Origin of the sequence: Pareuzebyella sediminis (assembly GCF_008367235.1) — a bacterium.
Classification (GTDB): domain Bacteria; phylum Bacteroidota; class Bacteroidia; order Flavobacteriales; family Flavobacteriaceae; genus Pareuzebyella; species Pareuzebyella sediminis.
Window position 1 is genome coordinate 1 of the sequence record NZ_VTZS01000001.1, and the last position, 57,671, is coordinate 57,671.

At 41.8% G+C, this 57,671-nt stretch carries 48 protein-coding genes and 1 other RNA gene (1 of these 49 running past the window's edge); 21 read left to right on the forward strand and 28 right to left on the reverse strand.

Features of this window, described 5'->3' with window-relative positions; translation table 11 throughout:
• Nucleotides 1-207: 207 nt before the first annotated feature.
• The 8 genes from F2B13_RS00005 (at nucleotide 208) to trhA (ending at nucleotide 10,002) form a co-directional block, all read left to right on the forward strand.
• Nucleotides 208-1,593 carry a glycoside hydrolase family 88 protein gene (locus F2B13_RS00005; RefSeq protein ID WP_149302567.1) on the forward strand — a complete coding sequence of 462 codons (1,386 nt, stop codon included), beginning with the start codon at nucleotides 208-210 and terminating at the stop codon, nucleotides 1,591-1,593.
• On the forward strand, nucleotides 1,593-3,041 hold the full coding sequence (locus F2B13_RS00010) for an oxidoreductase (protein WP_198439863.1): 1,449 nt from the start codon (nucleotides 1,593-1,595) through the stop codon (nucleotides 3,039-3,041). The genes F2B13_RS00005 and F2B13_RS00010 overlap by 1 nt, the downstream gene beginning before the upstream one ends.
• Nucleotides 3,038-3,808, forward strand: coding sequence for a 3-ketoacyl-ACP reductase (locus F2B13_RS00015; RefSeq protein ID WP_149276858.1), 771 nt, complete (start codon nucleotides 3,038-3,040; stop codon nucleotides 3,806-3,808). Before F2B13_RS00010 ends, F2B13_RS00015 begins: the two co-directional genes overlap by 4 nt.
• Before the next feature lie 10 nt (nucleotides 3,809-3,818).
• Entirely contained in the window at nucleotides 3,819-4,040 is a 222-nt protein-coding gene (locus F2B13_RS00020) for a hypothetical protein (protein ID WP_149276859.1), read from the forward strand.
• Nucleotides 4,030-5,424, forward strand: coding sequence for a sodium:solute symporter family protein (locus F2B13_RS00025; RefSeq protein WP_149276860.1), 1,395 nt, complete (start codon nucleotides 4,030-4,032; stop codon nucleotides 5,422-5,424). The genes F2B13_RS00020 and F2B13_RS00025 overlap by 11 nt, the downstream gene beginning before the upstream one ends.
• Before the next feature lie 68 nt (nucleotides 5,425-5,492).
• Nucleotides 5,493-7,385, forward strand: a complete 1,893-nt coding sequence (locus F2B13_RS00030; protein ID WP_149276861.1) for a 3-keto-disaccharide hydrolase — start codon at nucleotides 5,493-5,495, stop codon at nucleotides 7,383-7,385.
• Between the two features lie 10 nt (nucleotides 7,386-7,395).
• Nucleotides 7,396-9,348: a sulfocyanin-like copper-binding protein gene (locus F2B13_RS00035; RefSeq protein WP_149276862.1), complete on the forward strand. Its 1,953-nt coding sequence runs from the start codon at nucleotides 7,396-7,398 to the stop codon at nucleotides 9,346-9,348.
• 24 nt (nucleotides 9,349-9,372) lie between these two features.
• A complete protein-coding gene (gene trhA / locus F2B13_RS00040) occupies nucleotides 9,373-10,002 on the forward strand; it encodes a PAQR family membrane homeostasis protein TrhA (RefSeq protein WP_394348950.1) in 630 nt (209 codons plus the stop codon).
• Between the two features lie 31 nt (nucleotides 10,003-10,033).
• Here trhA and F2B13_RS00045 read toward each other — a convergent pair whose 3' ends face one another.
• Entirely contained in the window at nucleotides 10,034-10,465 is a 432-nt protein-coding gene (locus F2B13_RS00045) for a DUF4268 domain-containing protein (RefSeq protein WP_149302569.1), read from the reverse strand.
• On the reverse strand, nucleotides 10,466-11,137 hold the full coding sequence (locus tag F2B13_RS00050; protein WP_149276865.1) for a ZIP family metal transporter: 672 nt from the start codon (nucleotides 11,135-11,137) through the stop codon (nucleotides 10,466-10,468).
• A gap of 184 nt (nucleotides 11,138-11,321) precedes the next feature.
• Between F2B13_RS00050 and F2B13_RS00055 the strand changes: the two genes are divergently transcribed.
• Nucleotides 11,322-12,485 carry a THUMP domain-containing class I SAM-dependent RNA methyltransferase gene (locus F2B13_RS00055; protein ID WP_149276866.1) on the forward strand — a complete coding sequence of 388 codons (1,164 nt, stop codon included), beginning with the start codon at nucleotides 11,322-11,324 and terminating at the stop codon, nucleotides 12,483-12,485.
• Nucleotides 12,486-12,503: 18 nt separating this feature from the next.
• Here the strand turns inward: F2B13_RS00055 and F2B13_RS00060 are convergent, their stop codons facing one another.
• The 3 genes from F2B13_RS00060 to rlmD form a co-directional block, all read right to left on the reverse strand.
• A complete protein-coding gene (locus F2B13_RS00060) occupies nucleotides 12,504-13,289 on the reverse strand; it encodes a DUF6048 family protein (protein ID WP_149276867.1) in 786 nt (261 codons plus the stop codon).
• Nucleotides 13,270-13,758 (reverse strand): DUF6452 family protein, encoded by a 489-nt coding sequence (locus F2B13_RS00065; RefSeq protein ID WP_149302571.1) that lies wholly within the window; start codon nucleotides 13,756-13,758, stop codon nucleotides 13,270-13,272. Before F2B13_RS00065 ends, F2B13_RS00060 begins: the two co-directional genes overlap by 20 nt.
• A gap of 136 nt (nucleotides 13,759-13,894) precedes the next feature.
• Nucleotides 13,895-15,304: a 23S rRNA (uracil(1939)-C(5))-methyltransferase RlmD gene (gene rlmD / locus F2B13_RS00070; RefSeq protein ID WP_149276869.1), complete on the reverse strand. Its 1,410-nt coding sequence runs from the start codon at nucleotides 15,302-15,304 to the stop codon at nucleotides 13,895-13,897.
• Nucleotides 15,305-15,676: 372 nt separating this feature from the next.
• On the opposite strand from rlmD, the gene rocD reads away from it, so the two are divergent.
• Nucleotides 15,677-16,963 carry an ornithine--oxo-acid transaminase gene (gene rocD, locus F2B13_RS00075; protein WP_149276870.1) on the forward strand — a complete coding sequence of 429 codons (1,287 nt, stop codon included), beginning with the start codon at nucleotides 15,677-15,679 and terminating at the stop codon, nucleotides 16,961-16,963.
• A 41-nt stretch (nucleotides 16,964-17,004) separates the two neighbouring features.
• Here the strand turns inward: rocD and F2B13_RS00080 are convergent, their stop codons facing one another.
• Genes F2B13_RS00080 through F2B13_RS00090 form a run of 3 tightly spaced genes read right to left on the reverse strand, consistent with a single transcriptional unit; the run spans nucleotide 17,005 to nucleotide 17,988 of the window.
• Nucleotides 17,005-17,319, reverse strand: coding sequence for a CCC motif membrane protein (locus tag F2B13_RS00080; protein ID WP_149276871.1), 315 nt, complete (start codon nucleotides 17,317-17,319; stop codon nucleotides 17,005-17,007).
• An 18-nt stretch (nucleotides 17,320-17,337) separates the two neighbouring features.
• On the reverse strand, nucleotides 17,338-17,673 hold the full coding sequence (locus tag F2B13_RS00085; protein ID WP_149276872.1) for a CCC motif membrane protein: 336 nt from the start codon (nucleotides 17,671-17,673) through the stop codon (nucleotides 17,338-17,340).
• Between the two features lie 15 nt (nucleotides 17,674-17,688).
• The gene (locus F2B13_RS00090) at nucleotides 17,689-17,988 is read right to left on the reverse strand and encodes a DUF2752 domain-containing protein (RefSeq protein ID WP_149276873.1); all 300 of its coding nucleotides are present in this window, start codon (nucleotides 17,986-17,988) and stop codon (nucleotides 17,689-17,691) included.
• 63 nt (nucleotides 17,989-18,051) lie between these two features.
• Between F2B13_RS00090 and F2B13_RS00095 the strand changes: the two genes are divergently transcribed.
• Nucleotides 18,052-18,600, forward strand: a complete 549-nt coding sequence (locus tag F2B13_RS00095) for a Smr/MutS family protein (protein ID WP_149276874.1) — start codon at nucleotides 18,052-18,054, stop codon at nucleotides 18,598-18,600.
• Here the strand turns inward: F2B13_RS00095 and F2B13_RS00100 are convergent.
• Nucleotides 18,597-19,610 (reverse strand): hypothetical protein, encoded by a 1,014-nt coding sequence (locus F2B13_RS00100; RefSeq protein WP_149276875.1) that lies wholly within the window; start codon nucleotides 19,608-19,610, stop codon nucleotides 18,597-18,599. The genes F2B13_RS00095 and F2B13_RS00100 overlap by 4 nt on opposite strands.
• A gap of 102 nt (nucleotides 19,611-19,712) precedes the next feature.
• On the opposite strand from F2B13_RS00100, the gene F2B13_RS00105 reads away from it, so the two are divergent.
• The gene (locus F2B13_RS00105; protein WP_149276876.1) at nucleotides 19,713-20,864 is read left to right on the forward strand and encodes a cysteine desulfurase family protein; all 1,152 of its coding nucleotides are present in this window, start codon (nucleotides 19,713-19,715) and stop codon (nucleotides 20,862-20,864) included.
• Nucleotides 20,865-20,892: 28 nt separating this feature from the next.
• Here the strand turns inward: F2B13_RS00105 and F2B13_RS00110 are convergent, their stop codons facing one another.
• The 3 genes from F2B13_RS00110 to F2B13_RS00120 form a co-directional block, all read right to left on the reverse strand.
• A complete protein-coding gene (locus F2B13_RS00110; protein WP_149277147.1) occupies nucleotides 20,893-21,549 on the reverse strand; it encodes a hypothetical protein in 657 nt (218 codons plus the stop codon).
• Between the two features lie 9 nt (nucleotides 21,550-21,558).
• Nucleotides 21,559-23,943, reverse strand: a complete 2,385-nt coding sequence (locus F2B13_RS00115; RefSeq protein ID WP_317131642.1) for a TonB-dependent receptor plug domain-containing protein — start codon at nucleotides 23,941-23,943, stop codon at nucleotides 21,559-21,561.
• Nucleotides 23,944-24,034: 91 nt separating this feature from the next.
• On the reverse strand, nucleotides 24,035-25,726 hold the full coding sequence (locus F2B13_RS00120) for a M23 family metallopeptidase (protein ID WP_149302574.1): 1,692 nt from the start codon (nucleotides 25,724-25,726) through the stop codon (nucleotides 24,035-24,037).
• A gap of 194 nt (nucleotides 25,727-25,920) precedes the next feature.
• Here F2B13_RS00120 and F2B13_RS00125 point away from each other — a divergent pair, with 194 nt between their 5' ends.
• From F2B13_RS00125 to F2B13_RS00165, 9 genes are all read left to right on the forward strand, one after another.
• A complete protein-coding gene (locus F2B13_RS00125; protein WP_149276879.1) occupies nucleotides 25,921-26,211 on the forward strand; it encodes a hypothetical protein in 291 nt (96 codons plus the stop codon).
• A 12-nt stretch (nucleotides 26,212-26,223) separates the two neighbouring features.
• On the forward strand, nucleotides 26,224-26,520 hold the full coding sequence (locus tag F2B13_RS00130) for a cell division protein ZapA (RefSeq protein WP_149276880.1): 297 nt from the start codon (nucleotides 26,224-26,226) through the stop codon (nucleotides 26,518-26,520).
• Between the two features lie 56 nt (nucleotides 26,521-26,576).
• Nucleotides 26,577-26,686, forward strand: a non-coding RNA gene (gene ssrS / locus F2B13_RS00135) — 6S RNA.
• A gap of 51 nt (nucleotides 26,687-26,737) precedes the next feature.
• Nucleotides 26,738-28,306 carry a ribonuclease Y gene (rny, locus tag F2B13_RS00140; protein ID WP_149276881.1) on the forward strand — a complete coding sequence of 523 codons (1,569 nt, stop codon included), beginning with the start codon at nucleotides 26,738-26,740 and terminating at the stop codon, nucleotides 28,304-28,306.
• 126 nt (nucleotides 28,307-28,432) lie between these two features.
• On the forward strand, nucleotides 28,433-28,852 hold the full coding sequence (locus F2B13_RS00145; RefSeq protein ID WP_149276882.1) for a CBS domain-containing protein: 420 nt from the start codon (nucleotides 28,433-28,435) through the stop codon (nucleotides 28,850-28,852).
• 192 nt (nucleotides 28,853-29,044) lie between these two features.
• Nucleotides 29,045-32,110, forward strand: a complete 3,066-nt coding sequence (locus tag F2B13_RS00150; protein ID WP_149276883.1) for a PVC-type heme-binding CxxCH protein — start codon at nucleotides 29,045-29,047, stop codon at nucleotides 32,108-32,110.
• A gap of 294 nt (nucleotides 32,111-32,404) precedes the next feature.
• Nucleotides 32,405-35,728: a transglutaminase family protein gene (locus tag F2B13_RS00155; RefSeq protein ID WP_149276884.1), complete on the forward strand. Its 3,324-nt coding sequence runs from the start codon at nucleotides 32,405-32,407 to the stop codon at nucleotides 35,726-35,728.
• 12 nt (nucleotides 35,729-35,740) lie between these two features.
• Nucleotides 35,741-38,302, forward strand: a complete 2,562-nt coding sequence (locus F2B13_RS00160; protein ID WP_149276885.1) for a circularly permuted type 2 ATP-grasp protein — start codon at nucleotides 35,741-35,743, stop codon at nucleotides 38,300-38,302.
• Nucleotide 38,303: 1 nt separating this feature from the next.
• Nucleotides 38,304-39,194: a transglutaminase family protein gene (locus tag F2B13_RS00165; RefSeq protein WP_149276886.1), complete on the forward strand. Its 891-nt coding sequence runs from the start codon at nucleotides 38,304-38,306 to the stop codon at nucleotides 39,192-39,194.
• A 59-nt stretch (nucleotides 39,195-39,253) separates the two neighbouring features.
• On the opposite strand, the gene F2B13_RS00170 is transcribed toward F2B13_RS00165, so the two are convergent.
• The 16 genes from F2B13_RS00170 to F2B13_RS00245 all read right to left on the reverse strand — a co-directional run.
• Nucleotides 39,254-41,515, reverse strand: a complete 2,262-nt coding sequence (locus tag F2B13_RS00170) for a carbohydrate binding family 9 domain-containing protein (RefSeq protein ID WP_149302577.1) — start codon at nucleotides 41,513-41,515, stop codon at nucleotides 39,254-39,256.
• 37 nt (nucleotides 41,516-41,552) lie between these two features.
• Nucleotides 41,553-43,085, reverse strand: a complete 1,533-nt coding sequence (locus F2B13_RS00175; protein WP_149276889.1) for an FAD-dependent oxidoreductase — start codon at nucleotides 43,083-43,085, stop codon at nucleotides 41,553-41,555.
• A 6-nt stretch (nucleotides 43,086-43,091) separates the two neighbouring features.
• Complete coding sequence (locus tag F2B13_RS00180; protein WP_149302579.1) at nucleotides 43,092-43,472, reverse strand: hypothetical protein; 381 nt, start codon at nucleotides 43,470-43,472, stop codon at nucleotides 43,092-43,094.
• A gap of 106 nt (nucleotides 43,473-43,578) precedes the next feature.
• Nucleotides 43,579-44,499 (reverse strand): TolB-like translocation protein, encoded by a 921-nt coding sequence (locus F2B13_RS00185; RefSeq protein WP_149302582.1) that lies wholly within the window; start codon nucleotides 44,497-44,499, stop codon nucleotides 43,579-43,581.
• A 185-nt stretch (nucleotides 44,500-44,684) separates the two neighbouring features.
• Nucleotides 44,685-44,915 (reverse strand): DUF1059 domain-containing protein, encoded by a 231-nt coding sequence (locus tag F2B13_RS00190; protein ID WP_149276892.1) that lies wholly within the window; start codon nucleotides 44,913-44,915, stop codon nucleotides 44,685-44,687.
• A gap of 177 nt (nucleotides 44,916-45,092) precedes the next feature.
• Nucleotides 45,093-45,494 (reverse strand): ACT domain-containing protein, encoded by a 402-nt coding sequence (locus tag F2B13_RS00195; RefSeq protein WP_149302585.1) that lies wholly within the window; start codon nucleotides 45,492-45,494, stop codon nucleotides 45,093-45,095.
• On the reverse strand, nucleotides 45,491-45,733 hold the full coding sequence (locus F2B13_RS00200; protein ID WP_149302588.1) for a CBU_0592 family membrane protein: 243 nt from the start codon (nucleotides 45,731-45,733) through the stop codon (nucleotides 45,491-45,493). Before F2B13_RS00200 ends, F2B13_RS00195 begins: the two co-directional genes overlap by 4 nt.
• A 264-nt stretch (nucleotides 45,734-45,997) precedes the next feature.
• Nucleotides 45,998-46,876 carry a DUF808 domain-containing protein gene (locus tag F2B13_RS00205; protein WP_149276895.1) on the reverse strand — a complete coding sequence of 293 codons (879 nt, stop codon included), beginning with the start codon at nucleotides 46,874-46,876 and terminating at the stop codon, nucleotides 45,998-46,000.
• A 122-nt stretch (nucleotides 46,877-46,998) separates the two neighbouring features.
• A complete protein-coding gene (locus tag F2B13_RS00210) occupies nucleotides 46,999-48,081 on the reverse strand; it encodes an amidohydrolase family protein (RefSeq protein WP_149276896.1) in 1,083 nt (360 codons plus the stop codon).
• An 85-nt stretch (nucleotides 48,082-48,166) separates the two neighbouring features.
• Nucleotides 48,167-50,299, reverse strand: coding sequence for a DUF349 domain-containing protein (locus F2B13_RS00215; protein ID WP_149302591.1), 2,133 nt, complete (start codon nucleotides 50,297-50,299; stop codon nucleotides 48,167-48,169).
• A 192-nt stretch (nucleotides 50,300-50,491) separates the two neighbouring features.
• Entirely contained in the window at nucleotides 50,492-51,232 is a 741-nt protein-coding gene (locus F2B13_RS00220; RefSeq protein ID WP_149276898.1) for a shikimate dehydrogenase family protein, read from the reverse strand.
• A gap of 96 nt (nucleotides 51,233-51,328) precedes the next feature.
• Nucleotides 51,329-52,369, reverse strand: coding sequence for a DUF368 domain-containing protein (locus tag F2B13_RS00225; protein WP_149276899.1), 1,041 nt, complete (start codon nucleotides 52,367-52,369; stop codon nucleotides 51,329-51,331).
• Nucleotides 52,370-52,378: 9 nt separating this feature from the next.
• Entirely contained in the window at nucleotides 52,379-53,293 is a 915-nt protein-coding gene (locus F2B13_RS00230; RefSeq protein WP_149276900.1) for a DUF368 domain-containing protein, read from the reverse strand.
• Between the two features lie 180 nt (nucleotides 53,294-53,473).
• Complete coding sequence (locus F2B13_RS00235) at nucleotides 53,474-54,871, reverse strand: tetratricopeptide repeat protein (protein WP_149276901.1); 1,398 nt, start codon at nucleotides 54,869-54,871, stop codon at nucleotides 53,474-53,476.
• Between the two features lie 97 nt (nucleotides 54,872-54,968).
• Nucleotides 54,969-56,150, reverse strand: coding sequence for an aspartate aminotransferase family protein (locus tag F2B13_RS00240; RefSeq protein ID WP_149276902.1), 1,182 nt, complete (start codon nucleotides 56,148-56,150; stop codon nucleotides 54,969-54,971).
• Nucleotides 56,151-56,186: 36 nt separating this feature from the next.
• A protein-coding gene (locus F2B13_RS00245; protein WP_232623048.1) for an OstA-like protein crosses the window boundary here: on the reverse strand, nucleotides 56,187-57,671 show its 3' portion. The gene runs 204 nt beyond the window's last position; only the last 1,485 of its 1,689 coding nucleotides appear in the window; its start codon lies off the right edge, out of view; the stop codon is at nucleotides 56,187-56,189.

Consider the following 57,671-nt stretch of genomic DNA (forward strand, 5'->3'; position numbering starts at 1 on the left):
TTAAGCCCGCCAGCGCCGATGGTACTGCCACACCAGGTGGGAGAGTAGGATGCCGCCTTTCTTCGAAAAACCCGATACTGAAAAGTATCGGGTTTTTTTTTGTCCTATTGTTAGGGTTCTTTCCAATCTCACGTTTTTTCATATATTTAGGCCTAGAGTAAATTGCTCTGAAAATGAAAAACCCAACTTTGCCAACCAAAGTAAACCATGAATATACGCTTTGACCTTGAACCCCAACATCTTAACGATAAAATAGATAACCTATGGTCTTTGTCAGGGGCTAAACTTAAGAGCATGTCAGCCTCCTTAAAGGATGCTCAAGGATCGCCGGTGGTGACCGTAAAAGGTGTCTACACTCCTAGAAGTTGGACGGATTGGACACAGGGATTCCAGTTTGGCTCCGAACTTTTTCAATTCAATGCTACTGGAGATACTTCCTTCTTGGAATTGGCCATTGAAAACATTAAAACTAAAATGACTTCCCATGTAAGTCATTTTGGTGTCCATGATCATGGTTTTAATAATTTGAGTACATATGGTAACTTATTGCGATTAATAAGGGAAGGGAAAATAGCAAAGGATAAATGGTTGGAAGAGTTCTGCATTCTTGCCTTAAAGCTTTCTGCCTCTGTACAGGCGCAGCGTTGGACATCAACGCCCGACGGTGGCTACCTCTATTCGTTCAATGGGCCCCATTCCCTGTTCGTGGATACTATTCGAACCATAAGGATATTAGTGGCAGGTCACCTATTACAGCATCATGCATCTGGTGAAAATGATATCAAAATAAATTTGCTAAAGAGAGCGTATCAACATGCCCTAAGTACTGCTAAATATTCGATTTATTACGGGGAGAACCGAGATATTTATGACGTTTGGGGGCGCACTGCCCACGAAGCCATTTTTAACGTAAACGACGGAAATTTCCGTTCTCCTTCGACCCAACAGGGATATAGTGGGTTCTCTACATGGACCCGAGGATTAAGTTGGGCAATGCTGGGATTCGCCGAGCAACTTGAATTTTTACAAAGCCAAGAAAATTGTCCTGAATTCAATGATTTAGGGGGGAAGAAGTACCTTCAAGATACTTTTTTAAAGGCAGCAAGGGCGACCTGTGATTTTTATATCGAAAACACCGCCTCCGATGGAATTCCATATTGGGATACCGGAGCACCAGGTCTGCGGCATTTAGGAAATTGGAGAGAGACAACTGCTGATCCATTCAACGATTTCGAACCCGTAGACAGCTCCGCAGCGGCCATAGGTGCGCAGGGACTGCTTCGGCTAGGAAATTACCTTAGAAATGAGAACAACCCTGATGCGGATACATACTGGTCCGCCGGTCTGACGGTAGCCCACACCTTATTGGATGAACCTTATCTAAGCTCTGACCTGGCACATGAAGGTTTGCTCTTACATACGATTTATCATCGTCCCAACGGATGGGACCATATTCCTGAGCACAGTAAAATTCCAAACGGTGAGGCTTGTATGTGGGGGGATTATCACATTCGGGAGTTGGCTCATTATTTAAAAGAGGTTATAACAGGAGATTCTTATTATACTTTTTTTAAAGATATTACACACGACTGATGGCCAAATCAAAACCAAAGTTTACCCGTATCGCGCAATTAAAGACAGCCGATGATTTTACGGATTATCTATCCCTTTTGGAAACCGATATACCCTTTAAAAGAGAACTTCCAGCAGTAGACCGATTACATTTGGCAACCCCCTTTCAATTAAAATCAGGCCAGACTATTGGGAACCGTTTCTGTATTCTTCCGATGGAGGGGTGGGATGGTACGTTAGACGGACTTCCAACGGAACATACAAAAAGAAGGTGGCATAACTTTGCCATTAGCGGAGCCAAATTATTATGGGGCTGTGAAGCCGTAGCGGTAAGGCATGACGGAAGAGCGAATCCTAACCAGTTGATGATTAATGAGCAGAATCTTCCCGCCTTCGAAGAACTCCATAACAATTTACTTACCGATCACAAGGCCAAATATGGTAAAACTTCTGACCTGCTCATTGGCTTGCAACTCACGCATTCAGGACGATTTTCAGTTCCTGATGAAGACAGGGTCAGAAAACCCCAGACCCTCTATAGACATTCGGTGCTGGATCGGAAGTTTCACCTTCCCGAAGACCATATTCCAATGACAGATGCCGACATTGATCAATTGGTCGATGATTTTGTGAAGGCGGCAGGTCTTGCAAAAGAAGCAGGTTTTCAGTTTGTAGATATTAAACACTGTCACGGCTATCTCGGACACGAGTTTCTTAGTGCGACTTCTCGTGCAGGCAAGTATGGAGGTACCTTAGAGAATCGAATGCGATTTCTAAAATCGGTAGTCAATGGGATAAAAGAGACCAGTGCCATTCAAGTCGGCGTAAGATTGAGCGCATTCGACTTTATTCCTTTTAAGAAAGATAAGAATAATACAGGGGTACCTGAACATAATGATGGCGATTATAAGGAAGCTTTTTGTGGTGACGGTACAGGAACTGGAATCGACCTTAGTGAGCTTTTTGAAATGCTGGGCCAGTTTGAAGAAATGGGTATAGAATTGGTCTGTATAACCGCCGGAAGCCCTTATTACGTACCCCACGTTACACGACCTGCTATCTTTCCTCCCTCTGATGGTTATTTGCCCCCTGAAGATCCACTTGTAGGGGTGGCAAGGCAAATACATATAACCCATGAAATTAAAAAAAGGTTTCCTAACCTTACCATAATCGGTTCTGCTTATTCGTACCTTCAAGAATGGTTGCCCCATGTTGCTGAGGCCGTGGTTGAAGCCGATATGGCCGATTTTATCGGTTTGGGAAGAATGGTGTTGAGCTACCCCCGGTTGCCCGAAGATGTTTTACAGGGTAATACCTTATCTAGGGGAAATATTTGCCGAACTTTTTCAGATTGTACAACTGCCCCAAGAATAGGGATGCTTTCTGGTTGTTTTCCACTGGATTCCTATTATAAAAAGATGCCCGAAGCGACTACATTGAAAGAGTATAAGAAAGAGAGTAGGCTATGAAGAGGAATATTTTGATAACAGGGGGTTCTCGCGGAATAGGGTTAGGTATCGCCAAAGAATTGGCAAAGGCTGGAAATAATTTGGCCATCAATGGAATACGTGATGAAAATCAGGTGAGCGATGTACTTGAAGAATTAAAAAGTTTCGGTAACAGGGTTATCTATTGTCAGGGAAATATTGCTTTGGATCAAGAGCGTGAAAAAATTTGGAACGAACTGATGAAAAAATTCAAAAAACTTCATGTGCTTGTAAATAATGCTGGCGTGGCTCCTGAACACCGGGTCGACTTACTGGATATGACCGAGGAAAGCTATGACAGGGTAATGAATATTAATTTAAAAGGTCCCTTTTTTCTAACCCAAAAGGTGGCTGTTCATATGCTTGAGAACAAAAAGGAAGATTCCGGTTTTGAGGGGTGTATCGTGAATATATCATCTATAAGCGCTACTACTGCATCCGTCAATCGTGGGGAATATTGTATTTCAAAATCGGGTATGAGTATGATGACCAAACTATTCGCCGTTAAGTTAGGCACTTTTGACATTCCCGTTTATGAAGTACAACCAGGGATTATTGAAACAGACATGACCGCTGCAGTGCTCGAGAAATACAAAAGACTAATAGAAGAAGGACTTACTGTTCAACCTAGACTTGGAACTCCCGATGATGTCGGAAAGGTAGTATCTGCCTTGGTAGAACAGAGATTGCCTTACACTACCGGCCAAGTGGTAAGGGTTGATGGAGGTCTTTCAATTCCTAGATTATAAAAAGTTGAGTATGAGGAAACATCGTTCCACAGTAATACGAATTTTAGATAGTTTAGCGATTATTGTTTTTATCGCTTCTTTCAGTCCTTTGGTTATTCCTGAAAATGAGAGTGCACCCTATATGTTTGGAATACCCTACACGATGTGGATGGGCTTGTTTGTCAGTATTTTATATGTAGTATTGGCCTATGCGGTGTCGACCCTAAATAAAGAAAACAAAAATGCTGACTAAATTTATTGTTGCAGGGGTTATCTACTTGGGGATTCTGATTTTTTTGGTCAGACGCACTCGCGTAAAGGAAAAGACCACTTCAAATTATCTTTTGGGCGGCGGAAATATCGGTTTTGTAATCGGGCTATTTACGACCGCGGCAACTTTATTCAGTGCTTTTACAGTAGTAGGAATGCCTGATTTTTTTAGAAATCATGGGGTGGGTGCCTGGATTTTTCTTGCTGTGTCGGATACCATGATGGTGTATGCACTTATTCGAATCGGTGAAATATTGAGAAAAAGAGCACGAAAACTTGACTTTAAGGGTATGTCAGGGCTTATGGTGGCCATGTACGAATCGAAGTTGGCCGGATATGTATTTTTCGGTGGCGCGGTAGTCTTTTTGATTCCGTATATAGCAGTTCAAATCAGCGGTATTTCTATATTCCTAAACGCCGCTTTTCCCGACGCTATTCCCGTTTGGTCATGGAGTTTGATTATCGTTGCAATAATGGTGCTTTATAGTGAGACCGGAGGACTTAGGGCAATTATGTACAACGATACCTTGCAAGGCATTCTCCTTTTTATAACCATTTGGATTATTGGTTGGAACTGTATCGACTACTTTGGAAGTATCGAATCGATGTTCGACAAGGTGGGGTCGGTCAATGAAAAATTATTGTCCGTGCCTGGGCCAAAAGGATTGTTCACGGCACAATTCTTTATAATTTCGGCAATCGCCATTATCTGTTTACCTTTCACACAACCACAAATTTCAACAAGGGTCATTATTATGAAGAGTAGTACTTCGTTGCGTAGAATGGCCATTGGTCTAGGTGTTGTCGCAATACTGATAATATTACCCACACTTTTTATGGGGATGTATGGGGCTGTACGCTACAGTGACGCTTCCACACAAGATTTTATAGGCCATGTACTCTTGTATGATCAAGCAAGTGGCATCGCTGCTTTGGGACTTATTGGCTTAATAGCCGCGGCCATTTCGACGTCCGATTCGCAAATTTTTGCATTGGGTTCGGAGTTACGATCATTATTGACTCTCGATGACAAAAAAGCCGTTTCTATTACCCGTTTTTTTATACTAATATTCGGTTTGTTGGCACTGGTTTTTTCAATAGTCAGTACGGAACATCTTGTACTTTTGGCCAGAACCAGTTTTACGGGAACCGCAATGATGGCCCCAATGATTTTGGTAGGTATATTAAGTTCTAAAAAGCTTTCAGTTCTGATGCCTATCGTGACCATGTTGGCTTTGCTCATTTTTATTTTCGCAAAAATAGGCGTAGTACCCTCTAAAATGGGCGCTCTTGAAATTGAAATCGTACTGTTTATCAGTTTGGCCGTGGCTGCCTTGATTGAATGGTTGAGGCCCCGTACCGTATAACGAGAAAGATATGACCCAAGCTGATCATGAGCTAATAATACTCAATAATTATTGACTAAATTAAACGAATGAAAATTAGTATACTATTTGCCTTGACAGGAATCCTTTTGCTTTCATGCTCGGAAAAGCCCAAAGAAACGAGCATTGTCGAAACCAAAACGCTTCCACTAGATTACTTACCCTTTCAAGAAATCGAACTGAAGGATTTAAGTGCTTTTAGGGACGTTTCCGATAATTGGAAAGTAGTGGGCAACGCCACGGTGAACCGAACTAAAGACGGTGATATTAGCTTTTCAAAGGGTACCGGGGTTTTGATCAATATTCCTGAAGACAGTTCCAAAGACCACCTTCTTACCAAATTTGAACATGGAGATATTGAATTGGAGCTTGATGTACTCCTTCCAAAAGGTTCCAATTCCGGACTTTATTTCCAAGGAAGGTACGAAATACAGCTTTTTGACAGCTGGGGGGTCGCACAGCCCCAGCATAGCGATATAGGTGGTATTTACCAACGTTGGGACGAGGCTAGAGGAAAAGACAAAGAAGGTTTTGAAGGAATAGCACCTTTATACAACGCGGCGAAAGCACCTGGTTTATGGCAACGGTTAAAAATAATATTCCATGCCCCTGAATTCGATGATAAGGGAAATAAGGTCAAAAATGCCGAATTTGAAAAGGTATGGCTGAATGGAATGCTAATTCACGAAAATGCGGAGGTAACGGGGCCTACCAGAGCTGCTGCCTTTAATGATGAAGCGGCCAAGGGACCCCTTATGATTCAAGGGGATCACGGAGCGGTAGCTTTAAAAAACATTACATACAAACGCTATGACGCTGGTAGCGTGGCCCTGAAAAATATGAGCATGACCGAGTTTCAGAATGGCGAAATAGATTTGCCTAAATTAGATAGTTTGGTACCTATTCGTCAGATAAGGGCAGATTCAATATCGGCGAATATGATTTCCGGAGAAACCCAACAGGGGATTCTAAAATATACCGGACAGATGGAAGTTCCTACTACAGGGGAATACCTTTTCGATTTCAAGATTAATCGGGGAGGAGGTATTCTTTTGGTTGACCATGATACGGTGGTCAACATGAACGGAGATTACAATTTAGATTCCCTTGGTATCGGAAAAGTTAACTTAGATAAAGGGGACATCCCATTTACCCTAATCTATAATAAGCCTCGATCTTGGGCCACGGGCTTTAGCCTTGAAGTCGAAGGCCCTGGCGTTCAAAAGCATGCCTTACAGGCCAAAAACTCTTTGGTTATAGGAGGCTCCAGACCGGAAGAAAAAATCATGATCGAAGTAGGTGATGTACCCATCGCCCAAAGAAGCTTTATGATGCAAAATGGGTATAAACGTACCCATTGTATTTCTGTCGGCACACCAAGAGGAGTACATTTTGCGTACGATCTTTCAACAGGCTCGTTGTTGAAGGCCTGGAACGGCGATTTTTTGGATGCGACCGATATGTGGCTATCACGGGGTGAAAAACAACTGGCCCGACCTGCCGGATTTACACTTACCTTTTACGGAGGCCCCGACTTCGCAATTTTGGAAGATGAGGCCAGTAAGTGGCCGGACACGGATTCCGAGAGAGCAAATAGTAAATCATTGGGTTATAGTATAATGAATAATGGAATGCCGATGTTTTCCTATCAATTAGGTGATAATAAGATCTCAGATTTGATAGTTCCTTCAGGCGTGGAAAGAATTATTAAGCGAACTATACGCTTTAAAGGCAATGAAACGATATGGCATAACATCGCTATTGGGGAGTCTATTCAACAACTTCCGGATGGTACCTATATAGTCAATGATGAAAGTTATTATATAGATTTTTCAAATAGTGGCGGTCTTCAACCGATAGTACGTGAATCTTCCGGAAAAGACGAGCTACTCGTAAAAATTCCAGCAGGGGAACAACATGTCGAATACAATATCATTTGGTAAACAACACAGTATGCAAGCTATCTTTAGATTTATAGTAGTCTTTCTTCTCTTAACTCCCTTAAAGGTTATTCTTTCACAGTCCGATATGGCTGACAAAGAATCCAAATATTACCGAATAGTCGATGTGCCCATTCCTGATGATATTATGTTAGAGGTAGGAGGGTTGGTGCTGACCGATGATGACAAATTGGGAGTTTCTACCCGAAGGGGAGATATCTGGTTGATCGAAAGGCCTTACAGCAAAGATCCTAAGTATAGTAGATACGCTCGGGGATTGCACGAACCACTTGGACTAAATTATAGGGATAACAGCTTCTACCTTTCCCAAAGAGGCGAACTTACCAGATTGGAGGACCAAGATGGTGATGGCGTTGCCGATCTCTACAAAACGATTTATTCCTGGCCATTATCGGGAAATTATCATGATTATTCATATGGACCTAAATTTTTGGAAAATGGGGATATGTTAGTGACCCTGAACCTTTCATGGATAGGGCATGGGGCAAGCTTGGCAAAATGGCGGGGCTGGTTATTGCAAATTACCCCCGAAGGGGAAATGACCCCCATCGCAACCGGTCTACGTTCACCTGCTGGGTTTACATTGAATGCCAATGGTGATGTTTTCTATACCGAGAATCAGGGTGATTGGGTAGGTTCCGGAAGGATGACACATCTTGAAAAAGGAGATTTTGCCGGAAATCCTGAAGGGTTGGTTTGGACCGATGATCCCCAATCTCCTTTAAAACTTAAAATGTCTGACATTGAAGAGCAATCGGGTTTGAGCCTTTATGAATATGCTAAGAAAGTACCTGAACTCAAGGCTCCGGCCATTTGGTTTCCACATACCATTTTAGGGATTTCGACCTCGGATATTCTTTACGACACTACGGGTGGAAAGTTTGGACCTTTCGAGGGCCAAATGTTTGTGGGTGACCAAGGACATAGTAAAATTATGCGTGTTTTTATGGAAAAAATCAACGGCGTATACCAAGGGGCAGCCTTTCCTTTTGTCGAAGGCTTTTCATCGGGCATCCTCAGAATGATATGGGGTAGTGATCATAGTATGTTCGTCGGTATGACCAGCCGAGGTTGGTCGTCCACAGGTAAAGAACCTTATGGTCTTCAACGCCTGGTGTGGTCAGGCCGAACACCTTTTGAAATAAAGGAAATGAAGGCTCAATCCGACGGCTTTTTATTGGAGTTTACCAAACCCGTACAAAAGGCCACTGCGGAGAAACCGGAAAATTACATGGTCACGACTTTTAATTACCTGTACCACAATACCTATGGGAGCCCTATTGTTGACCAGCAAAAGGGTATGGTACATGCTGTTGAAGTTTCCGAGGACGGACTAACGGCCAAATTGATCGTACATGGAATGCGTTTAGGCTTCATACATCAATTAAAAGTACAAGGATTGAAGTCAGTTAGCGGTGAAGCTTTATTGCACGATACCGCTTATTACACCCTCAATGAAGTACCTGGGGGGCAATTAAAATCACCGCCAACGGAGCGTATGAACCAGGCCAAAAAAGGAATATCGCAGCCAAAGAGAACCAATGAAATGCCATTGACATGGCAGAATGGGCCAGATAGACAAGTAGTCGTGGGAACCAAACCGGGCCTGAAATACGATATTTCTGAGCTGGTCGTCGAGCGCAATACCAAGTTGGAAGTACTCTTCAGAAACAATGACGATATGTTGCATAATCTTGTGGTAACGACGAACGACGACAATGCAGCGGATAAAGTGGGGAATATGGCCTTGGAACTCGGTCTTGACGGGGCCGATTTAAATTACGTGCCAGATACCGATTTGGTGTTGTATCACACGGGAATCGTACAACCCGGTAATGAAGAGCGAATTTATTTTCAGGTACCTCGTGAGGCCGGTGAATATTGGATTGTTTGCACTTTTCCCGGACATTCCAAAACCATGCGGATCAAACTAATCGTCAAGTAAGGAAGTCATACCAAAATGTTTGACTTGGGCAGCAAGCGTATACGACCCGGGGAAGAACGGTTAAACGCTCTCTCGCATCTTCTTGGTTCCGTGTTGGCGGTAGTGGGTTTATTTGTATTGTTAAACCAGCAGGAGCATACGAAACCCTACTCGACCTTTGCCTTTGTTATATACGGCGTGAGTCTTATAGCCATGTTTTCTGTGTCTGCCATGTACCATTGGGTCGCAGACCCGCGATTAAAACGGCTTTTGCGTATTGCCGATCATATTAATATCTATTTTCTGATTGCCGGAACCTATACCCCCGTTGCACTTATAGCATTGGGTGGAGAAAATGGTTGGAGACTTTTTTACCAGATATGGGCTATAGCTGCTTTTGGCACGCTTTTTAAGCTTTTTTATACAGGTAGGTTCGAATATATTTCCCTGCTTTTATATATCGGTATGGGATGGCTCATAGTATTCGATTATCGCCAATTGGCTGAGGCTTCTACTACTTTGGGCATCGTGCTTTTAATGGGTGGGGGCGCTTTTTATACGTTGGGCATAATTTTCTATGCCTGGGAACGCATTCCCTACCATCATTTTATATGGCACCTGTTTGTATTGGCCGGAGCAATTTGCCATTGGTTTTTCGTCTACTTAGGCTTTTAGGGCTAACTTTTGTCAACAGGACTGAACGTCCTTAAATTTCTAGTATCTCGCGGTAGGCTAAAAAGAAGTCTTCGAAACGCTGCATGTGCGTACTAAGAAACTGCATGCTTTCTTGCCATGTATTTTTATTATGTATGGATATTTTTTCCCTTCGGACGAAAATTCTTGATATTTCCTTGCCATTGTCCAGTACAAAGGCATCCTCGAAATGTGCTTCCGGTAAAAAATCTTCCGACTTCAGAATACTTTTTAGGGCCAATAATTTATCCCAAAGTATGATACGCCTTTCAATGTCATCGGTTTCGACATCTAAGGAAACCAAGGCCTTTTTAACATCAAAATGAAATTTAAAGGCAAGACCTTTTATCTTGGTATTGTAAAGTATCCATTTCTTGGGATATGATTTGCCAAAAGCAATCCAAAATTCTTGGCGAATTTGTTTCGATTCCGATTTACTGAACATTTAAAGAAGATATGCAATGGTTACGCCTAGGAAAATCGCCACTATTTTTTGAAGATTAAAACCATGACCTTCAGAACTTTCAAAAAGTATGACCGTAGAAATATGTAAGAAAACACCGATTACCAAAGCTGTGATCTCGGTGTAGTAGGCTGTGATAAAACTAAGATGTTCCGTAGCTAAACTTCCAATGGGAGTCATTAGGGAAAAGAGAACAATAAACCAAATGGCTTTCACCAATCGAATTCTTGAATTTAATAAAAAGATACTCAAGATTATGGCAATGGGTATCTTATGTACTAGAATACCATAGAGCATTTTATGATGGGTGCCGATCGGAACACCCTCTAATAGAGAGTGTATGCAAAGACTTATAAATAATAACCAAGGAAAGCTGACCTGGCTTCTGCTGAGATGTACGTGGCCGTGTTCGGCTCCTTTTGAAAAGAACTCCAAGAAAATCTGGAGTAATATCCCAAGCATAATAAAAATGCCGACAATCTTGGAATCCGATTGCTTATAGACCGAAGGGAATAGTTCAAAAATGGTTAAGGCCAACAAAAATGCACCGCTGAAGGCAAGAAGAAGTTTAAAATGGCTTCTGTTTTTGGGTCTGACCCAATAAACAAAGACGAAACTTAAAATGACGGCAAGTATAGGTAAGAGGTAATTCATAGATGAAAGCCATTGGGTCAATGGCCAATTAAAATATTCAAAATTTTATGGAAAAACCGCCATTATCAGAAACCTCGGGCATCGAGAAAAACGTTTAAAGCGGGCCCCATTTATGAAAGATGATTCGGTCATTTTACTTCTCCGGCTAAAATACTGTATTTTTGGCTCAACTTTAAAACACAGTATGGCTAATAATTTCAAAATGGTCGCTAAGACCTTATTCGGGTTCGAGGAAATCCTGGCCAAGGAAATTCGCAAACTGGGTGGTGGACATGTTGAAATGGGGGTAAGAAATGTATCTTTCGAAGGAGATACGGGGTTTATGTATAAGGCGAACCTTTGCTTGAGAACCGCCATCAAAATTTTAAAGCCTATATGCTCATTTACGGTACGCAATGAAAACGACCTGTATAAAAAAATCTATGCTATCGATTGGCCATCCTATTTTGAGGTCGATGCGACTTTCGCTGTCGATGCTACGGTCAATTCGGAGAATTTCAAACATTCACTTTTTATATCCCAGAAAACGAAAGATGCCATTGTCGACAAATTTAGGGCGGTCGTAGACCGTAGACCCAATGTTGATATCAAGTTTCCAGATCTGAGAATCAACATCCACATTCAAGGGGAACAGTGCAATGTTTCACTAGATACTTCCGGGAGCTCGTTGCACCATAGGGGGTATCGAACGGCAACAAATATTGCTCCCATCAACGAGGTATTGGCAGCTGGGTTGTTATTGCTGAGTGGTTGGGAAGGCCAATGTGACTTTTTAGATCCTATGTGCGGTAGCGGTACCTTCTTGGCCGAAGCTGCCATGATTGCTTGCAATATTCCTGCAAACATAAATAGGAAGCAATTTGCTTTTGAAAAATGGACGGATTTCGATGAAGAACTTTTTCAAAAAATAGTGGAAGTCAGCTTGAACAAGACACGGGAATTCCACCATAAGATAGTCGGATACGACAAGGCTCCTTCTGCCGTGCGCAAAGCGCAGGAGAATATCGACAATGCCAACCTTTCAGAGTATATCACAATCGAGCGAAAGAATTTTTTTGATACCGAAAAGTGTAACGATGGTAAATTGCATATGCTCTTCAACCCACCCTATGGAGAACGTTTGCGCCTAGATATGGAAACCTTTTACGCCGAGTTGGGGGATACCTTGAAACAGAGCTATCCGGGAACCGATGCATGGTTTATTACGGCTAATCTAGAAGCACTAAAGCACGTGGGGTTAAGACCTTCCCGAAAAATAAAGGTATTTAACGGGCACCTAGAAGCACGTTTGGTCAAGTATGTTATGTACGAGGGCAGCAAAAAGCGAAAGTCAGTTACCAACCCATAGCTTAAATATAACCTTCCCCTAATTGCTATCGCTATTTGGTTCTTTAGGTTTGTTGGATTTTTTATAAAGGGGAATCAGATATGATATCGAATAATTGTAGCCCACCCCAAAACGACTGCCGTCAGTTACCTTATTGAATCCTGGGATAAACAAATTGCTGAAATTATCTGGATTTTTGTTGGTCACTAAAAAACCTAGTCGGGCACTTGCTCCGAAATAAAGATTTTTGAACATTTCTGCTTTTATGCCGACCACAAATTCAAGCCAAGATGCAGTCAGGCCGCCAAACTCTTGATTTGGTGTGGAACCTTGCGCGAAATCGTCGGGATTCCAATAGCGATCGGAATTAAATATTTTATAGGTATTAAGGGTTTGACTAAAAGCTCCGAAGGCATATCTTCCACCGATATAGATCATGTTCTGTTCCCCGTACCAATTACCATAGGTATTGTAATCAATACCTAATTTCAAATAGCTTCCAGAGGCCGTAAAATTATAGAGCTCACCTTCGGCATTATTTATCTCGCTGCCAAGCTCAATGCCAATGGTTTTCTTTTCATTGCCTAATTCTGCTGCTAAATATAAATTTTGGGTAAGGCGATAGTCCCCCACAAATTCGAGTCCGGTATAATTGTCCTCGAGAACGCCTATTAAAGGCCTGCTAAGGTCGATTCCAACCCGAACCCCGTAAGGTTGCTTATATACCAGAGAATCTGTCCTTTGTTTTTTTATAGGTTCCTCCTGTGCTAAACCCAATGCCAAAAAGGAGACAAAAAAAATAAGGTTAATGTAAAATCTTGACATGGGCCGAGGCTGTATTTTCTATCAACGGTGTGATAATTCTTGCTTCCTGTATCCACACACTGTCATCTTGTACGACCGTGGTCTGTAGTCCATCAAAATTAACGATATAGCCGCAGGCCCTTGATATGAAGATTTCCTTGGCTTCGTAAGTAAAGGTGATGGTATCTATGTTAATATCGTCAATACTTGTTTGTCTTGATAGTGTGAAAGACGTACTGTTTTCATTAACACGTAAGGGTAGTACGATTGAATCTAAGGCACTATTGATAATAGTATCTTGGGCGCCTGAAGTGGTCAGTCCCCGCACGATAAGATTTTGTACATCCTTGAATTCCGTGGTGTCGGTAATATCATAAAACCGAACAACCAAACGCGGAGTGTCGGCATCAACGCAAATATCATCTTTTTCACAGGCAGAGAACGCCAATATGCCAACCATTAGAAATAGTACAATTTTCTGTTTGTTCATATGCGGTGATACGGGGTCATTGTATAAATAGGTAATATTTTAGCAAATTCTATAAGACTAAAATGATAACATACTGACCTTGTCGTTCTATAATTTTTTTTAATACTAAATATCATATTCACAAGGTTGGTTGTAGTTACATTTTCTCCAAAAGTACGACATTTTCGACATGATGGGTCTGGGGAAACATATCTACGGGTTGAACTTTTACAACACGATAATCAGTTTTCATCATTTCCAAATCCCTTGCTTGAGTGGCACTATTACAACTCACGTATACCACTCGCTTCGCGCCGATATCTAAAATTTGCCCCACCACATCTTTATGCATGCCATCACGGGGCGGATCGGTAATGATGATATCAGGCTTTCCGTTTTTTTCAATGAAGTCTCCATTGAACACATTTTTCATGTCGCCCGTAAAGAAACTTACATTATCGATTTTGTTTCGTTTGGCGTTCTCTTTGGCATCTGCAATAGCTTCAGGCACCGATTCGATGCCGATTACCTTTTTGGCACTGCGTGCGATGAATTGGGCAATGGTACCTGTTCCTGTATAAAGATCATAGACCAATTCTTCTCCCGTTAAATCGGCAAAGTCACGGGTTACTTTATAAAGCTTATAGGCTTGATGCGAGTTGGTCTGATAAAACGACTTGGCGTTGATTTTAAACTGTAGCCCTTCCATTTCTTCGACGATATAGTCTCGACCAGAATGCTTGAGAATTTCCTGGTCATAAATGGTATCGTTCTGTTTTTGATTAATTACATATAGCAAGGAAGTAATTTCAGGGAAAGTTTCGGCGAGATACCTCAATAAAAGCTTATGCTTGTCACTATCGTTTTCAAAAAATTGTACAAGAACCATTATTTCGTCCGTTGAGGAAGTTCTGATCATCAATGTTCGCAATAAGCCTTGTTGTTGTTTTGGGTTGAAAAACGATAAATTATTTTTAATGCCAAAATCTCGGGTGGCCAGCCGAATAGCATTCGAAGGATCTTGTTGTAAATGGCATTTTTTTATGTCGAGGATCTTGTCCCACATGCCAGGTATATGAAATCCAAGTGCATTTTTGTCCTGAATTTCTTCTCCCGACTTGATTTCGTCCAAAGTCAACCATCGGCTGTCGGAAAAAGAGAACTCCATTTTATTTCGGTAAAAATAGGTCTTTTCAGATCCTATAATCGGCAGGGTCTCAGGAAGGTCTAAATGTCCGATACGTTTAAGATTGTTTTCAACTTCTTTTTGTTTGTAAAATAACTGATGCTCATAACCCATATCTTGCCATTTACAGCCGCCACAGACCCCAAAATGTTGACATTGAGGTGCGACCCGCTTTTTGGAACGTGTATGAAAATGGGTCGCGACGCCTTCGAAATAGGACTTACGTTTTTTGGTGGTCTGCACATCGACAATATCGCCGGGAACAGTGTTTGTCAAAAAAATGACCCGTCCGTCGGGCGCCCTTCCTATTGTTTTTCCTTTTGCTCCGGCATCAATCACCTCTACTTGTTGGAAAATTTGACGTTTGTTCTTTTTTCGCATGCCGCAAAAGTAAGCATCATAGGGCATTTATAACAACAATTTGTAGTGGCATACTATTTAAAAAGTTAAAAATTTGAATGTGGGTTCGAAGCCAAAATGAAAGGTTTGCGACGACTATTATTTAGGTAAAATCTCTAGGGTGATCGGAGGTTAAAAACGGTGAGGTGCACTTTGTATCCAAATTACAAGAAGAGCGTAGCCGATGGAAACGACAATGCCCGGTTCAGTGTTGCCAAATCTTTCAAAGGGAATTTTTAACCAGATACATTTCACCCTACTGCCAACTTAATTTCTTATTTTTGAAAGCCAAAAAAGGATGATTTCTCTCCCAAAGAAGGAATTACTGAAGTTTTATTTAAAGTAATTTTAATCATGTCAGTTCTTAGCAGTACCACTGAAGAAGCAATAGCTTTGGAGGAGCAATATGGAGCACACAATTACCACCCGTTGCCCGTTGTCTTGGAAAAGGGTAGGGGCGTTTACGTATGGGATGTGGAAGGCAAAAAGTATTACGATTTTCTTTCTGCGTATTCCGCGGTAAACCAAGGGCATTGTCATCCTAAAATTATCAGTGCTTTGACCGAGCAAGCCCATACCTTGACGTTGACCTCAAGGGCGTTTTATAATGATATGTTGGGCAAATTTGAGAAGTACGCTACGGAGACCTTTCATTTTGACAGGCTCCTTCCTATGAACACCGGTGCAGAAGCCGTTGAGACCGCCTTGAAAATATGCCGAAAGTGGGCTTACGAGAAAAAGGGGATACCAGAAAACGAAGCCCAGGTTATTGTTTGCGAAAACAACTTTCACGGCCGCACGACTACTATAATCTCGTTTTCCAACGATCCGGTGGCTCGAGAGAATTTCGGTCCGTATACCCAGGGTTTTATCAAAATCCCCTATGATAATTTGGAGGCTTTGCAAGAAGTCTTGGAAGCAGATAATAATATTGCCGGGTTTTTAGTGGAACCGATTCAAGGGGAGGCTGGCGTATATGTACCTTCAGATAAATATCTGAAGTCTGCCAAGACACTCTGTGAAGAGCACAATGTACTTTTTATCGCCGATGAGGTACAGACCGGTGTGGCTAGAACGGGCAGACTATTGGCCACTTGTGGAAATTGTTCTTGTACCGATAAACACTGTAGTGCCACACCGGAGGTAAAACCTGATATTTTGATTTTAGGAAAAGCGCTATCCGGTGGTGCCTACCCGGTTTCGGCCGTTTTGGCCGATAACCCGGTGATGGGAGTAATTCGACCCGGCAACCACGGCAGTACTTTTGGAGGTAATCCTTTGGCCGCTGCTGTAGGTATGGCCGCACTACAGGTAGTCAAAGACGAGAAGCTTGCTCAAAATGCATATGTGTTGGGCGAAATATTTCGCAATGAACTCGAAAAATTCATTACTAGCTGTGCCCTCGTCAAGGAAGTTAGGGGCAAAGGGTTGCTCAACGCCATTGTAATCAATGACACGGAAGACAGCTCGACCGCTTGGGATATTTGCATGGCACTCAAAGAAAACGGTTTATTGGCCAAGCCCACACATGGCAATATTATTCGCTTTGCACCACCACTGGTAATTACGGAAAAACAATTGCGCGACTGTATTTCGATCATTACCGATACGTTGAGAGCTTTTGTACAAAACACTCCATAAAAAGCATTGTATAAAACAAGGGGCTCCTTTGCCAATCTTGTTCAATCCCAATGTCCTCCAAAACCATCCGTACTGAAAAAGGCAATAATGGCCCCAAAATAAAGGATGGTGAATAGGAGCAAAAGGGCAGATAGACCAATACTTATATAAGATAATGTCTTTCCTGTCTTGGCATTCTCATAGCCTGAATAGGCTTCCGGATTATTTCTATAGAGCTTTTCCGCATTTTTAGCATTGGTCAGCCCTATGATGCCAAAAATAATGGCAAAGGGTCCGCAGCATACAAAGGGTGTGATTACCCCAATAATACCCATAGTCAATGCCGTACTGGCTCCAGGTAATGGTACTTGACTCATTTCGTTCGACATCATTAGTTATTCTTCAATACCATATTGTTCCAACAACTCTTTGGTTTGCTCCATATAGGCTTCCCAACCACCCATTTTCATAATGGAGTAAACCGTCCAGATTAAGGAAAGAACGCCCAGTACCAATCCGATTATCGCGATGATTTTGGCGGTTTTCAATTGACTGTAGTTCGAGTAGTCCTCTGGATTCGTCCGATATAATTTCTCGTCTTTCGACGTTAAGAACAAGGCAATGCCCGACATTATTATACCACCGAGTCCTGCACTGAAACAACAGCAGAGATATGATAAAATGCCTAAAACGATGGCTATCGTAACATTAGGTAGTTTTTTTTGTTCCATAATAATGAGGTTTAGTTAGATGAACTTTAATATGTAATTTCCAAGTATAAAAGCAACAGTGGTTACCATCAAAAATGAGGTAATCATACTGCTGTATTTTATTTTCTGAAAATGGTCAAGCAGCAAAAAGCCGGACAAGGCCATAATGGGGTATATGGCTGGATACATTTTGAATGCCGCTATAAAATCACCCTGAATCAAAAATGCGATCGAACGTTGTAGGCCACAACCCGGGCAATCAAAACCAAATAACTGTTTCGTAAAACAAGGAAGCATGAAGTCTTCGAATACGAGTGTAAGTATAGCCAACCGCATTTTAGCTCATTAAGGTTTCTTTCGTGAAAATTACCATTATTTTTGAGGATACAAAACTAATTTATGGCAGTTTTTGAGATTGGGGACAAAGTGGAGGCTCTCGACGATCTTACCGAAGGTGAGGTGGTCAAGGTTTCCTCCGACTATGTTACTATAAAAAGTGAAGAGGGATTTTTGCTTGATTTCAGGCCGGACGAACTGATTAAAATATCCAACGCTGATGCGCTGAGAGTCAATAATCTTGAAGTGGCCAAAGTCAAAGCTGAGAAAGATGCCCCCAAAAAGAAAAATACCCTTCAACACAAAAAAAGACAGCGCAATGCGCCTAAGATGGAGGTCGATCTTCATATTCATCAGCTGGCGCCTTCAACAAAGGGGATGACAAACCATGAAATGCTAAACCTTCAGATCGATACCGCCAAGCGGCAGCTTGAGTTTGCAATTAAGAAGCGTATTCAAAAAATAGTTTTTATCCATGGAGTCGGTGAAGGGGTATTACGGGAAGAGCTGTATTATTTGTTTCGGCGTTACGACAATGTAAGATACTACGATGCCGACTATCAAAAGTATGGCCTTGGAGCCACAGAAGTGTATATTATGCAGAATCCCTAATTTTCGTAGGTGATATACGACCCTAGGTTCACAGTTTCAATTTCATTTAGGGCAGCATCCCCTACATCGGCACCGTCACCCCTAAGGGTTAAGGCCAATTGCTCAAGTACTATAGTATGGGTGTAGCTGAGATTACCCTCACTGTCCGGCTCATTTTCAGTAGTAGTGATATTCACCGCTCCCGAGGTGGACTCAAAGTTCCAACTTGTAATTTCCTCTGAAAAGGGTAGGGTTGTACAAGCAAACTCAGGCGATGCCAAGGTGTCTACCACTACGTATTTAAATGCCGCTCCTTCTAGGGTGAACGTTCTTGGTGTTTCGTTTGGCGTTACCACATTGGCCAAAGAATCAACAGGTAAATCCAAAGTAATAAACTCGTCGTTCAATACTTTATAGAGTCGTATAGTGCCATCGCCTAGGGGCGAGTCGCATGTCTCGAATTCAGTTTCGGTTCCGTAGTTCGAAAATGGTAGCTCTAAATTCGCACTGTTGGCGGTATTGGTTTCAAAATCGCCGTATACAAAAGTTGAAGAATCGGTAATACGTTCGTTTTGGTCATTGGTCAATGAAAGGTTCGTAATGGTAATGGTATGGGAATACGTCTTTTGACCGGAGGTGACAGATGCCACCTTGGTGTCGACTTCAAGGTCACCCGAAGTGGCATTGTTTTCTTTGAGAACGGCAGGTTCCAATGGTGGAATTTGGTCACAGAAATAAGCTTGGCTCACGTTATCGGAAAACAATCTATAAATAAGTTTCGAAGCGTTCGGAATGGTACTGGTCATTGACCCGGGAAGAGTAGTTTCATTGGCTAGAAGCCCACTGGCCAAATTTAATAGCAGGGCTTCGTCTTGATCTATTTTAAAGAAAAAAGTAGTTTCAGTGGGGTCTTCAGCTTTCCCGCAAGAGGTTACATCTACGGCCTCAAAATCAACCCTTTCTATTTGTAGTTCACCATCGTCACAAGAAAACAAAAAGGCAAGAACGCCGATAAGCAAAGATTTTTTCATGCCCCAAATTTAAACCAAATAAACCGTAAGTTTCTCGGGAATTAGAGAGAAATTAACTTTAATTCCTATAATTTTGCGGTGATTTAAATGCAGATTTCGATAATGAAAAAGGTGTATCTAGACAATGCGGCAACGACCCAGATCAGGGAAAACGTGATTGTAAAAATGCAAGATGTGCTGTCCCATTGTTATGGAAATCCCTCATCGACCCACAGTTTCGGCAGATCAGCCAAAACGGTCATCGAAAGTGCCCGCAAGACGATTGCAAAGTACATGAATGCCCATCCCTCGGAGATTATTTTTACATCCGGTGGTACAGAGGCCGATAATATGATATTGAGGTCCGCTGTAGGAGACTTGGGGGTGAAGACCATAGTGACATCAAGAATCGAGCACCATGCCATACTACATACGGCCGAAGACCTTTGTGAAAAGTATGAAGGGGTCAAACTACGGTTCGTGGATTTGGACGAATTCGGAAATCCCAAGCTCGCGCATTTAGAAGAACTACTAAAAGCTGACAATTCAAAGAAATTGGTCAGTCTTATGCATATCAACAACGAGATTGGTAATATCATAGACATCCATGCGGTAGGTACCCTGTGTCAGGATAATGAAGCACTTTTTCATTCCGACACGGTACAATCCATAGGGCACTATCCTTGGGACGTCAAATCGGTAAACGTTGACTTTTTAACCGCTGCAGCACATAAATTTCACGGGCCGAAGGGAGTAGGTTTTGCGTTTATTCGAAGAAATTCAGGTTTGAAGCCGCTCATTTCCGGAGGTTCACAAGAACGAGGCTTTCGTGCCGGTACGGAATCTTTGCACAATATTGTAGGTCTAGAAGAGGCCTTTGTATCTTCATATGATTTGTTGGAAGAAGAAATGACCTATATTTCTGGGTTGAAAAAATATTTTGTCGAGCGCTTGAAGGAGGAAATTCCGGGAATCAAGTTCAACGGATATTCGGGAGACTTGGAAAAAAGCACCTATACCTTGGTGAACGTGTGCCTGCCTGTAAAGCCACAAAAGGCCTTACTTCTTCTATTTGACCTTGATATGAAAGGTATCGCCTGTTCCAAGGGAAGTGCCTGTCAATCGGGAAGTAACGCGGGATCGCACGTGCTTCACCAAATCTTGGACGAAGAAGATATAAAAAAGCCTTCCTTGCGTTTTTCGTTTTCAAAATACAACACCAAGGAAGAGTTGGATTATACCATAACGGTACTGAAAAGTTTTGTTGAGGTATAGCAGGCAAAATGATCGACCCGAATCGGTTTTATTGATTTCGTTTTCTGTCTTTTCTTTTCTCACGGTCATACGGAAATTTTCTCGCCGCCAATTTCATCATACGATCGATAAGGTCGTTCGTATTCTTCCCCGATTTTTTATTGATCTCCTTTTCGTATTTCCATAAGAGTTTACCTGTAGTGCCGTCACTAATTTTTACCCCGATACGGCCATAGTTGGCATCACCCATAAAATAGTCCATGAAACTGAATTCGGCCGTTACCCCTTCGGATAGTAGAACATTTAAATTTAAATTACCGCTGACGATTCCGTCTACACCGAGTATATCGCTGAGTTGCTTTGCGGTGTAAACATCAATGGTGTTATAATCGATATTGTTTTGGGCCAGAAGGGCATTGGTGTTTTTGATGTTTTGAAATTCTACCGAAAACTTTTTCTTTTGCTTACGTTTTGAAAAATATGTTTCTAAGGCATTTTGTACGGCATAACCCTCCTTTTTTTCGAGTATTTTGAGTTCTTCTTTCGATATATTGTCTTCTAGGTCAAGATGGGTTAAAAAGGGAATAATGGCCAACACTTGATGTTCTTGGCTCAAATCGTCGAATTTGGCACTTTCATAAATATTCTTTTGGGCATTGCCCCAAATGGAGATACCACAAAAAAGGAGAAAAATAATTTTTTTCATCATTTTAAATTAAAGCCTCATCATTAATTTCAGGTTCCATACACGGGCGGTCATAAAATTCGGCACTGCGTATTGCGTATTTTCATTTGCATCCCTGACCCAAGTATTCGTGATTGAATTTTGATTGTTGAACAAGTTGAAAATTTCAATGCCTGAATTTAGTTCCTTAAGGAAGTATAGCCAATGGTTTTTCGGATACCTTCGATTTTCTCCCACAAAAATATGGGAAATTCCCAAATCTGCCCGTTTATAATCTCTTAATCTGTTCTGGTATCGATAGGGGTCGGCATGATGTGGGGACCCGCCGGGGACCCCGGTGTTATAAACTAGATTGAGGTACATTTTAAAATTGGGGTATTGGGGTACGTAGTCTTGAAACAATATACCCAGCTTAAAACGCTGGTCGGTTGGTCTGGCTATGTAGCCTCTATCATTGATATTTTCCTTTGCCCGTAAAAAACCGATACTCAACCACGACTCGGTACCGGGAACAAAAGCTCCGTTTAATCTGAGCTCGGTACCATAAGTATAGGCGGTCGCGTTGTTCGTTGCGCCATAGCGAATTCTGAGGTCTTCCAAAGTATATGGATTCACATGCCATAAATTTTTATAAAACACCTCTCCAATGATTGTAAAAGGATTTTTATACCACATAAAGGAATATTCATGGCCCAAGACCAGTTGATATGATTTTTGGGCCTTTACTTTGGGTAGAACCCTTCCGGTAGGGCCGCGCAATTCACGGTAAAAAGGGGGCTGTTGATATAGCCCCGTTGCCAAGCGGAATACCATATCCCTTTTCCAATCGGGTTTGATGGCAAACTGACCCCTTGGACTCAGTATAAACTGTGTGTGTGCCTCAGCATGTTGGTTGTTAATTTTCCAAAGTTGAGACCTGATACCTATATTGTAATAGGTAGTATGGCTGTTCCACTTTTGTTTTTCGCTGAATTGGATATGGCCTGAAAGACGATCATTCGAAATAAAATTTTTCGCAGAGATCGCTTCGGAGATTTCCGGGAATGCCGAGGACGAATCAGAAAAATTAGTGGTGGTAATTTTAGGAAAATACAGGCGAACATTGAGCGCAGTGGAATCTATGAGCTCATATTCTCGTATTTCATCGTTTATATCCTCATGGGTATAAGTGAAGCCCCATTCCATTCTTTTACCAGCCTTCCTATAAGAACCTTTATGGCCTATTGTAAATACAAACGCATCAAAATTATTTTTGGCCTGGTTGAATTGCGACCCCTCTCCAAATATGTTGTCAGGATCTTCTTGGGTACTTGCCTCGTCAAATGGATGAACCAAACCCAATCTATATGCTGCAATTACATCGGAGCGCTCTTCTTCAAGAGATTTGTAAAGCGAAGAAACGAACTTCAAGGTTGTGTGTTCGTTCACATAATAATTGGCTTTTAGACCTCCTAAAATAGTGGTGTACCTATTGCTTTCATGCCCTGCATAATTTACGGTCAAGAGCTGAGGGTTCGAAAGGGTGCCAAAATTGGTTTGACGGCTTACAGGTTCGTTCCGATAGTCGTTAAAGGCTACATGGCCTAGAAAATCGATATGAAAGCTACTTGAAAGGCGATAGGTAGAGTATGATTGAAAATCTGTAAAGATGGGTTTGAAATTAGTTGCCGTCTGTTGGCTATTTACTAGAAGGCTGTTATTACGGTAGCGTATTCCTGAAATGTTCGTAAAATCTTTGTTCTTTGAGACTGATTCTACCGTAGCACTTGCACCCAAAAAGCTTAGATCTAAACGCGTTCCAAAAGAGGTGGGCATCTTATACCTTATATCAAGAACTGATGAAAGCCTATCGCCGTATTTGGATTGGAAGCCCCCTGCCGAAAAACGAATCTTACTTACCATGGTGGGGTTGATAAAACTTAAACCTTCCTGTTGCCCTGATCGAATAAGAAAAGGCCGGTAGACCTCAATATCGTTGATATACACCATGTTTTCGTCAAAATTGCCGCCGCGCACGTTATATTGGGTACTTAGTTCATTACTCGATGCTACGCCGGGCAATAGCTTGAGGATATTTTCAACACCGGCATTTGCGCCGGGTATATCACGAACGACTCTGGGTGAAATGGTGCCAATGTCTTCTACATTATTCTCCGATCTCGGTACTACAGAAACCCCGGTCATGTGTATGGCATCCGATTTGAGCACTGGGTTGAACTCAAAGGTCTCATTGAGGTTCAGTTTAAGATTTTTGAGGGTTACTTTGCCATAACCGATATGGGAAAAGGTGATGTTTGTCTCCTTATTGGCGGTGATTTTGAGCACATAAAAGCCGGTCGAATCTGAGAAGGTTCCACCGATATCTCCTCGAATGTTTACTTCTTTCAAGGGAAGGTTATGATCATCTAGCACCACTCCCGTCAAAATGGCCGTTTGAGCTTTTAGTGGGATAGTCGCGCAGTATAACCAAAAAAGGAATACGAATCGAATGGGCGGCAATGGAATATCATTTTCTAAAAAAGGTACTCGTAAAAGTACTTGAATTGCCTACATTGTCGGTAACTTTTACGACAAGATCACATTCTTTTTCGTCAAGGATAACATCGTCGAAATTGTAAGTAAGTGTATTGGTCTTCGGCTCATATTCCATCAATAACCATTTACCATTTAATGTAGCGGAATAGGTATCGATACCACTGAGGTCATCTGAGATTCGTATGCTGAGATAGCGGTAGTTGTTTAGCCATTGTCTATCCTTAAAATTTTTGGGCTTAATTTTTGGGGGCACGGTATCGCTCGCTAAGGTATAGGTGCCTAAATTACGGGTTCTTGTGGTGAAGGTGCTGCCCCGTTTATAAGTAGAGGTATAGGAGGGCCGAAGGCTACTGTTCAGCCTCGCAATAAACATTTGTCTTCTTTCCGCTTCCGAAAAGTTGGAAACGTCAAAAGTTATCGTGAAATTTCGATGGGCCGCTACCCGATTATTATGAATGGTAACCGTATCGTCATCCTTTTTCAAATCGATGTAGAAATTTTTATAAAAGGTATTGGAAGGGAAATATACTTTGGCCCCTCCTAAATCAAAGTTGTTAGGTTTTTTGGCAATTATGTAATTTTCGGTCTTATCATCATTCTTGTTGATTTTAACCTCCTCCTTCTTACCTTCTATGGGTATGACCAGTTTTGTAACATTGCCCATAAGGTCCTTAATAAATATTTCAACGGTGTAACTCAGCCCTTCCCTAACCTCTAATTTGCCATCGTTGTAGAGTGTGTTATAAATACTTAAATAGTTGCTTGGGTCTTTATAGAGTTTTTGTATGCGCTGGCGGTAACGACCATAATGGTCATAATCGATAAGTGTATTGATATAGCGTGTTTCACCAAAGGAGAACGTTTCAAAATCATAATCCGAATAAACTTTTCCGTTGACCAGCGTTTGAACGGAATAGATTCCATTTCTATTGGCTGCCAAGTCTTGACGGTCATATCCAATAAAGCCAAATCCGATGGAGCCGATGGCATGAACTTTTTCGGCTAGGAAGGTGCCATCTTCTTGACGTTTAAAATCGACTTCTATCTTCTCTTGGCTCTGATTGATTATAGCATTTTCAGAGAGGGGATAGCCATACACTTTCGAAAGGGTCGGATTGGTCGCATCCCTTACCTCAAGGCCATACAAAAGAGGATTGGTAGGTTTCTCCGAAATACTGCTACGTATTTCAAAATGCAGATGTGGACCCGAAGACCCTCCTGTATTGCCTCCATAGGCGATAACTTGTCCTTTTTCTACCTTAATTTCACCATACTCCGGAAACACTTCTACCTGGTATGATTTCTTACGGTATTGTACCTTTTTGATGTAGTCCTCGATTTCTGGGGCGAATTTTTGAAGGTGCCCATAGACAGAAGTGTAACCGTTAGGATGGGCGATATAAATCACTTTGCCATAACCCCAATGCGAAATTTTAATACGCGTTACGGTTCCTTCTCCAATTGCATGGATGGGCAGACCTTCCCGCTGTTCGGTTTTAATATCGATGCCCGAATGGAAGTGGTTGGATCTAAGCTCGCCAAAGGTCCCGGCCAATATTATAGGAATATCCAGAGGAGGCCTAAAAGCATCTTTCGGATAGTTGCTCTGACCAAAATTTAAAACTGGAAGTAGAAGTAGAAGACCAAAAAAAGCTTTTCTCATAATTCTTGAAATGGTTACGAAATTAGCCAAACAGTTTGGATTCATAAAAATAAGGTCTGCAAAAAAAATGAAAGTATACTATGTACCAACGGATTTTAGGTCGTTAAAGTATGGGCCAAAGAATATTTGAAAAAAGTATTGGTAAGTACTCATAGGTATATTAACTTTGTGTAAAATGCATCGTATTCGATTCTATGAGCGAGTTGGTCAAAGTAGTCGATTCTTTAGAGAACAAGATTAGTAAATTGTTGCACAAATTAGAATTGCTGCAGCAAACCAATTCACGATTGGGAGAAGAACTTGACTCCTTAAAGAATGATCGGGAACATGTTTTGAATTCCGTTTCAGAATGGGAAGAAAAATATAACTCACTCAAACTTGCGAATACAATGCTTGGCAGTAATACAGATAAATCAGAAGCTAAGCTTAAAATAAATACGTTAATCAGGGAGTTGGACTATTGTATTGCCCAGTTGGCGGAATAATCCGAGAAGAGGATGTCAGAGAAGCTCAAAATAAAGCTTTCCATTGCAGATAGGGTTTATCCCCTGACCATTGATCCAAGCCAAGAAGAAGGCTTGAGAAAGGCGGCCAAAAATATAGAGCAGTTGGCAAAGAAGTTTGAACAGAGCTATGCGGTAAGGGATAAGCAAGATGTTCTAGCTATGTGTGCCCTACAGTTCGCCTCCAAAATTGAACAACGGGGTATCGACCATTCAGAAGGTACAAGGGAAGCTACCGATCGCCTAAAGGCCTTAGATCAATTGATTACCGACAAGCTTGGTATAAAATAAATACGTTCTTTAAAATAATATAAGTTACTGCCCACATTGGTATTATCTTTTGACGAACTCAACACTAATTAGTTTAAAAAGGGTGAGTTTAGGTTGTAAAAGCAAGCCTTACTTGTATAAGGATCCTTGAGCAGTCTGTTAGCCCTAAACCTGTTTATAGGAGTTTGTACAAAACTTCTCCAATGTGGGCTTTTTTTTTTAATAAATCATAGGATAAATGGAGAGTACGACTTTAATTATAGTAGGTATCATAGGCCTCGCTGTCGGTTTTGCGATAGCCAAATTTATGGAAAAGGGCAAAGCGTCGAAGACGCTCATTAATGCGAAAAAGGAGGCGGAGACCATTCTTAAAAATGCGAAAAACGAAGGTGAGAGCATTAAAAAAGACAAGATATTTCAGGCTAAGGAAAAATTTTTAGAGCTAAAGGCAGAGCATGAAAAGGTAATTATCAGTAAAGACAAGAAGATGAGTGAAGCCTTGAAACGCACTCGCGATAAAGAATCACAGGTAAGTAGCGAACTGGCGAAGAGCAAGAAACTCAACGAAGAACTTGATGTTAAGATTCGGGAGGTAACCCATAGAGAAGAAATTTTTGAAAAGAAACAGGCTGAATTAGATAAGTTGCACAACAATCAGGTGCAACAATTGGAGGTAATCTCAGGGCTATCTGCCGATGAGGCCAAAGGGCAATTGTTGGAATCTTTAAAGGAAACGGCAAAGACAGATGCTATGGCATTCGTACAAACAGCAGTCGAAGAGGCCAAACTTACAGCCCAGCAAGAGGCTCGAAAAATAGTAATCAATACCATTCAACGTATCGGAACCGAAGAGGCGGTCGAGAATTGTGTTTCCGTGTTTAATTTGGAGTCTGATGATGTTAAAGGCCGAATAATAGGTCGGGAAGGAAGAAATATAAGAGCTCTAGAATCGGCTACAGGGGTTGAAATCATTGTTGATGATACGCCTGAAGCTATAATTCTTTCTTGTTTCGATTCGGTACGCCGTGAAGTGGCCAGGTTATCCCTTCACAAGCTTGTGACCGACGGACGGATTCATCCGGCGCGCATAGAGGAAATCGTTAAGAAGACCGAGAAGCAAATAGAACAGGAAATAGTAGAGGTCGGTAAGCGCGCAGTTATCGATTTGGGTATCCATGGACTGCACCCCGAATTGGTACGTGCGGTAGGGCGAATGAAGTATCGCTCATCGTATGGCCAAAATCTTTTACAGCACTCTAGGGAAGTGGCAAAGCTTTGTGGCGTTATGGCGGCCGAGTTAGGGCTTAATGCCAAATTGGCCAAAAGAGCAGGACTTCTTCATGATATAGGCAAGGTTCCGAACACCGAAACCGAAATAGAGACACCACATGCCATACTGGGTATGCAGTGGGCTGAAAAATATGGTGAAAAGCCCGATGTGTGTAATGCAATAGGTGCCCACCATGACGAAATAGAGATGAAAACTTTGATTTCACCAATAGTACAAGTCTGTGATGCCATAAGTGGTGCGCGGCCTGGTGCACGAAGACAAGTACTCGATTCATATATCCAACGCCTTAAGGATTTGGAAGACATAGCATTTGGATTTGGCGGCGTTCAAAAGGCTTACGCTATTCAGGCAGGAAGAGAGCTTCGGGTTATTGTCGAAAGTGAAAAAGTTAGTGATGAAAAAGCGGCCCAGCTGTCTTTCGAAATATCACAGAAGATACAGACCGATATGACCTATCCTGGGCAGGTAAAAGTTACCGTAATTCGGGAAACCCGATCGGTGAACGTGGCGAAATAGCCATGGTTTAAAAGTCATTTGAAAACGCGCATTTAGCGCGTTTTTTCATTTATGGTCAGATGATTTTTATCATGTTTTTATCTTGTACGTAGGTATACCTTTAGGTAAAATTAAAACGTACATGTCATGAAAAAAAGAACACCTGTATCCACGATAATGACTAAAAATGTTATTACCCTCAACCACACTGATAATCTAGAAACTGCGGAACGCCTTTTTAAAAAGAATAAGATTAGGCATATTCCTGTTATATCTGGAGATAAAATTATGGGTATGTTAAGTTTCACCGACTTAATGCGTATTAGTTTTGCCGATGCTGTAGACGAAAACGAAGATGAAGTTGAGACCATGGTTTACAATATGTTCACCATAGAACAGGTCATGGCAAAAAACTTGGTAAGCGTATCTTCGACCGCCACCATCAAAGAGGTGGCAGAAGTATTGGCAAAACAGGAGTTTCACGCCCTCCCTGTGGTAGATAATGATAAATTGGTCGGAATCATTACGACGACCGATCTAATCAATTATTTATTACAACAGTTTTAACCTTTCATCGGTCGTTGCCTTTATGGAAACGGCCGATTTTATTAACAGTCCATAGTCGATTTAGACAATGGATGGGCCATATGAACGCTACAATGCACATTTTCACCCATAACTTTTCTTTCTATCGACGATGTGTCGAAATACGCCTTTTTTCGCTATTTTAGGTAAATAATTTTCTAAAATCATACGAAGGTGTTCAAATTTTTCAGATTCCTATGTTCCATTGTGACCATCTCTGGAATAATACTTCTAACCTCTTGCTCAAAAGAAGAAAAGAAAGTGCTGGTATTTTCATCGCTTACCGAAGAACAGAAGCGGCTGCCCGAGCATGCGCTTTCTTCGATGACCATAGCTGAAGGCTTGAACCTGCAATTATTCGCCTCGGAGCCTATGGTTCACAATCCGACGAATATGGCCATAGATGCCAAGGGCAGGGTTTGGGTGTGCGAGGGTAGTAATTACCGATCTTTTGCCAACCCTGACATATCCTATGAAAATGAGGGGGATCGAATATTGATTTTGGAAGATACCGATAATGACGGTGTGGCAGATACCTCGAAAGTTTTCTATCAAGGGCAAGACGTTAATGCGGCCCTCGGAATTGCCGTTTTGGGAAACAAGATTTTTGTGTCTGCAAGTCCAAATGTTTTACTCTTTACCGATGCGAACGGTGATGATATTCCCGATAGCAAAGACATACTTTTCTCAGGTATCGAAGGAGTCGACCATGATCACGGTGTGCACACCTTTGTTTTTGGCCCTGACGGACGCCTGTATTTCAATTTTGGGAATAACGGAAAACAGTTGCTCGATAAGAATGGCGGCGTAATTAATGATATTCATGGCAATGAGATAAAGGCGGATGGCGCCCACTTCCGTGAAGGTATGGCCTTTCGCATGGAGATGGATGGTTCTAATGTAGAAGTACTAGGACATAATTTCAGAAATCCCTATGAGTTATCGGTAGATTCCTATGGGGGTATTTGGCAGTCCGATAATGATGACGATGGCAATCGAGGTACTCGAATAAACTATCTCATGGAGTACGGTAATTATGGTTTTAAGGATTTGCTCACTGGTCAGAATTGGAGGGAAAGAAGAACCGGATGGGAAGAGGAGATACCCAAAAGGCACTGGCATTTGAATGACCCGGGTACCGTTCCCAACTTATTGCAAACTGGCTCTGGATCACCTTGTGGAATCGTAGTTTACGAAGACGACCTTCTTCCGGAAAAATATCGGGGTCAGCTCATACACGCTGAACCAGGGCACAATGTGGTTCGTAGTTATATTATCGATCAGCAGGGTGCGGGGTATACGGCTTCCATAGAAAACCTGGTCAAGAGTGAAGATGATTGGTTCAGGCCTGACGATGTTACTGTAGCTCCCGATGGTTCACTTTTTATTTCCGATTGGTATGACGGAGGAGTAGGGGGTCATAAGGCAGAAGATATCGAGATGGGAAGAATTTATCGTTTGTCCACTTCCGACACCTACAACTTTGAGCCTTTGGACTACACGACCGGGGAGGGGGCGGCAGAAGGATTACTTTCCGATAATATGGACCTATTTTATAGCTCGTGGAAACAATTGCATGCCATGGGCGACGAGGCGGAACCGTACCTGAAGAGACTCATTAAAAAAGGCGGAATTGCGAAGGCCCGAGCCCTATGGTTGGGAGCGGAAAATGATACGAAGACCGATTTTTACCTTAAAATGGCCTTGCAAGACGATGATGAGAAGATACGGATGCTAGGAATACGTATGGCCCGGTATTTAGCAAGCGATTCCCTCGAGAATTATTTGGAGAAAGTGGTCAATGACCCCTCTTCACAAGTACGTCGTGAAGCCGCCATTGGCCTACGGTATTTAGGAACACCCAAAGCTGCCGAGCTCTGGGCGACGTTGGCCCAGCAACATACCCCAGGCGACCGCTGGTCTTTGGAGGCCTTAGGAATCGGGTCAGATATACATCCTGATCTCTATTTCGCAGCCTGGAAGAAGAAAGCAGGCCAGCAATGGGCCGATGACGTTGGAAAGGAAATCGTCTGGCGCACACGGGCTTCCGCAACGGTTCCTATGCTCGCCGAACTGATCATATCAAGGGATCTTTCAGAGAAAACCTTGGCATCTTATTTTCGGGCCTTCGATTTTAAAAAGCATCCAAAGAAAAACGAAACCCTCCTTGCTTTGTTACAAGTTGAACATCCCTTGGTAACTAAAATAAAGGCCTATGCTATAGGTCAGTTGGATGTTGACTTTGTTCAAGCCTCCCCAAAGAATTTGAGGACGGTAAAGCGAATTTTGCCGGAGATAGCCGGAGCACCTGAATGGCTATTTATTGTGAAGAAACTCGGGTTGAAAGATCAAAACAAGGAAATTTTTGAAATGATGGTTGAAGGATCGGATGAAAACTTGCGTAAGGAGGCTACATCCTTACTGTTCGACCTTGAAGGCGGTACTCTCGTAACCAACTTCCTAAAATCGGATGCAAGTGAAGCTGATAAAATGGAGATTCTCAATGTGATGTCCGGTGTCTCTCACAAGGAAGCTATTACTTTGCTTAAGAACCTATTGGCCGAAGATGCCATGAGCCATGCTCTAACACGGAGGCTTGTGGAAGCTATGGGAAATTCTTGGGGCGGTCAAAAAGAATTGTACTCCCTTCTTGAAGAAGGAAAATTACCGGAGGCACATAAAACGACTGCGATATTGAAATTAATGACTAGTTGGAACTCGACTATAAAAGAAAATGCCCTAAAATTTTTAGATGGCACTCTAACGGAAGATATTAATATAGAAACCTTGGTGGCACGTAAAGGAGATGCGGTTCACGGTAAGGCTCTCTATGCAACCTATTGCAGTTCCTGTCATGTGGGAGGTAATGGCGTAGGTACCGATTTCGGCCCTGGCCTATCCGATATAGGAAACAAATTGTCGAAACAATTCTTATATTCCAATATAATATACCCAAGCGCGGGTATAAGCTTTGGTTATGAAGGGTATACCGTAAAAACGAAGGACGGAAGTACGTATACGGGTTATATTTTAAGTCGTACCGAGGATGAAATAACGTTGAAAATGATGGGAGACATACAGAAGGATATAGAACTTTCCAATGTTGAATCTATGGTGGCCATGGAAAAATCCCTAATGACCGAAGGCTTACACAAGGTAATGTCGGAAGATGATTTGGTCGATTTGGTAACCTATCTTGAAACCTTAAAAATAGAAGAAGAAATTGTAGCCCTTCGATAAGCTTCAAAACTCCGATCCTCCATGTTAGTATAAGAAAGTATAACCTGCAATTTCGAAAAAACAAATTAGGCCTTATTCTTTTTATGGTTGGACACGCTTTTTTAAGTCTCAAACCCATTTTATATTAGTAAATACGTATTGCTATTGCATACATTTTTGGCCATTGATTAGTAATAGTTCAAAAAAAGTACGTGTTAATTTCTAATGGATAAAAATTTATCGTATTGTTAGTTAGTAAGGATAGATTCTTGATATTAGAAGCTATCTTAGGATAATCAGAAACTTGTACTTTTTATGGCCTTAAAAGTAGTAATCTCACATAAGACTAGATATAAATATGATCGCCGTGTCAATCTTTCCCCTCATATTTTTAGATTGCGCCCCGCTCCTCATAGTAGAACTCCCATTGAGGCATATTCCATAAAGATAAAACCCGAAAACCATTTCTTTAATTGGCAACAAGACCCTTTTGGTAACTATTTAGCCCGTCTTGTTTTTCCTGAGAAGACCGATGAGCTTGTAGTTGATGTCGAGATTATTGCCGACCTTAAAACGATCAATCCGTTTGATTTTTTCGTTGAAGAATCCGTAGAGGAATTTCCTTTTACATATTCCAAGGACTTGCAGAAAGAGTTACGACCTTATCTTGAGATCACTGAAGACGGCCCTCTGTTAAGGCAATGGCTAGATGAAATAGACCGAACCCCGAGAAGGACCATAGATTTTCTTACAGGGCTCAACAGTCAACTATATAGGTATTTGAACTATACCATTCGAATGGAGCCTGGAGTGCAGCATTGCGAACAGACGCTAGAAAAAAAATTGGGTTCTTGTCGAGATTTTGCTTGGCTTTTAGTGCAGACGCTTCGCCATCTTGGGTTGGCTGCGCGCTTTGTATCAGGTTATTTGGTGCAGTTAAAGGCCGACGAAAAATCACTGGATGGTCCGTCAGGTCCCGAGGAAGATTTTACGGACCTGCACGCCTGGGCAGAAGTATACCTTCCGGGTGCGGGCTGGATCGGTTTGGACGCTACCTCTGGGCTGTTGGCAGGGGAGGGGCATATTCCTTTGGCCTGTACACCCTCGTATGAAAGTGCGGCCCCGGTTTCCGGATTTACAGACCCTTGCGAAACCGAATTTGAATTTGATAATTCCGTGAGCCGTATTTTTGAATCGCCGCGGGTTACCAAGCCCTATACCGAAAATCAATGGAAAGAAATTTACGATTTAGGTTTTAGGGTAGAAGAAGAACTACAACAGAACGACGTTCGACTTACCATGGGTGGCGAACCTACCTTTGTTTCAATCGATGATATGGAGTCTGAGGAGTGGAATACTGCCGCAGATGGTGATCATAAGAGAGAGTTGGCTAGTTCTTTATCCCTTAGGTTATTAGAAGTTTTCGGCAAAGGAGGCGTACTGCACCATGCGCAAGGAAAATGGTATCCCGGCGAACCCTTGCCCCGATGGCAGATTGGTGTTCATTGGCGTAAAGATGGGGTGCCCATTTGGAATGAACCTAAATGGTTGGCCTCATTTACGAAAGCCTATGAATTACCAGAAAATATTACGGCCACTTTTTTAAAGACCCTCTGCTCTAAACTCGGTTGCTCGTATGAGACCCTTATGCCCGCTTATGAAGATGGTTTCTATTTTTTATGGGAAGAAGGGAAATTACCGGTAGATGTAGACCCAAAAGACTACGAAAAGAACGATTCCGCCTTGCGGCGAAAGTTGGGCGAAGTATTAGAGCAGGGTGTAGGTAAGGTCATTGGCCATGTGCTACCGTTGACCAAACATGAAAAGAGATGGATAACCAACCCTTGGGAGTTTCGAAATAGACATTTGTTTCTAACCCCGGGGAATTCGCCGATTGGACTTCGATTACCTTTAGAGTCTTTACCGAAAGAACCTGAAGTGCCTTCGGAACCTACGGCAGAGCCTGAACTGTTTGAAGCGAAGCCGGAATTGGCAGCACATGCACAAGAACTAAAGGAGCGCAGCGAAGGCAGTACTGACAAGTCGACGATAAAACAACCTTTCGTCCGCACCGCAATTTGTGCTGAAGTACGCGATGATAAGTTATTTCTTTTCTTACCACCTCTTGACAGTGCGGAAGAGTTTTTAGATTTGGTAGCAAGTATCGAGGCCACTGCCACTGAATTGAAGGTGCCCATATTGTTGGAAGGGTATGAACCTCCGAGAGACAATCGTTTGGAGGTGCTCAAGATTACACCGGACCCGGGTGTGATTGAGGTCAATGTGCATCCCGCCAAAAACTGGAAAGAATTGACTGAAAATACACTTACCCTTTATGAAGAGGCCAAAAAAGAGCGTTTGGGCACTGAAAAGTTCATGTTAGATGGTAAGCATACCGGAACCGGTGGCGGCAATCATGTGACGTTGGGCGGAGTCACGCCTGCAGATAGTCCGTTATTACGTAATCCGCAGTTATTGAGAAGCTTGTTGACCTTTTGGCAGCACCACCCTGGCCTTTCCTACCTGTTTTCCGGGGCATTTATCGGCCCGACCAGTCAGGCACCACGGGTAGACGAAGCAAGGCTGGAAAGCCTTTACGAACTTGAAATAGCCTTTTCACAAATTCCCGAAGATAAAGAAGTGCCGTTCTGGTTGACGGATCGCCTTTTCCGTCACCTGCTTACCGATATTACTGGAAACACCCACCGTGCCGAATTCTGTATCGATAAACTCTATTCCCCTGATTCCTCTTCAGGCCGCTTGGGGATTTTAGAACTAAGGGCATTCGATATGCCCCCTCATGCCCAGATGAGCCTCATGCAAATGTTGTTGGTGCGCACTTTGGTTTCGTGGTTTTGGAAAAAACCGTATAAACACGATTTAGTACGATGGGGTACGGAACTTCATGATAAGTTTTTATTGGAACACTATGCAAAGGAAGATATCAAGGATGTGGTCGAGCAGCTGAACGATGCGGGATATCCCTTTAAACTGGATTGGTTCGATCCGTTTTTCGAATTTCGTTTTCCTCTATATGGCATGTTGGAAATTAATGATATCCATTTGGAACTTCGTATGGCCATTGAACCTTGGAATGTGCTCGGGGAAGAGATGTCAGGTAGAGGTACGGCACGATATGTCGATTCTTCCCTCGAACGGGTACAGGTCAAAGTCAGTAACTTTACGGAAGAAAGGTATACCCTTACCTGTAATGGAGTCAAGGTAGAACTGAGTCCGACGGGAACAAAGGGCGAGTATGTCGCCGGTGTGAGGTACAAGGCTTGGGACCCTTGGTCGGCCTTACACCCTACTATCGAGGTAGACACTCCTTTGGTATTCGATATTATCGATAATTGGAATAATAAGTCCATTGGAGGATGTACGTACTTTGTCTCACATCCAGGTGGGCGTTCGTACGATACCTATCCAGTAAACAGTTTTGAGGCAGAGTCGAGAAGAATTAATCGTTTTTGGGAGTTTGGTCATACCCAAGGCGATGTCATGCCGATAGAAACTGTTCCTACATCTAATTTTGTCGGTAGAATGGTGGAACCTAAACAAGCTTCCAATACATTTGTATTTAAGAAAGTACCTAAAAATCACGAGTACCCGCATATCACGGATTTGCGGAAGAAGTAATCAATTCAAATAATGCCCACAACACAGACTAGCTGGTTACATAGTTATAGTACCAATCAAGGAAACGATGAATTGTACACGCCCCAAAATGGAGTCAAACCCTATTGGGAAAAGCTTTTTGAAGGCTTTGATCGGTTAGGGATCAATGGTCTCACTGCCCGCCAGAAGGATATTGATTGGTTACTTTCAGAAAACGGGGTAACCTATAATGTCTACAATGATCCTCAAGGGATGAACCGTCCCTGGAATTTGAATGTGGTTCCTTTTTTACTGCATCAAAATGAATGGCAGACGGTCGAAAGGGGTTTGCAACAGCGTGCTGAATTGTTGAATCTGGTTTTGAATGACGTCTATGGGGAACGTACGTTGATAAAGAATGGAATTATTCCACATGAGGTCATTTACGGACATCGTGGATTTTTGAGGCAATGTGCAGGAATTGAATATACTACCGAAAAATTCCTCTCGATCTATGCAGCTGATCTTTCTCGAGGAACCGACGGCCGCTTGTGGGTGGTCAATGACAGAACGGAAGCCCCATCGGGTATGGGCTATGCCCTCGAGAATAGGTCTACCACCAGTCGTATACTTCCCGAGATGTATACTAGAATGAACGTGAAACGACTGGCAGGGTTCTTTCAGGAGTTCAATCAAATGTTATTGGACGCGTCTCCCTCAAAAAAAGAAGATCCGAACATTGTTATTTTAACCCCGGGTTCGCATAACGAAACCTATTTTGAACATGCCTATCTCGCTTCATTTTTGGGATATCCCTTGGTTCAAGGCAACGATTTAGTGGTACGTGACGGTTTTCTGTGGATGAAATCGTTGCAAGGGTTGATGCAGGTCGATGTGGTGTTGCGAAGGGTAGATGATGTTTTTTCAGACCCCTTGGAATTGCGTGAGGATTCGCACTTAGGGGTTGCTGGACTTTTGGATGTAGTACGTCGTAAAAACGTTTCGATTATTAATCCCATAGGAAGTGCGGTGATGGAGAACCCGGGGTTGATTCCTTTTATGCCGTCTATCGCAAAGTACCTTTTGGGCGAAGATTTAATTCTTCCCCAAATCGCTTCATGGTGGTGTGGTCAAGAAAAAGAGCGAAATTACGTGCTTCAGAATTTGTCGAATTTGGTGATAAAAAGAATTGATAGAACGAATAGGGAAAGTATTTACTTTGGGGAATTCATGACTTCCAAAGAATTGAATCATTTGACCGAAGATATCAAGAGAAGGCCCTATCGTTTTGTAGCCCAAGAAAGAATTAGCTTTTCGACCGCACCCAACCTGATCAAAGACGCGCTTGAACCTAGAAATTTGGTGGCGCGCGCATTTTGTATTGCCTCGAAGCAAAACTATAACGTTATGCCAGGAGGTCTTATTCGGGTAGCTCCCGATCGAAAAACCGTTCGTGTATCGAATCAACGTGGGGGTACCAGTAAAGATTTATGGGTGTTACAAGATGAGTCGATTAAAAACGATAAAAATCGCCATTGGCAAAAAAAATCGTCTGTTGCGATTTCTGGCTTGAACGACTTACCTAGTCTAACGGCCGAGAATCTTTTTTGGGCAGGTCGATATGTAGGCCGTACTTTGGTCAATGCGAGGTTTATCAGAATGGTCATTCGACAAATGGCCATGGTGCAACATCGCGATGAAAAGCCTGACTCGGTCAAGCTGCAAACCTTGTTCAAGGCTGTCACACATCTGACCGGAACGTACCCTGGGTTTACTGAAAAAACGAAGGATGGAAAAATAGCCATGGATAACCCTTATGAAGAAATGTTGTCGGTAATTCTAGATACGGATCGTGTGGGCAGTCTGTCGCATACCATCAACATGTTCAACAACTCTTATTATTCTATCCGTAACCTTTGGTCTTCCGATATGTGGCGCGTTTTCGAGAATATTCAGCACTTGTGGCAGAATTTCCAAAATGGAAAGGACTTTTCCATAAATCGAATACAAAAGGTGTTGAACCAATTGATTACCCGTCTGATAGCATTTATGGGTCTTATCGAAGAAAGTATCATGGTACAACAGGGGCTGTTGCTCTATTTTATTGGTCTTCAATTGGAACAGAGCATGCTGACCATCACCAAGTGTAGGTCTTTGCTCACCATCAAACATGACGAACAGGTTGAATACGACCTTTTGGAGTATTTATTGACCAGCCATGAAAGTCTTAACATTTATCGGTATAGCTATCGTTCTTTCATTCAGTTGGAGCCTGTGCTCGACTTGGTAGTTTTAGATCTTGAATATCCGAGGTCATTGACTTTTATGATCAATCGTTTACAAAAAGATATTGCGCGTCTGCCACACTCTAAGAAAGACAACCATTTGACCAGTTATCAGAAATATGTGTTGAACGCCTTTTCAAAACTACGGTTGGCCGAATCTTCAGACTTGGCCAAAACCAGATCTGAGAATGATTATGTAAGAAAGGAATTGGAAACGTTGTTCGAAGACCTTTCAGAACTATTGTACAAGACTTCACAATCGATTTCGGGTACCTATTTCAACCACACCGATAGACAAAACCAATTGGTTACACCGTCGTTTCCTATTTAGTATGATTTATAATGTGACCCATACTACCAAGTACGAGTACAATGCCCCAGTGAGTTATTGTCATAATATTGCCACCCTCAGACCGCGGCAAGCGCAGGGCCAAGAATTGCTGGCATATAAAATTAAAATCAGTCCTGAACCGGCAGAGATTTCTGAACGCATCGATTTTTTTGGGAATTACATTACCCGTTTTTCCATTCAAACGGAACATAAAGTACTCCAGGTGATAACCAAGAGCAAGGTGATGCGAAATTTTGCCCAGTTCAAGGAATCTCTTGATTCCGAAGCCTGTAAAGGTGTAACGCTAGGGGAGGCCCATCAGGCATTACGTGGTAGTGACGCTGCAATTTTAGAGGCCAAACAATTTATTCTGGAGTCTATTTTCATCAGACATACCGGTGTATCTATTAAGAACTATGCCGAGCTCTCCTTTCGTGAAGATCGATCGGTTTTTGACGCTTCTTACGAACTGATGCAACGTATCTATACTGATTTTGAGTTTGTACCGGGGTTCACGAGCATATCGACACCTATTCTTGAAGTAATGGAACAAAAGAAAGGAGTCTGTCAAGATTTCGCGCAGATTGCCATTGCCTGTGTTAGATCGGTGGGGTTGCCCGCCAGATATGTCAGCGGCTATATTGAAACACTTCCTCCACCGGGAAAAGAAAAATTGGTAGGTGCCGATGCTTCACATGCTTGGTTTTCGGTGTTTATTCCGGGCTTTGGTTGGGTCGATTTTGATCCTACCAATAATCAAATTCCTATGGACCAGCACATCGTTGTGGGTTGGGGACGCGATTATTACGATGTACCGCCCCTTAAAGGGGTGGTCTATGGTAGCGGAAAGAGCAAGCTGAAGGTATCCGTCGATATTTCCGAAGCGGTATAGGTCAACCCGTAGATGACCGCACTATTTTCAAAACGTGTTGGAAGTTAGTTAGAGCTATTTTATAGGTTGATCCAATAAGTCAGCTTAAAAACCAAGGCGCGATTTTTGCTTGCAAAGTTCTCAGGGAAGTAGTTTTCCGTATATACAATATAAAAATCGGAAGCAGGTTTATAACGCCACTGAAACCTTAGGTTCAAGTTCATATTGTCCGTCAAATTGTTATACTGGTAGTATCCCGTAAAAAACAATTTATCGGTAAAGGTAACGTCAAGTTTTGGACCTAGAAGGAATAACTCCGCATCCCCATAATCTTCGCTCAATTTGAGGTTGTTATAGTCAAATCGCATGGCAACATTGACATAGGGTTGAAAGCGCATGTTCAGTTGTCCTGATATATTCAAATTAGTGCCGTTATAAAACCCTCCATAAGATGAACTGAGAAGGAAATTCAATTTTTTAATCGTATTACTTTGAAAAGAGGCCAGAAATGAATTCCAATGAAACTGTTGTCCTTCCAAGAACTGTCTAAACTGAGCCGCACTTATAGGATTGAAATCGAGGGTCAATCGTTGAAAAACGTGTTCGAAATCAAAGGTTAACATGGCCGAATTCTGAAAGCTTACCACATAGCCGAGGTTTGATTTTCTATCCACTAGTGTGCCGTCGGGCAGGTAGGTATCGTTTAATCGTGCCTGAGGCCCCGAATAAAGTATCACGTCTCCTTTCGGATACATTTTATAGGCTACTTCGGAATAATACCCCATTTGCCCAGGATATACGGTGCTTCCTGGAACAAATCCCACCTCCGCATTGAAGTTTTTATTGACGAAAAAACCTCCTACATTGGCCGTCAAACTTCGGTCTGAATATTGAAAAAAAGCAGATCCCGATTTAGTTTTGGGCTTACTGTTTGTATCAAACGACTGTGCAAAAAACGAGCTGTGGTACCAACGATTATCCTTACTTCTTAAGACGAGGTCGGCATCCAGTACTCTATTATATGTATTGGGTGTGGGCTGGTCTTCTACGTTGGTTCTCCTAAAAATAGAAGGATGAAAGAACTTTAGGGAATCGCCCTCTTGTACCCCTAAACTTTGTTTGTTTACAAAGGTAACGGAAAGACTGGACTGTTCTAAAAACATTCTCTGAATGGTCGCGACGGTATAGTTTTGGGCCGGTAATCCAAAATCCAACATTTCTTTGGTATGCATGTTCATTACCCCAAGACGCCACTTTTGATTGATGGTACCGCTAAGCCTTGCGCCATAAAGAATAGGAACCTTTTGGGAAATTCCGGCCGTGTCACGTACTATACCTATGCGCCGTGAAAAGAAAGGTCGGGCAGATTCGAAACCTGCGTTGTCAAAAAGGTCGTTGTTCTCTAAAAAAAACTGTCGTCGCTCCGGAAATTGAAATTCAAATCGAGTGAGGTTCAGTATTTGTTCATCGACCTCAATTTGCGAGAAATCGGGATTGACCGTGAGGTCTAAGTTCATGGAAGGTGTTATTCCTACTTTGGCATCGAATCCGGCTTGTAGATCCGTAGACGATTGTTCAGGGTCTACTTCCTTGTCTTGAAAGCTACCACCGGCCACATAAGGAATAACCGATATGTTGGTGCCCGCCTTGGGGATGGGGTCTTCCCATACAAGTTGACCGGCAAAGGCGAACGTACCGGTATAAAACTGTCTTGGCGTTCGTACCCAGGCAGATTTTATATTGCGTTTTTTGTCGAGCCTATCAAAGGTGACGTTCCACTCTTTTACATCGCTTTTATATCTAAAACTCTTGAAAGGGATGGCTATTTCGGCAATCCACCGATCTTCATACCGCACTACTTTAGTAAACCATTTATTATCCCAGTAAATATTAAAAGCGTTTTCGCCGTTGCCTCCACTGGAAACAGTACCGTCTCTTTTGGCACCTGCGGCAGTGACGTTAAAAAAATATCCGTTCAATCGGTCATTATAGGGGCCGAATATAAATGAGACATTATCATTCAGGGAATAATCGAAATCCCTACGTAGGGTACTGACCACATCAGGGCTATCATCATCATAACAAATGAATGCTACATAGAGGAATTCGTCGTTGAAGGTCATACGCGCCTCTGTTTGAAAAGGTGATGGAAGGCTATCAACGGGAAAGTTCTGATACCAGTTGTCGGCTACATCGGCCTGTTTCCAACTCTCTTCCTCAAGCTTACCGTCGAGTACGATTTCGTCTTGTGCTTTTTTTATGCTCAACTTCGTACCGGGAAGATTTTGACCATAGACCCAAGAACATAGGAATATGAATAAAATCGGAAAAGACCGTTTCATTTTTTAAATTCTTTATTATTTGAATATCGGTAAAGCCTCAAACCTTCTCTTTAATATAATCGGATAAACGCAACGAGAGGGCTACCAAGGTCAATGTTGGGTTGGGCGCCCCGGAGGTGGTGTAGCATCCCGAACCGGCCACATAAAGATTTGAAATCCCATGCACTTGGCAATTTGGATCTACTACTCCTTTTTTTGGGGTATCGCTCATTCGAGTGGTGCCCATATGATGCCATCCGGCATTGAGATCATCGGGCCACGCGGTATCGTCCTCATCACGTAAGAATTCGTTGAGCCGTACACGGCCCAGATTCGAAAGCCCCATTTGTCGGCCCAACAATTGATAGATTCTTCGTATGCTTCGCTTATCTAGTGCTGTAAGCTCCCAATTAAGTTTTGTTTTGGGTACCCCTAATTCGTCCTTTTCAGAAAGTAGGGTAACCCTTGAATTGGGGTTTGGCGCTTGCTCGATACGCGTATGCAAGGTAAATGCCCTTGAAATGCTACCCTCGGTAATTTTTTCTGCCGCGGCACGTGCATCTGCAATATCGTTCCAAAAGTTTTCCGCTGATTTTCTGGGATCTTCATTGTTCCATAGATCCATTTCCGATTTGAGGCTTCTTCCCAAGGTAAGGGGAAAGAGAGAAACCGTACCATTCAAAATTTGGTTTTCACGTTGTGACTTCTCGGTGATGGCCAGTTCTGCACGCACTTCGGTATCGGAACTCCAAGTGTATAGTTTTGTCGGAAAGGGTTTGAATAACCATAATTCTGCCGATGCGTGTTCTAGGTGCTCCATAAAATAACGCCCAACGAGGTCATTGTCGTTCCCTAAACCCTGTGAGGTCTGAGTTCGAGATGCCAATAAAAGTCTGGCATTTTGAATGGCTCCACAGGCTAAAATAAATTGTTTTGCCCTTATCTTACACGTTTTTCCACTATGGTTCTTTGCTACGACTTCATGTATTTTCGTAAGGTTTTCATTGCCAAGGATATCGACTACATTGGCGTAAGTATAGAGATGTACACTTTTTGAATTGATAATAGTTTCAGCATATAAGGAGTTGAAACGCGCCTCACTGAATTGCCAAAGTTTATTCCAGACCACGTTTTCATCTACGGGAAACGGAATCAAACCGGGAATTTTCGCTTTCCAACTTTCGAAATCATAGTTGTAGGGGCCTAATTCTAAGGTACGGTGGGCCCTTGAGTAGAACGGATCAAGCGCTTCCCTAGAAATGGGCCATCCACTGTGGGGAACCCAGTCCCTTTCTTGAAAATCAATGGGGTCATATGGCGAACACATACCTGCCCAATGACCAGTCGTTCCTCCAAAATAGTGTAACCGCGTCGATTGTAGGGGGTAGTATTTCTGTCCTGTTGTTTCCCCGGAATAGAGGCTTTGAACATCCTTATCGTATTCGAATCCCCCCCCTTCAAGAAGAATCACTTTTTTTTTGGAATCGATCCATTCGAGGGCAATGCTTATACCGGCCGTACCGGCCCCAATAATACATACGTCTCCTTCTATAATTGAATCGTCCTCAAGTTTTCTTGCGTCAATATGCATGTATGATTATTGGATTTCGGTCAACGTAAATAATGCACATTGACGAGCTTCGGTTCTTGATAATAACCATCCATCTATGGTTACGATTCTTTTTTCTTGGTAGTCTTTTTCGATTTTTAAGGCTAAGGTCTCGTCAATATTATTCATTTTTGGAGATTGCCCCTCCAATAGTAAATCTATTAATTTTCTTTGGCTATTTTCTATGGGATATTTATCAAGATACTCTTGACCTATAAAAACCATAGTAGGCCGGTCCCAGATTGAAGTAAGTGTTTTTGGAAAAAAAAGAGACACGTCATACACCGGTTTGGTAAGATAGTACCATGAAGGTATCGCCACAGCGGCGACTCCTAGGCTTGTCAATCCGATAAAATAGTTGCGCTTCATTTCTTAAATGTAACCACTTTTTTAATATAAAAACAAATTTTACCAGTCATCGGCATATTTACCTGGGTTCAGCCGTTATGGGGCTAAAAAGCAATGGGCCGAAATGCTACTTATTTCTCAGATACATTTTTTCGAGGTCTATCTTAACTTTGTAAATTTTGCTTATCCCGTTTTCCCCATGGTTCAAATATTGCTTGAGTTCCTCGATATTTTTGAAATCCTTCATGACGAGGCTATTTCTTTTACTAGTGAAATAAAGTGTTTTATTTACCTCATCATAGTAAGGACAGTATTCCATATATTTTGAGTTTATAGGGGCTCCGACATTATGAGCTGGTTCCCAATGACCGGAGGCATTTTTTCGGGATATATAGAGATCTCCACTTCCAAGACCGTCTTCAGTATTGTATTTGGTATAGATCAAGAAGCTTTCGTCGTGGGCTATAAAGGCATTGAACTCATAACCGCCACTATTGATATTTTTGTTTAGAAGTTGTGGGGCGTCGTAACCTTTTCCATTCCATTTCGCAAAATAAATATCGTCTTTTCCCATACCTTTCGGGGCATCCAAGGTAAAATATAAATTATTATTGTTACTAAGTGCAGGATAGAATTCATCAAGACTGGTATTTATAGCGGGGCCTAAATTGATTGGCTCCGACCAAGGCCCTTTTTTGGAACTTCTTGTCACATACCAGATATCGAAGTTCTTTTCTTCAACCGCATGGGTATCCCGAGGGCGATTCGATACAAAAAAAAGCTTTTTTTCATCCACCGATAAAAAGGGTTCGAGATAGCTGTGCCCATCGTTGAAGGAAAGCAACTCGGGGGACGACCATTGCCCATTTTTCTTGCACATGCGAACAATTTGTGATAGGGATCCAGACACATCTTGAATTGTAAAAAAAGCTTCGTTGGCATCTTTGGATAACGCAAGATCGCGGATGCTTACAAAATCATCAAGTCCATCATGAAACGTTTCAATCACAAGGCTATCTTGAGCCACCACTTGTAAAGAAAATGCCATTATAGCTAAAACCCTAAAGGAAAACCTTAAAAAATTTCTATCCACTGGTATCTGAATTTGTCGGTCTTTATGAGCTATCCGATTCTGCACGAAATCAGAGTAACCTAAGGGAGGAAAAATAGCTCAAAATAAACGTGCGAAGGTCTATGGAAGGTTGAATTCATTTATATTTTGTTCAGAGCATATCAATCTAAGCTATTGAATTCCTCACGTTTTTCATCCATCCATTTTTTCATGGCTTCTGGCGATTGCATCAATTGTTGCATTGCTTCCATGGCCTTAAGATGCGCTTCGTCTTTTTGTTCAAACATTTGCATCGCATGGTTTTGGCTCATGGCCGCTATGTCATCAAAAGTAGCGGCCTCAAATTCTCGGTCGCATGCACCTCCCAACTGTTTACATGTCATTTTTTTCATGGTATGGTTTGTTGTTGTTTACCATTTTAATCTATCCTTGGGGGTAGGTTATAATTTGAATTTAGTGAATTTGTTTGAAAACGCTTCGAATATAGCTCTTTCAGGGGAATTTTTTTCGACTCAGGGTCGGAACGGTAGTCTTGAAAATAAGGTCGCCTTCTGTGCGATGATTCTGTTTTAAGTGTTTTTTTTTGATAATGAGGTCAAGACCTGAAGGGCTTTGTCCGCATCTTTTTTAGCGACGAAAATATGATCGTGATAATAGCCTGCAATCACGTTGCAGCTTATCTGGTTCGTGGTCAATTCTTTTGAAACTAATGCTGTTAGGCCTACGGCTTGTAGCGAAGAATGAACTTCAAGCGTTATCCAAGAGGCTATAAAATCATATTCAAGATGAAGTTGATCAGCCTTTTTCCGGTCGATTACAATGGTGATACCTTCCTTTTCCTTAAACTCGCAGAGGGTATCCCTACGGGATATAATTTCTAAATCTTTGATGGAGGCAAACACATATTCTCCTTTATTGAGCTTAGGATTCAAACCTTTTACCAATTGTGAAAGCTTCTTCTCGCCCTTCATGTTGTTTTTTTAAAATAGTTGATGAGTGCAATGAAAGACACTAAACTCCATACACCTTCCAAAATGACAAAAGGGAGGTACTTCATCATGATGGAAGCTAGACAGGCTAAGCCAGCTCCCAAAAGATTCAATAGTATAAAAGTCAAATCGGTACGTTGTAGCTTTCCCATCACATTTAAGATATAGGCCATAAGTATCTGGAGTACCCCTAGAAAGCCTATCCAATCTATGAGGTTCATATTTGACGGGAATTGGGGTAAGTACAAACCATTCTAAATAGGGCCCTTGAGACTATATTTTCTTCATCTTTCATTTAGAAATGCTTTTGGCATTTAATCAATTTTATTTTTAACCGTCGGGGTAAAAAGGGGCTTACTGAAGTTCTTATACAGGGAATCTTATTTTTTAGGGGTCGTTCCTGTCTTGCTGAGTTCTAAAAAAATCACCCTTAAACTTGAATGAAATATTTTGTACTTCAGATCTACCTATGGTCGGTATCCCCATTATTTCTTTTTGATTCGTTTCCAAATTGACAGTAGGGCTTTTACGATCAATAAGGTCAACCCTCCGACAATAAGACCGACTACGAATTCTTTTAGGATAGATGGCAATTGAGGAACAAACTCATGTAAAAAATGAATATTGTGCACGAATATTCCACCAGCTACTAACATCAAGGCGATAGTGCCTATTACCGATAACCCTTTAATGACATACGGAAGAGCGTTCACCAGAAGATTCCCAACAGTATCCGAAAAGCTCTTGTCTTCATCGTTTAGATTGATAAGTTTCAACCCGAAATCATCCATTCTTACAATGAGGGCTACTATGCCATAAACACCTACCGTAGCGACTATGGCGATGACCGAGACGACAAGGATCTGAACCCATAAATTCTCCTTTACAACAGTACCTAAGGCAATAATCACAATTTCGACGGACAGAATGAAATCTGTAACGATAGCCGATTTGATTTTTTCCTTTTCCTTTTCCAGAATTTCTTCCTCAGAGAGGTTCTCGAATTTTATTTCTTCAGTGCTATGGGCATGGGGTACGAAAAACTCATATATTTTTTCCGCTCCCTCATAGGCTAAATAAATACCTCCCAGCAATAAGATTACCGTTATGACCACGGGTAGGAAGGCGCTCAATAGAAGAGCAATGGGCACTATAATGAGCTTGTTGATAAACGACCCTTTGGTTATGGCCCATAGTACAGGAATTTCACGGGAAGAAACAAATCCTGATGATTTCTCGGCGTTGACGGCAAGGTCATCACCAAGAATACCAGCCGTTTTTTTAGCAGCAACTTTGCTCATTGTTGCTACATCGTCCATAAGGGTAGCAATATCATCTAGCAAAGCAAAAAAACCTGAAGCCATTTAGGTGCAGTTTTTGAGTAAGGGAACAGCAATTTTCAAATCTCGATAAAAATAGTTCTCCGCATTAACCTGAAGCTAAAAATTGCGAACTTAATTCGTTACGTTTGTTTTTAGGTAGCCGACTACTGTAGGTTCAAAAAATCAGCTACGTTATTATAGTAAACCTTTTCCAGAATATCTTTGGACAAACCGATGCCTACGTTCTTTTGTCTTCTTATTTCTACAGAATCAGAGGTACTCAGGTATTTCCAAAGTATTTCATATTCCGAATCAAGATTCGCCCGTTCTTGATTAAGTTCGGTGGTGGATAATGAATCTTTTGGGGTATTGTTGCCGTAATCTGTACCAAAGAAAATACGGTCTTGGTATTTTTCAAAGAAAGCCTTGACTTTTTTGGAATCCTGACTGGCGAGGTCACCGAAACGTGCTGCAGGTTCGACACGAATGTTCGGAAATTTATCCAGCCGTTCCGCAACCATATCGACATTGTGTGACATACTGCCCGTATGGGCACAAAGGATTTGAAGATCAGGATTTTTTTCGATCCAATGGTCTCTTGCTGCCATAATCGTCTCGTATTTAGGAATTTCAGGATGCTGATACGCATGGTATTGCGGATGCTCACTATAATAACCGTAATGGGGGTTGTTGGGGTCGTCCAAAGGACGCCATGCTTGAATGGGCTCACCTATATGGGCCATTACCGGTATTCCCTCCTCCGTTAAAAAATCCCAGATGGGCTGAAGCCGATCGTCGTCTATTTGTATGAAACTTCCAGAAGCGTCTTTCGTAACCATCCCGAAATTTTTCCATACTTTGACCATTATGGCTCCTTGTTCAATTTCCGTTTTCAAACGGGCAATTTGTTTTTCTGCAAAATCGGGGGCATCGATACCAACACCAATCAGCGATGAACAGAGGTAGAAAAGTTCAGGGCGTGCATTCGCCAAAGCAACATAGTTGTCCCAACTTCTTCTAATTTCGGTAGCATCTTGATGCGCGACATCGACCAGTATGGCTTGCATGTTCCATTCATCAAAAAACTCGGGAAAATAATCGCGATCATATTGAAAATGGGAGTGGACATCGATTTTTCTAATTTCGTTCTTGCCGAGGGGTTGGTTTTCGACGGTTTCTTTTTCGGGGCTTGACTTACAGGCCGCAAAACCGATTAGTGCAGATAAGACATAGACAATTTTTCGCATGGTGTTGGTTTTATAAGGCTTTTGGCCGCTTCGGAAGCTATTTAGGCATCCGTACCGAGAAAAGCCGGTTATTCGTATTAGTGTATTAAGTTTCAGTTGTTCCCTCAGTTTGCCCTTCATCATCCGTGTTATTCTCCTCTTCTTTGTGAAGTGTGTTTTCCATGATGTTGAGCTTTTTCAATTTAGCTTTCCAGGTGGCTAAAGATGCTTTGTGGCTTTCCACTTTGTTGATGACTTCTTTTACCAAGGGATTATCGCCCGAGGCGTTGGAAAAGAATTGCAAATTGGTCTCCAACTGTATTATTTCACTTTTACTCTCATCAATTTTCTTTCTGATAAAACTGCGCTCGTTCTGAAGGGCCCTTTCATTATCTGCGTTCGCCAAACGTTGAATCTTGTTGCCATATTTCATCAATTCGGCCTCTTGATGCCCTATGTCTAATTTTTTGAAAAGGGCATCCAATATTTTATTGAACTTTTGATCAATACTTTTTTTCTTGTAGGGCACTCTGCCGTATGACCGGTATTCACTGATGTATTCCTTTACTTTTTTGAGGTCATTCTCCCTTTCCCCCGATAGTTCAAAGCTTTTCAAACGTTCCAAGCAGTCACTTTTCTTTTCAAAATTGGCCATTTCCTCCTGAAAACCTTTGTTTTTCAGAGCGTGTAGCCTATCAAAATAATGGTTACAGGCGTTTTTGAACTCTTTCCAAATTTTATCGGAATATTTGCGAGGTACATGACCTATTTTTTTCCATTCGCCTTGAATGCGTTTCATTTGCGGTGTTACGGTATCCCAGTCCTCACTATCTTTATAGGAGAGTGCCAACTCTAGCAATTCCCGTTTTTTGTCGAGATTGTCTTGCTGTTCCGATTTTAGGTTTTTGTAATAGGCGTTTTTACTTCGATTAAAATCACGCACTGCACTTTTAAAGGCTGTCCAAGTTTTATCGCTTTGGCTTCTAGGTACTTTTCCTGCGTTGAAGAAGTCGTCACGTAGTTTTTCGAGCTGTTTTATTTGTTGTTGCAGTGCTCTATGGCTATTGGCTATGTTTTCGTTAAGGTTTTTAATGGCGGAAATAATTTCCTTCTTTTTTTCGAGATTTTTTTCATACTCCTTTTCAAGTTCCTTAAAATGGTCTTGGCGTCTTTGATGAAGCACTTTGGTGGCATTACTGAACCGTTCCCAAATCGCCTCGCGATGTTCTTTCCCTACTGGTCCGATATCTTCTTTCCATACTTTGTGAAGGGTCTGTAATTCGCGAAATACCTTGTTGAGGTCAGGTTCAAGAGCCAAGGCTTCTGCCTGTGCTGCCAACTTTTCCTTTTCTTCCAGATTATGTTTAAAATCTAGATCTCTAAGCTCTCGGTTTAAATGTAGAAAATCATAAAAAATCTCAACATGGTGTTGATAGGTTCGCCATACATCATTATAACTGTTACGGGGTACCGGCCCTGCATTGCGCCATTGCTCTTGAAGGTCTTTAAACGTTTTGTAGGTAGAATTCATATCTTCCTCCACATTTACCAAGCCCTTTAACTCTTCAATAATGGCCAGACGATTAGTTAGATTGTCCTTTAACTCTTTTTCAAGGTGTTTATAATATTGATTGCGTTTTTCACGATAATCGGAATAGACTTCGTTGAATTGTCTTTTAGTGACGGAATTATATTTAAAATCGATTTCGTTGCCTCCGCTATTGATAAAGTCTTCTTTCTTTTGCTCTAAAAAATCTTGAAATTTCTGGTCAAATTCGTACTTGATACCATCCACATGTTTTTTAATGGCCTGCACTTTTTCGTTTCGCACCAATCTTTGCAATTCTCCGACCAAGTTTTCCATAGACATGGAATGATAATCCAATAGCGGAATGGTATGCCGATGATGGTTGTCATTATCTTCCGCATCTTCGGCATTGTTGTCATCAATTTCCTCTAGTACATCTTCCCTACCTTCGCTAGGTGTTTCGTCATCTGTACTCCGTTCATTTTCTGGTATGACAGATTTTTTCTTTTCGGCCGTATCCCCATCTTTTTTGGAAGTATCGATTGCCTCATCTTGTGAGCCTTGGAGGTTGCCCGTATTTTCAGTAGCTGACCCCATTTTTTTATCCTCAACTTCGGTTTTTTGCTCCGAGTCGTTGGATGCTTCTGGAGTTTTATTCTTTTTGTCCTCGCTCAATGTATCTTGTATTTGTCGATCCTTTTCTTCCGGCATGTTCAGTTGGTATTGCCATGGAAAGATACTAACAACAGCCCGAATGTCAAAGAGTATGGGTGAATTTAAGGTTCAACCGATATGGTTGGGCATAATGCCCGCTTACGAATTACTCCTGGCTAAGTAATTACGTGAATTATTTCCCTTTTTAGATAATTATTTTGGGTAGTGTTATTTCGGTACTTTTCTGGACTATTCATTCCAGATTTCCCAAGCCCGATCGGCCTGTAATTCTAACATGCGTAGTCCGTTGGAAACCTGTGCTCCCCGAACTTCTCCTTCCTTGAGAAATTTGGTTTTTTCAGGATTGTATATCAGGTCGAAAAGAAGATGATTCTCGCCAATATAGCGGTATGGAATATTTGGGGATTGCTCAATATTAGGATAGGTTCCCAAAGGGGTGCAGTTGACCAGTACGGTAAAGTCTTTCATAATGGAACCATCAAGCTCATCGTAGGACAGCTGCCCGTCTTTCGGATGGCGTGAGACGGAAGTATGTGAAATGCCGATACTATCGAGAACAAAAGCCACAGCTTTCGAGGCGCCACCTGTACCCAAAAGCAGGGCCTTGGTATGATGTTTCTTTATATATGGGAAAATAGCATTTCTAAAACCGTAAGTATCCGTATTATGCCCTTTGAGTCCGTTTTCAGTAAACTGAATGGTATTTACCGCACCAATTTCTCGGGCTTGTTCTTCTAAGGTGTCGAGATAGGGAATGATTTCCTGTTTGTAAGGAATCGTGACGTTCAACCCCTTTAGATTGGGATTCTTCTTGATTACCTTTTCGAATTCGGAAATCTTTTGAAGGTCAAAATTTTCGTAAGTATGGTCTTTCAGACCCATTTCAGAGAATTTCTGAGTGAAATACCCTTTGGAAAAAGAGTAAGAAATATTCTTTCCTATCAGTCCGAACCTATTTGATTTCATCATGGTACTTTTTGGTTGCCTTACTCCTTTTTTTAAATGCTAGCTTAATTATCAAGAATAAAAAATTCTTTTGTTCTTCAGTATTTATTGAAAGATTGGTCAACCTCTGTTGGCCAGGCTCTTGCTCATCATCTTTCTGTTTTTTCCATACCATTCCAATCCCAGAAGAATAAATATCCCTAAGAGAACAAATAATAGGGCCCACCAGGTCTCTGCGCTTGAAAAGTTCGGAAAATAACGTTCGTAATTTACAATAATTTCCTTGCCATTGGAGTCTAGAAGGGTTTGCCCGCTTGCATCGGTTTTAAAGATCGTCTTTTTCCATGGCCAAACCACTCCAAGGGATCCAGTTATAAATCCTATGATTACCGCAGTGGTTACGTGCTTGAAGTGCTTTAAGACATAGCTCAAAAGGTGGGAAAGGCTCACAAGACCAGTAGCTGATCCAAGAGTGAACACGGCTAAAATCTTAAGGGTGTCTAAACGGACTTGGTTGTTGACAAAACTGAAATCTCCCCGCAGCATTTCGACAAAAGTGTCGTAAAGCGCATTAACCGAATCAACCAGTAGCAAGACATAGTTACCTAAAAGGATTAAAATAAAAGAACCCGATAGCCCGGGCAAGGTCATGCCCGAAACACTGATGATTCCACATAGGAATATAAAGAACAGGTTGTCGTTTTCTTTGGCCGGATTCAGGAAGCTTATAGAAATACCGACCACAAGCCCGATGACACCGGCTATGATGGTTTTTCGGTTCCAATGTTCGAAGTCTTTTGAAATATAATAGATTGACCCTAATATCATCCCGAAAAATGCGGCCCATACGAACAACTCTTTTTTTTCCAAGAAAAAATCCAATAACTTCGATACACTAAAATAACTGACCAACATACCGAATATCAGAAGCGATAGAAAAGCCCCGTTCACGTACCGGTAGAAACTTTTGAACCTTCCGTTCAAAAGAAGCTTGAAAGCTTTTGCGTTTATTTTCTGTAAGGAATAGATAAATTCTTCATAGAAGCCCGCGACAAATGCAACGATTCCACCCGAGACCCCTGGAACCTTATTGGCCGCCCCCATACATAGACCTTTGACGACCAGAAAGAATTTATCAAGAAATGTTCTGGGGTTATACATTCGGGGCGTTTATTTTTTCGAAGCTGTTCTTTCAAGTATAAAAATAAGGGAAAAACCCACGATAGCGGCAATGATAGCAAAGATTAGTTGATGGTCTCCTTCGTAGGTGAAAGGAGAAATATTTTCATCGATAACGATGATTTTTTCACCTATACTTTTGGTCTCGAGCAACCTTTTCCATGGCCATATTTTATTCAAAGACCCTACGATGAACCCCGTAAGCAATGCCAAGGTCGTGTTTTTGTAATGGGTGAACATCCACTTTAATAACCGGGCAAAACTGAGAAGGCCGAAAATGGCACCCACGCCAACCACTGCAATAATCTTGAAATCTAGATCGTGAACGGCATCAATGACAGTTTTATAAGATCCCAAAAGTACCAAGATGAAGGCTCCCGAAATTCCTGGTAATATCATGGCACAGATGGCAAGGGCCCCTGAAAAAAAAAGATAGGGTAGGCTTCCTATATTTTCAGAGGGTGGAAGTATGGTGACATAGTAGGCGATAACGGCCCCAAGTATAAGAGCGGTTATCGAACCCATGTTCCATTTTTGAACTTCTTTGCCCACAAAGAATATACTTGCAATGACAAGACCGAAAAAGAATGACCAGATGAGGATGGGCTGATTCTCCAACAACCAGCTTACCATTTTGGCCAAAGAAAGTACGCTGATCGCGATACCGAGAAACAACGACAATAGAAAATTACCGTTCAATTGGTTCCAAGCGGCAATGAAACCTTGTGTCCGCCATGTTTTAAGCAGGGATAGGTTTACACTGTTAATGGCCGTGATAAGCTCTTCGTAAATACCGGAGATAAAGGCTATAGTGCCTCCAGATACACCGGGCACCACATCTGCCGCCCCCATTGCCATTCCTTTTAGTGTGACGATACCATACTGTAAAAGATTTCTTTTTTCCATGAAGTTTAATTTCAACAAGGGCAAAAATAACTTTTTATAACCGTACCGCGGATAAAAAATTAAGCTACCGGTTTCTCGGAAAAATGCAACGAATAGGTCGAATGCAAGCAAATGCCTTGTCCGAAATAAACGGGAAGGGTTCTATATGGGTATGAATTTTAGGCCTGCAATTAGAACGGTTCAGGAAGTTTTGTCGAACTTAGACCGAATTTCTTGGGCCCATTCAGATTTCGAATATTGGGCAAATTCTTTTTCGAAAAGATTGTATTTTCCTGAATCGATTTTCAATGCATCGATGAGACTGATACGTCCGTTGATAAAATCGTTCATCAAAAGATAGTAACCGGCTTTTCTATATCTTATCTCAGGATTTTCAGGATAAAACTCCTGACCTTGTCCCAAAATATGGATGGCACCGGGAATGTCGTCGTTTTGAAGCGCCACTTGGGCCCATCCAAGCCAAGTACGTAATTCGTAGTTGCCTAAATCTACAGCTTGCTTATAGGCGAAATCCGCCTGATCATATTTTTTAAGCGCAGCATTGATCTGGGCGCATTTTTTCCAATATAATGGGTTCTCACCGTCAATATTGAGCGCTTTGTTCACGTAATAAAGCGATTTTTTGAAATTCTTTTTTCTAAAATAAAAATCGGTAATGGCCAACCAACCTTTATCCAAAAGCGGATCTTCGTGAACCGTATGATAGTAATAGTATTTGGCCATATCGTCATTCTTCAAGCGCTCATGACACTTCCCTATTCTCAGATAGGCGTGTGAAGTAGGGTCTTCCATTTTAATCGTGGCCTCATAATTTTCAATAGCTTCATTGTATCGCCCCATTTTTTCCAACACTTTGCCCTTTTCAAAATAGGCCCCCAAAAAGGTATCGTCTGAAATTATGGCAAAATCAAATGCACCGAGCGCTTCTTGGTACATTTCTTTAGAGAAGTATTGTTTGCCTAACTGATGCCAAGCCACTTCACAATAAGGGTTTCTTTCTAAATAATCATTGAGATAATGTATGGCCCCATCATAATCTTCTAAGAACTCAAAACAATAAATTACGTTGTAAAGTGAAGAATAATCTTGCTCATCGAAGTCCACACAACGCATGAAACTTTCTTTGGCGAGCTTGAAATCGTCCATAAAAAGATATTCCATACCCAGTAGGGAATAGATATCAAAACTGTTTTCTGACAAATTCAATGCCTTGTTCAGAAGTGCCACCGCAGCTTCATGGTTATCTTTCTTTGAATAAATATTGGCGCGTTGAATAAAAATTTCCTCATTAGTACTGTCCAAGGTCTGAAGCTCATCCAAATACTGCTCTGCAAGATCTAAGTGATCTTCAAAAACGAGCACTTCGACATTGAGCAATTTGAGTTCTAAAGAACCAGGATGCTGCTGAAGCCCAATCTTAATAGCCTTTTTGGCCAAAGAAATTTTGCCATTATTTAGATAGTGGTGAATGATATCCTCGAAATCCTCAGCGTCAAAGAAGTAGACATCGTCTGTCTTCAGCATGGACTCGAATTTGGCAATCGGTTGGTTGGGTTTTTCGTTAGATTCTAACGCCATAAGAACGATTTGGTTACACTATGGACTTAAAAGTAGCCTTTTGAAGTCGTTTTTTTTCCTCGATACAGGCTATATTATTAACAAATTAGTTAACAGCTTATTGCTTGTATTTCGTTAAAATGTCAAGAATTATGCCACAGCCTTTTTTTATTTCCTCTTCGGATAGGGTCAAAGGAGGGGATATTCGAACGGCTCTTGGTTCAAACAAAAGCCAGAATAGAATTAGCCCTTTTTTGGCGCACGACAGAATGACATAATCTGCTATTTTCGCGCTTTCCATTATTAGGGCCAGCATCAGGCCTCTTCCTTTGACATCTTTGATAAGTGGGTGTTTTAACAGCTCTCTGAACAACCTTTCCTTAAACAGCGTATCGGCCATAAGGGTGCCGGATGTAATGACCTTAAGCGTTGCCAAGGAGGCTGCGGCAATGACGGGGTTTCCACCAAAAGTGGTAATATGCCCTAATTTGGGGCCGCGCTGCAAGGTGCGCATCATTGCTTCGGATGCTGTAAAAGCACCGACCGGAAGCCCTGAGGCCATACCTTTGCCCATAACCAAAATATCGGGTGTACTTTCATAATGTTCAAAAGCGAAGAGGCGACCAGTTCTGCCGAATCCAGGTTGAATTTCATCTAATATCAACAAGGCCCCGACTTCATCGCAACGTTGACGTACCTTTTTAAGGTAATCTTTCTGCGGCTCTATAAAACCGGCTCCGCCTTGAATGGTTTCCAGAAGTACTCCTGCGGTCTTTTCAGTTATTTTTTGAAGGTCTTCTTCTACATTAAATCGAACAAAGGAGATGTCGGGTATCAAAGGTCTAAATACACTTTTACGTGGTTCGTAGCCCATGACACTTAAGCTACCCATAGTATTTCCATGGTAGGCATTATGGGCCGCGATCAATTCACTTCTACCAGTGACCCGGCGTGCTAGTTTTAGTGCACCTTCGATTGCTTCGGTCCCTGAATTTACCAAGTACGTAGTCTCCAATGGGCTAGGTAATAATGAAGCCAATAGTTTGGTGTAGGTTACTGCGGGTTCTTGTACATATTCCCCGTATACCATTACGTGCATGTATTTGGTAATTTGAGATTGTACAGCTTCAGTAACTAGAGGATGACAATGGCCGAGGCTACAAGCCGAAACGCCGGCTACAAAGTCTAGATGGGCCTTGCCCTGTCGGTCATAAATATAGCTGCCCTTGGCATGTGAGACTTCCATAGCCAAAGGATGCGGACTGGTCTGTGCCTGATATTTTAGGAAATCTTCTTTCACACTTTATTAAGGCTAGTTGCCAAGAGTCTGGCTATTTTACCGTGTTGCTTCCTTGAAAGAAACAAGGGGTACTTTTTTCAGTTTGGGTCGTTTTGGAGGACTTGCCGGAGTGGTGTTGGTTGGAATTTCATTGACCGGATCCCCTTCATTTTGAGATCTTTCAGCCTCTTCCGCATCAATATCTATAGGGTTATCAATACCTCGAATGACCACTAATTCAATAGTATTGTCATCTTCATCGAAGATATCGTCTTTCGTGAGTATACGTTCGTCCCCTCTCCAAATGAATCCCTTTAATTTTCGGCTATCTACCGGGAGGTCTTTGTCGGGAAATATATCGCCATCGGGATTAGTAATGAACGTCAGATCCTCTATATCGTTATTGGCCATCGTGATCCGTATCTTGCTGCATATCGTCTTATCGATACCGATGAGTTCGTCATCATCATTATACATATAGTAGATGACTTCTGTATTTTTGATCAGATCAATTATTTTAAGTTCATTATCTACAAATTTGCCGAAAAGGTCCATTCCTTTGGCCTGATTGTAACCTGTTTTACTAATACTGTCTAAAGAGACAATAAATGCATTGTTCAATACTTTTAGGGAATCAAGCTTTTCGGTTTTTAAATTGGATATTAAATGTATGCTGTCACCGGTCATTTGGTTTTCTCCGTTCCAGATTACCGGGTTTTTGATAAGTTGTGTGATTCCCGTACGCTCTTCAGAATGGATGGAATCACATTTCCCACTAAGATCTGTTTTATAAAATTTAGCGTTTCTGAACGCCTTTACTATGCGATGCTCTGGTTTGCCCGTGACCATTAAAGTATCTCCATGCATGTAGAGTGAATCTTGCTCGACAAGACTGATGGAAACGGCTCTTTTGGTCGCAAATACTGAATCTTTAGCCTTGTATACTTCAGCGTAATGGGCACGAATAATCCCATTGTTCACCGTGTCCGTCACTACGATATTATTGGTGGCAGATGCAAATTCGGTAGCCTTGTCGAAATAGACGCTGTCCCCTTCGATAATACGGTTATTATAGTCTATCCGGGTGTTTTTGATACCATAACCACTTTCGACCTTTGTATCGTAAAAACCGCGTTCACAATATATTTTGTAGGTTTCGCCCGTAATCGTCGAAGGTCCGTACATATAGGCGTTCTTTGACGTTGTGTAGTAATCGAGTTGTTCAGAATCTAGAATATATTGAGGATTGTCAATATGAACACTATCTAAAAACTGATATTTTTTGAGTTCCATGAAATAACGGCCTATCTCACTGGTCAAGGTGTTGGTAGAGTCTACGATGGTGCCTGAACTGTTGTAGTACGACTCTTGGTTTTCACGGTCAAAATATAAGGTGTCGGTCCGCAAGGTCATCTGTCCGGTTTGTTGTTGGGTCTCTAACAAAACATTCTCAAAAGCCTTGGCCAACTTAGTTTGGCCATCGTAATTTATTTTGCCGCTGGTCAGTTCGATGGAATCGCCTTGTTGTAAGCGTACATTGCC

What these genes read in the sequence shown, in the direction of transcription:
- F2B13_RS00195 (WP_149302585.1), bottom strand. Translation starts at nt 45,494, where the DNA reads ATGAAGGGCGAGAAGAAGCTTTCACAATTGGTAAAAGGTTTGAATCCT.
- F2B13_RS00010 (WP_198439863.1), top strand. Translation starts at nt 1,593, where the DNA reads ATGGCCAAATCAAAACCAAAGTTTACCCGTATCGCGCAATTAAAGACA.
- F2B13_RS00205 (WP_149276895.1), bottom strand. Translation starts at nt 46,876, where the DNA reads ATGGCTTCAGGTTTTTTTGCTTTGCTAGATGATATTGCTACCCTTATG.
- F2B13_RS00130 (WP_149276880.1), top strand. Translation starts at nt 26,224, where the DNA reads ATGTCAGAGAAGCTCAAAATAAAGCTTTCCATTGCAGATAGGGTTTAT.
- F2B13_RS00035 (WP_149276862.1), top strand. Translation starts at nt 7,396, where the DNA reads ATGCAAGCTATCTTTAGATTTATAGTAGTCTTTCTTCTCTTAACTCCC.
- rocD (WP_149276870.1), top strand. Translation starts at nt 15,677, where the DNA reads ATGTCAGTTCTTAGCAGTACCACTGAAGAAGCAATAGCTTTGGAGGAG.
- F2B13_RS00160 (WP_149276885.1), top strand. Translation starts at nt 35,741, where the DNA reads ATGCCCACAACACAGACTAGCTGGTTACATAGTTATAGTACCAATCAA.
- F2B13_RS00185 (WP_149302582.1), bottom strand. Translation starts at nt 44,499, where the DNA reads ATGGCATTTTCTTTACAAGTGGTGGCTCAAGATAGCCTTGTGATTGAA.
- F2B13_RS00210 (WP_149276896.1), bottom strand. Translation starts at nt 48,081, where the DNA reads ATGCGAAAAATTGTCTATGTCTTATCTGCACTAATCGGTTTTGCGGCC.
- F2B13_RS00125 (WP_149276879.1), top strand. Translation starts at nt 25,921, where the DNA reads ATGAGCGAGTTGGTCAAAGTAGTCGATTCTTTAGAGAACAAGATTAGT.
- F2B13_RS00145 (WP_149276882.1), top strand. Translation starts at nt 28,433, where the DNA reads ATGAAAAAAAGAACACCTGTATCCACGATAATGACTAAAAATGTTATT.
- F2B13_RS00055 (WP_149276866.1), top strand. Translation starts at nt 11,322, where the DNA reads ATGGCTAATAATTTCAAAATGGTCGCTAAGACCTTATTCGGGTTCGAG.
- F2B13_RS00200 (WP_149302588.1), bottom strand. Translation starts at nt 45,733, where the DNA reads ATGAACCTCATAGATTGGATAGGCTTTCTAGGGGTACTCCAGATACTT.
- F2B13_RS00020 (WP_149276859.1), top strand. Translation starts at nt 3,819, where the DNA reads ATGAGGAAACATCGTTCCACAGTAATACGAATTTTAGATAGTTTAGCG.
- F2B13_RS00030 (WP_149276861.1), top strand. Translation starts at nt 5,493, where the DNA reads ATGAAAATTAGTATACTATTTGCCTTGACAGGAATCCTTTTGCTTTCA.
- F2B13_RS00215 (WP_149302591.1), bottom strand. Translation starts at nt 50,299, where the DNA reads ATGCCGGAAGAAAAGGATCGACAAATACAAGATACATTGAGCGAGGAC.
- F2B13_RS00165 (WP_149276886.1), top strand. Translation starts at nt 38,304, where the DNA reads ATGATTTATAATGTGACCCATACTACCAAGTACGAGTACAATGCCCCA.
- F2B13_RS00230 (WP_149276900.1), bottom strand. Translation starts at nt 53,293, where the DNA reads ATGGAAAAAAGAAATCTTTTACAGTATGGTATCGTCACACTAAAAGGA.
- F2B13_RS00110 (WP_149277147.1), bottom strand. Translation starts at nt 21,549, where the DNA reads ATGAAAAAAATTATTTTTCTCCTTTTTTGTGGTATCTCCATTTGGGGC.
- F2B13_RS00090 (WP_149276873.1), bottom strand. Translation starts at nt 17,988, where the DNA reads ATGCGGTTGGCTATACTTACACTCGTATTCGAAGACTTCATGCTTCCT.
- F2B13_RS00220 (WP_149276898.1), bottom strand. Translation starts at nt 51,232, where the DNA reads ATGATGAAATCAAATAGGTTCGGACTGATAGGAAAGAATATTTCTTAC.
- F2B13_RS00025 (WP_149276860.1), top strand. Translation starts at nt 4,030, where the DNA reads ATGCTGACTAAATTTATTGTTGCAGGGGTTATCTACTTGGGGATTCTG.
- F2B13_RS00180 (WP_149302579.1), bottom strand. Translation starts at nt 43,472, where the DNA reads ATGAAGCGCAACTATTTTATCGGATTGACAAGCCTAGGAGTCGCCGCT.
- F2B13_RS00105 (WP_149276876.1), top strand. Translation starts at nt 19,713, where the DNA reads ATGAAAAAGGTGTATCTAGACAATGCGGCAACGACCCAGATCAGGGAA.
- F2B13_RS00045 (WP_149302569.1), bottom strand. Translation starts at nt 10,465, where the DNA reads ATGTTCAGTAAATCGGAATCGAAACAAATTCGCCAAGAATTTTGGATT.
- F2B13_RS00080 (WP_149276871.1), bottom strand. Translation starts at nt 17,319, where the DNA reads ATGAGTCAAGTACCATTACCTGGAGCCAGTACGGCATTGACTATGGGT.
- F2B13_RS00120 (WP_149302574.1), bottom strand. Translation starts at nt 25,726, where the DNA reads ATGAGAAAAGCTTTTTTTGGTCTTCTACTTCTACTTCCAGTTTTAAAT.
- F2B13_RS00005 (WP_149302567.1), top strand. Translation starts at nt 208, where the DNA reads ATGAATATACGCTTTGACCTTGAACCCCAACATCTTAACGATAAAATA.
- F2B13_RS00225 (WP_149276899.1), bottom strand. Translation starts at nt 52,369, where the DNA reads ATGTATAACCCCAGAACATTTCTTGATAAATTCTTTCTGGTCGTCAAA.
- F2B13_RS00095 (WP_149276874.1), top strand. Translation starts at nt 18,052, where the DNA reads ATGGCAGTTTTTGAGATTGGGGACAAAGTGGAGGCTCTCGACGATCTT.
- F2B13_RS00175 (WP_149276889.1), bottom strand. Translation starts at nt 43,085, where the DNA reads ATGCATATTGACGCAAGAAAACTTGAGGACGATTCAATTATAGAAGGA.
- F2B13_RS00050 (WP_149276865.1), bottom strand. Translation starts at nt 11,137, where the DNA reads ATGAATTACCTCTTACCTATACTTGCCGTCATTTTAAGTTTCGTCTTT.
- F2B13_RS00085 (WP_149276872.1), bottom strand. Translation starts at nt 17,673, where the DNA reads ATGGAACAAAAAAAACTACCTAATGTTACGATAGCCATCGTTTTAGGC.
- F2B13_RS00015 (WP_149276858.1), top strand. Translation starts at nt 3,038, where the DNA reads ATGAAGAGGAATATTTTGATAACAGGGGGTTCTCGCGGAATAGGGTTA.
- F2B13_RS00170 (WP_149302577.1), bottom strand. Translation starts at nt 41,515, where the DNA reads ATGAAACGGTCTTTTCCGATTTTATTCATATTCCTATGTTCTTGGGTC.
- rny (WP_149276881.1), top strand. Translation starts at nt 26,738, where the DNA reads ATGGAGAGTACGACTTTAATTATAGTAGGTATCATAGGCCTCGCTGTC.
- F2B13_RS00155 (WP_149276884.1), top strand. Translation starts at nt 32,405, where the DNA reads ATGGCCTTAAAAGTAGTAATCTCACATAAGACTAGATATAAATATGAT.
- F2B13_RS00190 (WP_149276892.1), bottom strand. Translation starts at nt 44,915, where the DNA reads ATGAAAAAAATGACATGTAAACAGTTGGGAGGTGCATGCGACCGAGAA.
- F2B13_RS00065 (WP_149302571.1), bottom strand. Translation starts at nt 13,758, where the DNA reads ATGAACAAACAGAAAATTGTACTATTTCTAATGGTTGGCATATTGGCG.
- rlmD (WP_149276869.1), bottom strand. Translation starts at nt 15,304, where the DNA reads ATGCGAAAAAAGAACAAACGTCAAATTTTCCAACAAGTAGAGGTGATT.
- F2B13_RS00100 (WP_149276875.1), bottom strand. Translation starts at nt 19,610, where the DNA reads ATGAAAAAATCTTTGCTTATCGGCGTTCTTGCCTTTTTGTTTTCTTGT.
- F2B13_RS00235 (WP_149276901.1), bottom strand. Translation starts at nt 54,871, where the DNA reads ATGGCGTTAGAATCTAACGAAAAACCCAACCAACCGATTGCCAAATTC.
- F2B13_RS00060 (WP_149276867.1), bottom strand. Translation starts at nt 13,289, where the DNA reads ATGTCAAGATTTTACATTAACCTTATTTTTTTTGTCTCCTTTTTGGCA.